At 64.0% G+C, this 57,671-nt stretch carries 50 protein-coding genes and 1 tRNA gene (2 of these 51 only partly in view); 11 read left to right on the top strand and 40 right to left on the bottom strand.

Features of this window, described 5'->3' with window-relative positions:
- The 9 genes from ribH to IVA80_RS17540 form a co-directional block, all read right to left on the bottom strand.
- Positions 1-451, bottom strand: the 5' portion of a protein-coding gene (gene ribH / locus IVA80_RS17500) for a 6,7-dimethyl-8-ribityllumazine synthase (protein ID WP_247432583.1). The gene continues 41 nt to the left of window position 1, outside the view; only the first 451 of its 492 coding nucleotides appear in the window; its start codon is at positions 449-451; its stop codon lies beyond the left edge, outside the window.
- A gap of 110 nt (positions 452-561) precedes the next feature.
- Positions 562-1,170 carry a riboflavin synthase gene (locus IVA80_RS17505; RefSeq protein ID WP_247432587.1) on the bottom strand — a complete coding sequence of 203 codons (609 nt, stop codon included), beginning with the start codon at positions 1,168-1,170 and terminating at the stop codon, positions 562-564.
- Positions 1,170-2,318, bottom strand: a complete 1,149-nt coding sequence (ribD, locus tag IVA80_RS17510; RefSeq protein WP_247432590.1) for a bifunctional diaminohydroxyphosphoribosylaminopyrimidine deaminase/5-amino-6-(5-phosphoribosylamino)uracil reductase RibD — start codon at positions 2,316-2,318, stop codon at positions 1,170-1,172. Before ribD ends, IVA80_RS17505 begins: the two co-directional genes overlap by 1 nt.
- A complete protein-coding gene (gene nrdR, locus IVA80_RS17515; protein ID WP_007603426.1) occupies positions 2,315-2,797 on the bottom strand; it encodes a transcriptional regulator NrdR in 483 nt (160 codons plus the stop codon). The genes ribD and nrdR overlap by 4 nt, the downstream gene beginning before the upstream one ends.
- Positions 2,798-2,826: 29 nt before the next feature.
- Entirely contained in the window at positions 2,827-4,125 is a 1,299-nt protein-coding gene (gene glyA, locus IVA80_RS17520; RefSeq protein ID WP_247432593.1) for a serine hydroxymethyltransferase, read from the bottom strand.
- 259 nt (positions 4,126-4,384) lie between these two features.
- Positions 4,385-4,606, bottom strand: a complete 222-nt coding sequence (locus IVA80_RS17525) for a hypothetical protein (RefSeq protein WP_247432596.1) — start codon at positions 4,604-4,606, stop codon at positions 4,385-4,387.
- Between the two features lie 37 nt (positions 4,607-4,643).
- On the bottom strand, positions 4,644-4,880 hold the full coding sequence (locus IVA80_RS17530) for a hypothetical protein (RefSeq protein WP_247432599.1): 237 nt from the start codon (positions 4,878-4,880) through the stop codon (positions 4,644-4,646).
- Positions 4,881-5,078: 198 nt separating this feature from the next.
- A complete protein-coding gene (locus IVA80_RS17535) occupies positions 5,079-5,597 on the bottom strand; it encodes a MarR family winged helix-turn-helix transcriptional regulator (protein WP_007603420.1) in 519 nt (172 codons plus the stop codon).
- Between the two features lie 520 nt (positions 5,598-6,117).
- A complete protein-coding gene (locus IVA80_RS17540; protein ID WP_247432603.1) occupies positions 6,118-6,621 on the bottom strand; it encodes a DUF6163 family protein in 504 nt (167 codons plus the stop codon).
- A 138-nt stretch (positions 6,622-6,759) separates the two neighbouring features.
- Between IVA80_RS17540 and hemB the strand changes: the two genes are divergently transcribed.
- The 3 genes from hemB (at position 6,760) to IVA80_RS17555 (ending at position 9,525) form a co-directional block, all read left to right on the top strand.
- A complete protein-coding gene (hemB, locus tag IVA80_RS17545) occupies positions 6,760-7,818 on the top strand; it encodes a porphobilinogen synthase (protein WP_247432606.1) in 1,059 nt (352 codons plus the stop codon).
- 268 nt (positions 7,819-8,086) lie between these two features.
- The gene (locus tag IVA80_RS17550; protein ID WP_247432609.1) at positions 8,087-8,626 is read left to right on the top strand and encodes an RDD family protein; all 540 of its coding nucleotides are present in this window, start codon (positions 8,087-8,089) and stop codon (positions 8,624-8,626) included.
- A gap of 122 nt (positions 8,627-8,748) precedes the next feature.
- Complete coding sequence (locus tag IVA80_RS17555) at positions 8,749-9,525, top strand: arginyltransferase (protein ID WP_247432612.1); 777 nt, start codon at positions 8,749-8,751, stop codon at positions 9,523-9,525.
- 55 nt (positions 9,526-9,580) lie between these two features.
- Here the strand turns inward: IVA80_RS17555 and IVA80_RS17560 are convergent, their stop codons facing one another.
- From IVA80_RS17560 to IVA80_RS17580, 5 genes are all read right to left on the bottom strand, one after another.
- Positions 9,581-11,050 carry a Dyp-type peroxidase domain-containing protein gene (locus tag IVA80_RS17560; protein WP_247432615.1) on the bottom strand — a complete coding sequence of 490 codons (1,470 nt, stop codon included), beginning with the start codon at positions 11,048-11,050 and terminating at the stop codon, positions 9,581-9,583.
- Positions 11,047-12,858 (bottom strand): hypothetical protein, encoded by a 1,812-nt coding sequence (locus IVA80_RS17565; protein ID WP_247432618.1) that lies wholly within the window; start codon positions 12,856-12,858, stop codon positions 11,047-11,049. The genes IVA80_RS17560 and IVA80_RS17565 overlap by 4 nt, the downstream gene beginning before the upstream one ends.
- Positions 12,859-12,876: 18 nt before the next feature.
- Positions 12,877-14,160, bottom strand: a complete 1,284-nt coding sequence (locus IVA80_RS17570; RefSeq protein ID WP_247432621.1) for a cytochrome P450 — start codon at positions 14,158-14,160, stop codon at positions 12,877-12,879.
- Positions 14,157-17,180 carry an adenylate/guanylate cyclase domain-containing protein gene (locus IVA80_RS17575; protein WP_247432624.1) on the bottom strand — a complete coding sequence of 1,008 codons (3,024 nt, stop codon included), beginning with the start codon at positions 17,178-17,180 and terminating at the stop codon, positions 14,157-14,159. The genes IVA80_RS17570 and IVA80_RS17575 overlap by 4 nt, the downstream gene beginning before the upstream one ends.
- 621 nt (positions 17,181-17,801) lie before the next feature.
- Positions 17,802-19,154: an Nramp family divalent metal transporter gene (locus IVA80_RS17580; RefSeq protein ID WP_247432627.1), complete on the bottom strand. Its 1,353-nt coding sequence runs from the start codon at positions 19,152-19,154 to the stop codon at positions 17,802-17,804.
- Positions 19,155-19,320: 166 nt separating this feature from the next.
- On the opposite strand from IVA80_RS17580, the gene IVA80_RS17585 reads away from it, so the two are divergent.
- Positions 19,321-20,565, top strand: coding sequence for an MFS transporter (locus tag IVA80_RS17585; protein ID WP_247432631.1), 1,245 nt, complete (start codon positions 19,321-19,323; stop codon positions 20,563-20,565).
- Between the two features lie 18 nt (positions 20,566-20,583).
- Here IVA80_RS17585 and IVA80_RS17590 read toward each other — a convergent pair whose 3' ends face one another.
- Positions 20,584-21,843, bottom strand: a complete 1,260-nt coding sequence (locus tag IVA80_RS17590; protein ID WP_247432634.1) for an adenylate/guanylate cyclase domain-containing protein — start codon at positions 21,841-21,843, stop codon at positions 20,584-20,586.
- 177 nt (positions 21,844-22,020) lie between these two features.
- Here IVA80_RS17590 and IVA80_RS17595 point away from each other — a divergent pair, with 177 nt between their 5' ends.
- Both IVA80_RS17595 and IVA80_RS17600 read left to right on the top strand, forming a co-directional pair.
- Complete coding sequence (locus IVA80_RS17595; protein WP_247432858.1) at positions 22,021-23,178, top strand: MFS transporter; 1,158 nt, start codon at positions 22,021-22,023, stop codon at positions 23,176-23,178.
- 31 nt (positions 23,179-23,209) lie between these two features.
- The gene (locus IVA80_RS17600) at positions 23,210-23,401 is read left to right on the top strand and encodes a hypothetical protein (RefSeq protein WP_247432637.1); all 192 of its coding nucleotides are present in this window, start codon (positions 23,210-23,212) and stop codon (positions 23,399-23,401) included.
- Here IVA80_RS17600 and IVA80_RS17605 read toward each other — a convergent pair.
- From IVA80_RS17605 to dmeF, 3 genes are all read right to left on the bottom strand, one after another.
- Positions 23,398-24,276 (bottom strand): DMT family transporter, encoded by an 879-nt coding sequence (locus tag IVA80_RS17605; RefSeq protein WP_247432639.1) that lies wholly within the window; start codon positions 24,274-24,276, stop codon positions 23,398-23,400. The two genes, IVA80_RS17600 and IVA80_RS17605, sit on opposite strands and share 4 nt — an antisense overlap.
- 83 nt (positions 24,277-24,359) lie before the next feature.
- Positions 24,360-25,199, bottom strand: a complete 840-nt coding sequence (locus IVA80_RS17610; RefSeq protein ID WP_247432642.1) for an N-acyl homoserine lactonase family protein — start codon at positions 25,197-25,199, stop codon at positions 24,360-24,362.
- A gap of 79 nt (positions 25,200-25,278) precedes the next feature.
- Complete coding sequence (gene dmeF / locus IVA80_RS17615; RefSeq protein ID WP_247432645.1) at positions 25,279-26,262, bottom strand: CDF family Co(II)/Ni(II) efflux transporter DmeF; 984 nt, start codon at positions 26,260-26,262, stop codon at positions 25,279-25,281.
- Positions 26,263-26,460: 198 nt separating this feature from the next.
- Between dmeF and IVA80_RS17620 the strand changes: the two genes are divergently transcribed.
- Both IVA80_RS17620 and chrA read left to right on the top strand, forming a co-directional pair.
- Entirely contained in the window at positions 26,461-27,279 is an 819-nt protein-coding gene (locus tag IVA80_RS17620; RefSeq protein WP_247432648.1) for a chromate resistance protein ChrB domain-containing protein, read from the top strand.
- Complete coding sequence (chrA, locus tag IVA80_RS17625) at positions 27,279-28,664, top strand: chromate efflux transporter (protein ID WP_247432651.1); 1,386 nt, start codon at positions 27,279-27,281, stop codon at positions 28,662-28,664. The genes IVA80_RS17620 and chrA overlap by 1 nt, the downstream gene beginning before the upstream one ends.
- 121 nt (positions 28,665-28,785) lie before the next feature.
- On the opposite strand, the gene IVA80_RS17630 is transcribed toward chrA, so the two are convergent.
- From IVA80_RS17630 to rpoZ, 14 genes are all read right to left on the bottom strand, one after another.
- Complete coding sequence (locus IVA80_RS17630) at positions 28,786-30,201, bottom strand: alpha/beta fold hydrolase (RefSeq protein WP_247432654.1); 1,416 nt, start codon at positions 30,199-30,201, stop codon at positions 28,786-28,788.
- Positions 30,202-31,241: 1,040 nt separating this feature from the next.
- Positions 31,242-32,786: a GMC family oxidoreductase N-terminal domain-containing protein gene (locus IVA80_RS17635; RefSeq protein WP_247432657.1), complete on the bottom strand. Its 1,545-nt coding sequence runs from the start codon at positions 32,784-32,786 to the stop codon at positions 31,242-31,244.
- A 4-nt stretch (positions 32,787-32,790) separates the two neighbouring features.
- On the bottom strand, positions 32,791-34,341 hold the full coding sequence (locus tag IVA80_RS17640; RefSeq protein ID WP_247432660.1) for an ABC transporter substrate-binding protein: 1,551 nt from the start codon (positions 34,339-34,341) through the stop codon (positions 32,791-32,793).
- Between the two features lie 256 nt (positions 34,342-34,597).
- A complete protein-coding gene (gene parC / locus IVA80_RS17645; protein WP_247432663.1) occupies positions 34,598-36,856 on the bottom strand; it encodes a DNA topoisomerase IV subunit A in 2,259 nt (752 codons plus the stop codon).
- 61 nt (positions 36,857-36,917) lie between these two features.
- Positions 36,918-37,202, bottom strand: a complete 285-nt coding sequence (locus IVA80_RS17650; protein WP_247432666.1) for a hypothetical protein — start codon at positions 37,200-37,202, stop codon at positions 36,918-36,920.
- 97 nt (positions 37,203-37,299) lie between these two features.
- Entirely contained in the window at positions 37,300-38,052 is a 753-nt protein-coding gene (gene recO / locus IVA80_RS17655) for a DNA repair protein RecO (protein ID WP_247432668.1), read from the bottom strand.
- A gap of 138 nt (positions 38,053-38,190) precedes the next feature.
- Positions 38,191-38,571 (bottom strand): hypothetical protein, encoded by a 381-nt coding sequence (locus IVA80_RS17660; RefSeq protein WP_247432672.1) that lies wholly within the window; start codon positions 38,569-38,571, stop codon positions 38,191-38,193.
- Positions 38,572-38,590: 19 nt separating this feature from the next.
- Positions 38,591-39,517, bottom strand: coding sequence for a GTPase Era (gene era, locus IVA80_RS17665; protein ID WP_247432675.1), 927 nt, complete (start codon positions 39,515-39,517; stop codon positions 38,591-38,593).
- On the bottom strand, positions 39,507-40,328 hold the full coding sequence (rnc, locus tag IVA80_RS17670; protein ID WP_247432678.1) for a ribonuclease III: 822 nt from the start codon (positions 40,326-40,328) through the stop codon (positions 39,507-39,509). The genes era and rnc overlap by 11 nt, the downstream gene beginning before the upstream one ends.
- Positions 40,325-41,089, bottom strand: a complete 765-nt coding sequence (lepB, locus tag IVA80_RS17675) for a signal peptidase I (RefSeq protein WP_247432681.1) — start codon at positions 41,087-41,089, stop codon at positions 40,325-40,327. The genes rnc and lepB overlap by 4 nt, the downstream gene beginning before the upstream one ends.
- A gap of 250 nt (positions 41,090-41,339) precedes the next feature.
- Positions 41,340-41,759 carry a holo-ACP synthase gene (gene acpS / locus IVA80_RS17680; RefSeq protein ID WP_247432686.1) on the bottom strand — a complete coding sequence of 140 codons (420 nt, stop codon included), beginning with the start codon at positions 41,757-41,759 and terminating at the stop codon, positions 41,340-41,342.
- On the bottom strand, positions 41,756-42,508 hold the full coding sequence (locus tag IVA80_RS17685; RefSeq protein WP_247432689.1) for a pyridoxine 5'-phosphate synthase: 753 nt from the start codon (positions 42,506-42,508) through the stop codon (positions 41,756-41,758). The genes acpS and IVA80_RS17685 overlap by 4 nt, the downstream gene beginning before the upstream one ends.
- A gap of 111 nt (positions 42,509-42,619) precedes the next feature.
- Complete coding sequence (locus IVA80_RS17690) at positions 42,620-44,905, bottom strand: bifunctional (p)ppGpp synthetase/guanosine-3',5'-bis(diphosphate) 3'-pyrophosphohydrolase (RefSeq protein ID WP_247432692.1); 2,286 nt, start codon at positions 44,903-44,905, stop codon at positions 42,620-42,622.
- A gap of 210 nt (positions 44,906-45,115) precedes the next feature.
- Complete coding sequence (gene rpoZ / locus IVA80_RS17695; RefSeq protein ID WP_014494742.1) at positions 45,116-45,508, bottom strand: DNA-directed RNA polymerase subunit omega; 393 nt, start codon at positions 45,506-45,508, stop codon at positions 45,116-45,118.
- A gap of 329 nt (positions 45,509-45,837) precedes the next feature.
- Here rpoZ and IVA80_RS17700 point away from each other — a divergent pair, with 329 nt between their 5' ends.
- Positions 45,838-46,482, top strand: coding sequence for an NYN domain-containing protein (locus IVA80_RS17700; protein ID WP_247432694.1), 645 nt, complete (start codon positions 45,838-45,840; stop codon positions 46,480-46,482).
- Positions 46,463-47,137, top strand: coding sequence for a uracil-DNA glycosylase (locus IVA80_RS17705; protein ID WP_247432697.1), 675 nt, complete (start codon positions 46,463-46,465; stop codon positions 47,135-47,137). The genes IVA80_RS17700 and IVA80_RS17705 overlap by 20 nt, the downstream gene beginning before the upstream one ends.
- Here the strand turns inward: IVA80_RS17705 and IVA80_RS17710 are convergent.
- From IVA80_RS17710 to dapA, 4 genes are all read right to left on the bottom strand, one after another.
- Positions 47,134-47,715 carry a peroxiredoxin gene (locus IVA80_RS17710; RefSeq protein ID WP_247432727.1) on the bottom strand — a complete coding sequence of 194 codons (582 nt, stop codon included), beginning with the start codon at positions 47,713-47,715 and terminating at the stop codon, positions 47,134-47,136. The genes IVA80_RS17705 and IVA80_RS17710 overlap by 4 nt on opposite strands.
- Before the next feature lie 4 nt (positions 47,716-47,719).
- Positions 47,720-48,193: an SsrA-binding protein SmpB gene (gene smpB / locus IVA80_RS17715; protein ID WP_247432730.1), complete on the bottom strand. Its 474-nt coding sequence runs from the start codon at positions 48,191-48,193 to the stop codon at positions 47,720-47,722.
- 61 nt (positions 48,194-48,254) lie between these two features.
- Complete coding sequence (gene mscL / locus IVA80_RS17720; RefSeq protein ID WP_247432861.1) at positions 48,255-48,671, bottom strand: large conductance mechanosensitive channel protein MscL; 417 nt, start codon at positions 48,669-48,671, stop codon at positions 48,255-48,257.
- A gap of 53 nt (positions 48,672-48,724) precedes the next feature.
- Complete coding sequence (gene dapA / locus IVA80_RS17725; RefSeq protein WP_247432733.1) at positions 48,725-49,615, bottom strand: 4-hydroxy-tetrahydrodipicolinate synthase; 891 nt, start codon at positions 49,613-49,615, stop codon at positions 48,725-48,727.
- Between the two features lie 295 nt (positions 49,616-49,910).
- Here dapA and IVA80_RS17730 point away from each other — a divergent pair, with 295 nt between their 5' ends.
- Positions 49,911-52,286, top strand: coding sequence for a lytic transglycosylase domain-containing protein (locus IVA80_RS17730; protein WP_247432864.1), 2,376 nt, complete (start codon positions 49,911-49,913; stop codon positions 52,284-52,286).
- Positions 52,287-52,748: 462 nt separating this feature from the next.
- On the opposite strand, the gene IVA80_RS17735 is transcribed toward IVA80_RS17730, so the two are convergent.
- The 4 genes from IVA80_RS17735 to gatB all read right to left on the bottom strand — a co-directional run.
- Positions 52,749-54,320: a porin gene (locus IVA80_RS17735; protein WP_247432736.1), complete on the bottom strand. Its 1,572-nt coding sequence runs from the start codon at positions 54,318-54,320 to the stop codon at positions 52,749-52,751.
- 578 nt (positions 54,321-54,898) lie between these two features.
- Positions 54,899-54,992, bottom strand: a tRNA-Ser gene (locus IVA80_RS17740).
- Between the two features lie 341 nt (positions 54,993-55,333).
- A complete protein-coding gene (locus tag IVA80_RS17745) occupies positions 55,334-55,600 on the bottom strand; it encodes a hypothetical protein (RefSeq protein WP_247432739.1) in 267 nt (88 codons plus the stop codon).
- Between the two features lie 1,561 nt (positions 55,601-57,161).
- A protein-coding gene (gene gatB / locus IVA80_RS17750; RefSeq protein ID WP_247432742.1) for an Asp-tRNA(Asn)/Glu-tRNA(Gln) amidotransferase subunit GatB crosses the window boundary here: on the bottom strand, positions 57,162-57,671 show its end. It continues 969 nt past the right edge of the window; 510 of the gene's 1,479 nt are visible here — the last part of the coding sequence; the start codon falls outside the window, past its right edge; it ends in the stop codon at positions 57,162-57,164.

Below are 57,671 nucleotides of genomic sequence, written 5' to 3' on the forward strand. Positions count from 1 at the left end.
GCGCAGCACGTGCGGCATCGCCGCCCTTGTTGAGCTCGCTGGCGCGCGCCCGCGCCCAGGCCTGCGCCTCGGTGTTGACGGTGAGAATGCCGTTGCCCAGCGGCAGTTTTCGCGCCACGGCAAGATCCATCAGCGCGCGTGAGGATTCCTGCGAGACGATCTCGAAATGAATGGTGTCGCCGCGGATCACGCAGCCGAGCGCAATCACCGCGTCATAAGGCTGGCCATTGGCCGCCGCGGCATCGATAGTGATGGCCACCGCCGCCGGGATCTCCAGCGCGCCGGGAACCGTGATGACGTCATGCGTCAGACCAGCCGCCTTCAGCTCGGTCACCGCGCCGTCCAGAAGCGCATCCTGGAGATCGTCATAGAACCGCGCTTCGACAATCAGCGCGCGTGCGCCGGAAATGTCGGTCTGGTCCTTCAGGGGTGCGCGCCGCGCGTCTGCCATAGTGAACTTTCTGTCATTGCCGGGCTTGGCCCGGCAATCCATCGGGCAAGCACCTCTTAAGAGGATGAATGCGCGGGTCAAGCCCGCGCATGACGAACTTTATGCGCCGGTCACTTCATTTCCGTCAGCCGCGCTGCGTAGCGGGCCATCAGGTCGACCTCGATATTGACCTCGTCCCTCGCGTTCCAGCCGCCAATTGTCGTGACCGTCAGCGTATGCGGGATGATCAGCACCGAAAAGGTCAGGTCTCTCACCGTATTGACCGTCAGCGACACGCCGTCGAGCGTGATCGAGCCCTTGGTGGCGATGAAGCGCGCGAGCTCCCGCGTCGTAGAGAGCTCAAAGCGCGCCATGTCCGGCAGGTCCTCGCGACTGATGAGGGTGGCGACACCGTCGGCATGGCCGGCGACGATATGGCCGCCGAGCTCGTCGCCGATCTTGAGCGCGCGCTCGAGATTGAGCCTCGTGCCGACCGTCCAGTGCTTTGCTGTCGTCAACGCCAGCGTCTCGGCGGCGGCATCGACGTCGAACCAGGTTCTGCCGCCTTCGACGCCGGAAGCGACCACCGTCAGGCAGACGCCGTTGCAGGCGATCGAGGCGCCGTCGGCGATGGTGGTCCGATCGTAGCGGCAGGCGATGCGCAGCCTGTGCAACTGGCCCTGCGCCGTTGGCGTGAAGCCGACGATCTCGCCGAGATCGGTGATAATGCCGGTGAACATTACGAGCGCTCGTAGATGGTGAGAGTATCCTTGTCGAATGTCTCGCTAGCATGAACCTTATAGGCCGGCGACTGCGTGATTTTCGACAGGGGCAATGCATCGAGCGCATCGACGCCGCCGGCTCCGATCTCTTCCGCGCCGCGGAACAGCCAGATCTCGTCGACGAGATCGGCCGCAACAAAGGACGCCGCAACGCGGCTGCCGCCTTCGACCATCAGCCGCGTGATTCCTTTCTCCGCCAGCACATGCAGCGCGGCCGGAAGATCAAGCCCGGAAGCATCTCCGGGCGGTATGCGGATGATCTGAGCGCCGGCCGCTCCGAGCCGCGTGGCCGCCGCGGCTTCCGCAAGCTCGGAGCCAATCACCCAGAGCGGCGCCTCCCGCGCGGAGCGCACGAGCTGGCTCGCGGCAGGAATACGCAAATTCTGGTCGAGCACGACGCGCACGGGAGAACGTGCTTCCAATCCCGGCAGGCGACAGTTGAGCTGCGGATCATCCGCCAGCACTGTGCCGATACCGACCAGGATGGCGTCGCTCTGTGCGCGGAGCAGATGCACGCGATTGCGCACGGCCTCGCCCGTGATCGCAAGCGGCTTGCCGCCAGCCGCACCGATCTTGCCGTCCGGCGAGACCGCGAGCTTCAGGATCACATGCGGGCGCTTGTCACGGATACGGCGAAAATGCCCGGCGTGGTCGAACGCGGCCTCTGCCGCGCACAGACCCACATCCACCGTGATGCCGGCGGCGCGCAAGCGCGCATGACCCTGGCCCGCGACTTCGGGATTGGGATCCTCGATCGCCGCAACCACCCGCGTGATGCCGGCGGCGATCACCGCGTCTGCGCACGGCGGCGACTTGCCGAAATGGGAGCATGGCTCCAGCGTGACATAGAGCGTGGCGCCCCGCGCGGCCTCACCTGCGCGCCGCAGCGCTTCGGGCTCGCCATGCGGCCGCCCGCCTGCTTGCGTCCAGCCGCGGCCGACGATGACCCCGTCTTTCACGATGACAGCGCCCACGGCGGGATTGGGCCAGGTGCGTCCCTGCCCGCGCCGGCCGAGCGCCAGCGCAAGCTGCATGAAGCGGCGATCGGCGTCTTTGGACTCGCGAGCCTTCTGCGCGAACTGATCCTCCAGGATCCGGAAGATCATTTGCGGATCGCGGCGAGCCGCGCTTCCTCCTCACCGGAGAGTTCGCCGAGCACGTCGGCGAAATCCTTGGCCTCGCGGAAATTGCGGTAGACCGAGGCGAAGCGCACATAGGCGACGTCGTCGAGCGTGCGCAGATGCTCCATCACGGTCTCGCCGATCACCTCGGAGGAGATTTCGGCCTCGCCGCCGGTCTCGAGCTCGCGGACGATAGTCGAGACCATCTTTTCGACCCGCTCCGGCTCGACCTGCCGCTTGCGCAAGCTGATCGACACCGAGCGCATCAGCTTGTCGCGGTCGAACGGCACGCGGCGGCCGTTGCGCTTGATCACCGTGAGCTCGCGCAGCTGCACGCGCTCGAACGTAGTAAAGCGGAAATTGCAGGCGACGCACACGCGCCGCCTGCGGATGACGGACGAATCCTCGGTCGGACGCGAGTCCTTTACCTGCGTGTCGAGACTGTTGCAGTTCGGGCAGCGCATCCGTTTACCTTGACCGGTTTTCTTGAGCCTTACTGATAGATCGGGAATCGGTCGGTGAGCGCCTTGACCCGTTCCTTGATCGCGGCTTCCACCAGCGGCGCCTTGCCGTCGTCGGACTGCGCGATCGCGTTGAGGACCTCGGCAATCATGCCGCCGACCTGCTGGAATTCGGCGATGCCGAAGCCACGGGTCGTCGCAGCCGGGGTGCCGAGACGCAGGCCCGAGGTGACGAAGGGCTTTTCCGGATCGAACGGGATGCCGTTCTTGTTGCAGGTGATGGCAGCGCGAACCAGCGCCTTCTCCGAGACGTTGCCCTTCAGGCCCTTCGGCCTGAGGTCAACCAGCATCAGATGGTTATCGGTACCACCGGAGACAATATCGAACCCGTGGCTCTTCAGCGTCTCGGCCAGCGCCCTGGCGTTCTCAACGACGTTCTTCGCATAGACCGTGAAGTCCGGCCGCAGCGCCTCGCCGAAGGCGACCGCCTTCGCCGCGATCACGTGCATCAGCGGTCCGCCCTGGAGACCCGGGAAGATCGCCGAGTTGAGCTTCTTGGCGAGCGCCTCGTCATTAGAGAGGATCAGGCCGCCGCGCGGACCGCGCAGCGACTTGTGTGTCGTGGTCGTGGTGACGTGGGCATACGGCACGGGCGACGCATGCACGCCGCCGGCGACGAGACCCGCGAAATGAGCCATGTCGACCAAGAGGTACGCGCCGACGCTGTCCGCGATCTCGCGGAAGCGCTTGAAGTCCCAGGCGCGCGAATAGGCCGAGCCGCCGGCCACGATCAGCTTCGGCTTGACCTCTTCGGCCTGCTTGGCGACCGCGTCCATGTCGATGATCTGGTCCTCGCGCCGCACGGTATAATGCGCGGCCTTGAACCACTTGCCGCTCATGTTGACGGGCGAGCCGTGGGTGAGATGGCCGCCGGCCGCGAGATCAAGACCCATGAAGGTGTCGCCGGGCTGGAGCAGCGCCAGGAACACCGCCTGGTTCATCTGGCTGCCGGAGCTCGGCTGCACGTTGGCGAAGCCAGCGCCGAACAGCTTCTTGGCGCGATCGATCGCGAGGTTCTCGGCGACGTCGACCCACTCACAACCGCCATAGTAGCGCGCGCCCGGATAGCCTTCCGCGTATTTGTTGGTCATCACCGAACCCTGCGCTTCCAGCACGGCACGGCTGACGATGTTCTCGGAGGCGATCAGCTCGACCTCATGGCGCTGCCGGCCGAGCTCCCCCTTGATGGCGGCGGCGATTTCCGGGTCCGCCTGATCGAGCGGGGCGGTGAAAAACGAGTCGGGCGCGGAGGCGGTTTTGGCTGAGGTCATCTTGCGAATATCTCCACCGCCGCAGCCTTTTGGCGGGCTACGGGCGGTCTGGTGTGGCGATCGGAAGCGGCGAGCGCGATCTACCACATCACCCGCCCCCGGCCAAGTATTTGCGGGTCCAGGATGGGATTTATGCCAGATATGGTGGGGATTGGAAGATTTGGACCACCGGGCCGCGCCCGGTCGTCGAAATCTGAGAAGGTCCGTTTTGGGCCTTAAACGCCGCGCAGTGCCACCTTCTGGCTGGCCGGTCGTCCCTCTACAGCCCGGTATACCCCGCCTTCACCGGGTCCACGCTGCCGTCGAGCTGGCGCAGATAGGTCAGGCCGCACACCGTCAACCTGTGGGTGTCCTTCTCGCCGGCCTCCATCAATGTGTTCAGATAGTTCGTCACCTTGGCCCGCGCCTCTTCGCTCGCCGCGGACGTGCGGTTTGCGAGCAGATCATAGGTCTGCATGATGCGGTCGATGGCAGCTTCCATGGCACCCTCTGGTTCTTCGACATGTTGGGGATCGTGATCAGGCAACCGCTTTGGCCTCGGACTGCGCCTCGAACCTGGCGATGGCCTTGTTGGCCAGCCTGATCTTGTTGAATTCGCCGTGCTGGAGCAGTTTGACGACGATCTCGAGCAGGCGTTCGTCGGTGACGAGGGTGTCGGGAATCGCGCCGGAGCGGCGAAGATAGTTCGCGGCGATGGCATAGGCCTCGCTCACGAGTTCCACATTCATCGCACCCAAGCCACGCTCGACCAGCATCGTCTGCCTCCGATCCGAATGGGATAAGCGCCGAAGCGGGAACTCGTTCCCGGCGGATGACGATTTTTTCGCAACCGCGAAACGACAAAACGCACCGGTCCGGGCAGAACCGGGCTGGTGCGCTTGGGGAAGTAGGCACGTTCGGGAGGCTTGCCGGTCTTGTTGTGGCCGGCTTGGCCAAGTCCCGTCAAAAGGAACTCAGAGACGATACAGGATCTGGTCGGTCCAGAACCGCTCGAGGCGGTGCAGCGACTTGTTGAGCGTCGAGAACTCTTCGCCCGAAATGCCGCCGACCTGTTCCACCGTCTTGACATGCTTCTGGTAGAGAGAGTCGACGATGCGGCGGACTTCCTGGCCCTGCGGGGTCAGGCGGATGCGCACCGAGCGGCGATCGACGCGCGAGCGCTGATGATCAAGGAAGCCGAGCTCGACGAGCTTCTTCAGATTGTAGGAGACGTTGGAGCCGAGATAGTAACCGCGCGTGCGCAGCTCGCCCGCGGTCAGCTCCTTGTCGCCGATGTTGTAGAGCAGGAGCGCCTGCACCGAATTGATGTCCGCACGACCGCGGCGATCGAATTCATCCTTGATGACGTCGAGGAGCCGGCGGTGCAGCCGCTCCACCAGAGTCAAAGCTTCCAGATAGAGCGTCTGCACCGAACCCTGCTGGCCGGAGACGCGCTCTGCGGTATCTGCCGCAGTTGCGACGGCTTTCATCATGACACTTCCCCTGTTGTCGTTTTTATCGACACTCATTCGACGAAACTTGTGTCCCGCCTGATAGGTGCAACTTAAGGGGGCCGTTTGAAGATCGGCTTAAATAAGAGAATAAAGAGATCATGAATTTAAGACAGTGAATTGCGGATTAAGCCTGTGCCACAAGGGCTTTTCGCAACCGTCTGTTGACCGTCGCAAGGTCCTGTTCACCCTCCGTCCGCCACCTCTGTCGCATTCCAGTACAGGACCGCTCCGTTTCGAAACGGGCGCGTAAGAGCTGTGGCGGAATGCGCTGGTTAGTGAAAAGTTACGGCAAATTTTACGCAACCAATGGTCAACCAAGAGCAACACTGTTGTGTCCCGGACAAGCGCAGCGAAGCGGAGCGCGGAGCCGGGACCCAGGTGCCAAAGCTCAGTTCGTGGAGCGATGGGCCCCGGCTCAGCAGCGCATCACGCGGAAAATGCGGCGCGCTGCACTACGTCCGGGCACGAGTGTATTTGCAGTGTCGACGGCGTCGCCGTCCTATGGCGGCCGCTCGCGTGCGGCCATCCAGGCGAGCGCGAGATAGGCGGCGAGCATGAAGGCTTCGACACCGACGACGATCAGGCTGCCGCCGTAGATGCCCGGGAACATCAGTTCAATCACCGCCATCGACACCACGGTCGTCAGCCACACCACCGCGCCCCAGGGCGTCGCGAGCCACAGGCCGACCGCGGCGACGAGCTCGATCACGGCGAAATAGACGGTGGCAGCCTGCCAGGCCATCGCCTGGTTCTCGAACGCCTCGTCCTCGCCCCCGACGAAGCCCGTGACTTGCGCCCAGTGATAGAGGCCCTTCAGAATCGACAGCAGCGCCATCACCCGCAGGAACAGCACGAGCCGGCGCGTCCAGACATTGTCGTCGGACTGGGCGCGCTCCGACGAGATCGCCGCCACCGACATCGCGTTGTCTCTGGCGTTGTCTCTGACGGCGTCCCTGGCACTGGCGCCGTCGCGGGCCGCATCGCGGGTGGAGATCTCGGACATGGCCCCCTTCTGGCTGCTTCGCCCCGCAAAATCAATCGGCTGCCCAAATCACTTCAATTTTGCCTTGCGGCAGGTCAAGCCGCGGTGACGGGAACCATGCGAGCTGGTATAAGAATAATTCCAGCCGGAGGAAGAGTGATGGCGATCAAATACGGACGTCCGATCGAACTGCGCGAGGTTTCGCGCCCGGGTGGCGCTGCGGCCTCCCCTGCCCTCGATCTGACCGTCCGACCACGCCGCAACCGCAAGGCCGAATGGGCCCGGCGCATGGTGCGCGAGAACGTCCTCACCACCGACGATCTGATCTGGCCGCTGTTCCTGATCGACGGCAACAACAAGCGCGAGCAGATTGCCTCGATGCCGGGCATCGACCGCCTCAGCGTCGACCAGGCCGTGCGCGAGGCTGAGCGCGCCATGAAGCTTACCATCCCCTGCATCGCGCTATTTCCCTACACCGACCCGTCGCTGCGCAACGAGGAAGGCTCGGAAGCGACCAATCCGAACAATCTGGTCTGCCAGGCGGTGCGCGCGATCAAGAAGGAGTTTCCGGAGATCGGCATCCTCTGCGACGTTGCGCTCGATCCCTTCACCAGCCACGGCCATGACGGCCTGATCTCCAACGGCAAGATTTTGAACGACGAGACTGTCGCGGTGCTGGTGCGCCAGGCGCTGGTACAGGCCGAAGCCGGCTGCGACATCATCGCGCCCTCCGACATGATGGACGGCCGCGTCGCCGCGATCCGCGCGGGGCTGGACCGCTCCGGTCTGCTCGATGTGCAGATCATGGCCTATGCGGCCAAATACGCCTCCGCCTTCTACGGCCCCTTCCGCGACGCCATCGGCTCGGCCAAGACGCTCGCCGGCGACAAGCGTACCTACCAGATGGACAGCGCCAACACTGACGAAGCGCTCCGCGAGGTCGAGCTCGACATTTCCGAGGGCGCCGACATGGTGATGGTGAAGCCTGGCATGCCCTATCTCGATGTGGTCCGCCGCGTGAAGGACACCTTTGCGATGCCGACCTTCGCCTACCAGGTCTCCGGCGAATACGCGATGATCGCGGCCGCCGCCAACAACGGCTGGCTCGACGGCGAGCGCGCGATGATGGAGAGCCTGTTGGCGTTCAAGCGCGCCGGCGCCGATGGCGTGCTCAGCTACTTCGCGCCGAAGATAGCGGAGAAGCTGCGGGCGCAGTAATCGCCGGGTGGGCAAAGCGACTTGTCCGCCGCAGCTCGAGCGAAGGCGGAAGCGTGCCCACCAAATACAAAGTCGGCGAATGAGGGTGGGCACGGCGCTGGGGCGCCCTTGCCCGCCCTACAACTCTTGACGGCCTGCCTCCCTTCGCCCCCGAATCGCCAGAATATTTCGGCTTGTTGACACCCGTGCGCCCTTGGCACAGGGATGGCCTGTTCCCATGTCCTCCCTTGAGGTTTTCCCTTGGGAGGACGGACTGGGAGGACGGATCATGTCGTATGACTCGGGTGGTTCAGGCGCCTGGCGCAATGACGGCGGGGCGCAGCCTCACGCCTACGACCCCACCCTGCATCCGGAGCTGTTCCGCGGCGTTGCGACGCGGCGGGCGTTCGCCTTCCTGATCGACATGGTCGTGATCTCGGTGCCGGTGATCCTCGGCTACCTCTTCATCGCCGTGTTCGGCGTGGTCACGCTCGGCATAGGGTGGGCGCTGTTCTGGCTGGCCTGGCCGGCCTCCGTGATCTGGGCCATCGTCTATTACGGTGCCTGCATCGGCGGTCCGTCGTCCGCGACGATCGGCATGCGCGTGATGGACCTGGAGTTGCGCACCTGGTACGGCGCGCCCGGCTATTTCGTGCTCGGCGCCACCCATGCCGTGCTGTTCTGGGTGACGGTCTCGTTCCTGACACCTTTCGTGGTGCTGGTCGGGCTGTTCAACGGCCGCCGACGCCTCCTGCATGATTTCGTGCTGGGAACTGTCGTGATCAACAATTCCGTCCGCGCGCCTGTGCCGCAGACCGCCAGGCCCTGACGATCAAGGACCTATCAATCAGGACCTACTAAGCTGATTGATCTGACCTGCCGAGTAGACCGATTGACCGGGGGCTTGCGTAGCGCGATGCTGATACTCACTTCGGAGGCCCACGACGTCCCTTGACCCAGCACTCGCGCGATACGCCCCAGTTTTACCTCACGGCGCCCTCCCCGTGCCCCTATCTGCCGGGCAGGCATGAGCGCAAGGTGTTTACGCACCTGGTGGGTGAGCGCGCCGGTGATCTCAACGACCTCCTGACCCATGGCGGCTTCCGCCGCAGCCAGTCGATCGCCTACCGGCCAGCCTGCGACCAGTGCCGCGCCTGCGTCTCGGTCCGGGTGATTGCCAACGAGTTCCGCCCCTCCCGCAACTTCCGCAAGGTGATAGCCCGCAACGCCGACATCATCGGTGAGCAGCGCAGCGCGGTGCCGACCTCCGAACAATATTCAGTGTTCCGCGCCTATCTCGATTCCCGTCACCGCCATGGCGGCATGGCCGACATGACCGTGCTCGACTACGCCATGATGGTCGAGGACAGCCATGTCGAGACCCGCATCATCGAGTACCGCAAGCGCGGCCCCGATAGCGGCATCACCGGCCGTGGCGAGGAGCTGATCGCGGTGGCGCTGACCGACGTGCTCAGCGACGGCCTGTCCATGGTCTACTCGTTCTTCGAGCCGAGCCAGGTCAGCCGCTCGATGGGCACCTTCATGATCCTCGACCACATCGCCCGCGCCCGCCGGCAAGGCCTGCCTTACGTCTATCTCGGTTACTGGATCGAGGGTTCCAAGAAGATGGACTACAAGGCCCGCTTCCTGCCGCAGCAGCGCCTCGCGCCTTCCGGCTGGCTGCGCATCGACGCGCAAGGCGATGCGGCGTCCGAGCCGCAGGATTAACGTAACGACAAGTTCGTGCGTCGTGTGCGCACGGCGCCGACATGAGCCGTCGCTTTCAGGACGCAGCGGCTTCAGCGACCTCCGATCCCGGGGACTTCGAAGCGCTCTCATTGCCGACGATGAAATTGAGCGCCGCAATTCCTGGCAGGAAGAAGTAGCCCCCTCCCAGCGTTGTCGTGAAGCTCGCCAGCGAGACCTCTTCACCGCTCGGCAGGCCCGGCATGGACAAGGCCTTTGGGAAGGTCTTGGGGTCGGACGATCCGACAAGCGGATCGTCCGCGTGGAGGTTCACGAACCCCGGTTTCCGCACCCAGCGCTGCTGGACGAACTCGAACTGCCGCTCGATATCCGCATTGCAGGCGATGAAGAAGATGCCCTTGTGCGTCTTGCCGTTACTCTGCTCGCGATACGGCCGGCCACGGCGAAGCAGCCTGTGCAGCTTGGTCGACCTGATGCTCGATTGGACATCGACGCCCAGCGTATCCCTCGGATTCACCCGGCGAACGTGCGCCCCCTTCGGACAAATGAAACCGTTGGCGTCCTCGACGCGATAGCGAAATGCGTCAGCTTTCGAATCCGACGTTGGCTTTTTCGGGTTGGACGTCCACCCGAGCGGCAAACCATTGGCCTGGCGGCCCATCAGCTTCTCACAGATGCCTTGACCGTTCGCCGCCCGAAAGGCATCGAACGCCTCTACGTCCTGCTCGATCTGGCGCACGGCCAGGTAGCTTCCGTTGAGAGCAAATCGGCCGCCGGGATGTATGGCGCGACCTGATTGCGTCCAACCCTCCACATTCGGGCAATAGGTGAGTTCGTCATATTCGTTGCGATAGCCGAGGATGAACTCTCCAGCTGAGACGACGCGATCGTCATACAGCGAACCGGCCTCCGTCCTCGCCTCGCTCAGTCCGACGCCATCGTCCTGCCTTAGCCGCTGGATCACGGGTTGCGCGAGCCCGTCGCGGAACCCGAATGCCTCGATCAATTTCTCTTCCTTTTCGCCATTTATTTTCTGAAATGAGCAAGGATCGTTCTCGACCCTGATGACGCAGAACACCGCCTCGTCCACATCCGAAATCAGGGGCCCGGCGTCTTTTGGAGTCCACTCGGCAATCAGGACATGCACGGGACCACAGGCAGCACCATCAACATCGGACCAACGCCATTCGCGGGGATTGTCCCTCAGAAGCAACGCACGCACGTCGCTGCCCATGCCACTGCGGAAGGGTGTCGGGAATGGATGCTCTTTGGTTTCCATGCATCCGAGTTTTGTGAGCCCTAAAAAGCTGAACGCGATCGCCGCAGCCCTCTCGATCGGATGCGTTCTCGACTTCCCGACGTCATGTGCGCTGGCGATCACTCCGCTCTCGACGAGTTTTGCGAGCCACGCCCGAGCCGCCTCCTCCTGCCCCTCCCTGATCGTCAGCAGCAAGAATCGACTGCTCTTCAGCCAGCCGTAGCCGCTCCTCAGCATTCCCTGAATGTCGCCGAACTGCTTCGCGAGATGCGGCGCTTGCGCTTTCATGATTCGATGGCCCTCATGATCAGATCGTCGTTGCTGTCGTTGCGCTCCCCGAACAGAGCGTCGCGAAGTCCGGTGGCGAGATTGATCTGGTCGACCGTTTCCTTGCGCGCGTCGAAGCGAAACATATGCGGAAGCATGCTGTCGCGCGCATAGGACTTGAACTTCAGCTCACACCTCACGCCCCGGAACACGATAAATCGCGTCGGCGGGAAACTGCGCGGCGCTTCGACGGCAGGCTGGCCAATCGCCGCCGATTCACGGGGCTTCAGCGTGGTCCACCGCCAGGCCAAGGTCGTCCCGATCGTGGCGCCATTGATGAAATCGTCGAGATAGCCGCCGAAACTACCATCGTAGTTCGAGCAGAACAGATAGCGGCGTCCTTCCTCGATGATGTGCCAGTGGCCGAAATGAATGCCCGGCGCACTACCCAGCCGCCCCTCGGTGAAGAACACACGTCCAAACAGTGTCACGATGCGCAACGACGTCCGGATCCACCAGGCATTCCAGCCGTTCGGACGACGGACATCCGTCAGGCTGATCATGTGCGCGGTTTCGTGGACGACCAGCCCTTCGCAATAGTCGATCGACGTATAGACCTGTTGGGCCCGAGGCACATCGTCTTCGTAGGGATGAAAGAACCAGTTGCCCGCCGCAAGCTGCTGATCGATCCGGGACAGCACGCCGACGACGCAGATCAACGCGACGATCGCGAGGATGATGAAGGCTATGATCTGCCATCCGAGGAATTTCGCGGTCAATGCATGGTACGCGCCCACGATCGTCCCGGGACAGAAGATGAAGACCAGCGCGAATGCGACGACGGCCACAACGGACGGCACTCCGACGATCCAGCCGACCCAATAGGTGGACCATGACGACCACGTCTCCGTGGGCCGGTCGAGCTCACGACCCACACTCTTCAGCCAACGCCGCCACGACTTGGACACCGCCGGCAGCGCGACCAGGAACAGCCATGCCAGATATCCGAGCCCGACCAGCGCCAGTGCACCGCGAATGCTGACACCAAGCACCCAGCCGCTCGCCTTGCAAACGGCGTCCACCACGGCCTGCACGCCGGAATATGGCGCGCCGAACAGCCAGGTGTAGATGCCGAGCACGCCACGCGGCACAGCGCCCACCAGCCAGACCGCGGCCAGATACAGCACGAAGATCGCCAGCACATAGCCGACTTTTGCCAAGATGCCCGCGCCTTTCCCGCGCCAGTAGGATCGCGGCGCCGGATCAAGCGCCCAGTCGAAGCGCGGCTCATCAAATGCCCGCTGTGCGAGCGCCAGCGCGAACGCTGCGCGATCATCGCCGTACTGCTTCGTTGCCTTCATGGCCCGCGCTTGGTCCCGCGTCCATTGAAGCAGCTCCTGCTCCTTCTTGATTTGTCGGGCCGTTCGGTCGCGAGCGCCGATGAAGCCGCCATCGGCGATGCTGACGCCCGCCATCAGCTTTTCGAGCAATTTGTTGTTGCGCTCGCTCTGCAGCGCTGTGGCATCGCCGGGCCAGAACGAGCTGTAGAGCGACCACATCGCACCGCTTGCATGATAAACGAGCCTATAGAGCATATCGTAGGGAGTGATGCCTTCTTCGATGGCAAGCTCGAGCATCAACGACGGCCTGGAGTCCTTCGCGTCCACCCTCGCCGGCAACAGTGCGATGGAGGCGAACTGAACCACCTCGACCTCCTCGAACAGGGCGTCCAGCGCATTGCAGACACTGCCTGATTCCGAAAGATCGGTCGTGCCGTCCCAGCCCGGCACGAGGATGCAGATCATCTGCTGGCGGACGATTTCGAGCATGCTTGTCCCTCCGGCCTGCTAGGTGAAACGCACGCGCATGCGCGACATGAGCGCTCCGTCGTAAGCGATGGCTTGTCCCTCGCCGCGCGCCAGCTGCAGCTCTCCAGGCCGGGTCAACAGGCCAATCAGCGCGCTGGTCAGGATATCGACTGCGTAAACCATGGCGGGACATTGCCGCGTGCCATATCCGAACATCAGCCAGCGTAGATCCTCGTCGTTGCCCCATTTGCGCGCAGGACAGAATTGGCTGACGTCCTTCTTCACATCGGAATCGAACATGGCCGCAATCGACCAGATCGCCATCTTTCCGCCGGCGGGGCACGTTGCATTGTGCCGCGCGCCCGTCTCGAATTCCGTGTCGCGCGGCACGTCGCGCGCGAGCAGCGGAAAAATCGGGCGGAAGCGCATGAGCTCGAGCACGTGGTTGCGAACGAGGTCGCGGAACGCCGTGTCCTGCCAGACCGCGTCTGTCCCGAGCCGCCGGGCTTCCGCCCGCAGCACCCTGTGAACCTTGGGCCGGCCAAGCAGCTCCTGTACGGCCAGTGCTCCCGACTGCACCGTGACCGGATGCGAAATCCACGCAAGGCCGACTGCGTTTCGGCTGATCACGTTAACGGGGCCGTTTACACCCCACGCACCCTGAATGTCGCCGTTCACGTCGGCGATGCGCGCACGCAGCGCATCGGCGCAGAGCTCTGCCCGTCGTTGAATCCTTAGCGTTGCCGAGCTGCCGGACAGCAATTGTCCCGCCACATAGCGGATCTCGAGGAGATATTGCCGTTGCAGTCCGAGGTCATTGAGGTTTCCGGTCGCGCCGGCCGCCACCCTGTCCGTGGCCGCCCCGAACAAGGGATACATGGCGTGAAACACGATCCACATCAGGTAATCGTCGATGAGATCAAACGGCTTGTTCCCGTACGGCTTGAGGGCCTGAACTTGGATCTGAACCGCCGTGTCGGCTGCAGCCGGCAATGTCGCTTTCAGGACGGCCAGCCGATCATCCAGCAAACGCCTGTCCGTGTTATAGGTGGGGCCGGGATCCATGCCGATCAGATAGTCACCAGCCGACAGGTTGGGCGCGTGTGCCCTGTTGGAGAAACTGTTCGGTCTCGTCAGCACCGCTTTGACAGCGTTGGCGCGGGCCGCCATGCCCAACCAACCGCCGACGAACGGCCAGCGCCGAAGTACTGCACCGAACACGCGCAAAGCGCCCGGATGACGATTAGCCCAACAAAAGATGCCGTAGAAGAGGCGGCGGAGCCCCGGCGGCATTGCATCGGGAGTGCCAGCTGAAATCTTCATGCTGCGTGCCCATCCTTCCGCCAATCCGCCAGGGCCGCCGCGGCCCGTCTTTGATAGTGGGGCATGCCCAAACGCTCGGCCGCCGCCGCGGCGCGCCTGAAATGCGCTTCGGCCCCGGCCTGATCGCCGGCGTGCCGCAACGTTTCGGCGAACTCGTACAGAGCTTCGGTCTGGTGGCCGTATTCTTCAGCAGCCTGCTCGACCGCCTTGCGCCCGACCGCGATCGCATCGTCCAGCCGTCCGAGCTTGCGATAGGCGACACCCAGGCTCACACGCATGAACGTCCTGCCGTAGGGACCGGCGGCGTCGTAGATTCGGTCGGCGAATCCCTTTTCCAGCATGGGTACCGCTTCGGCAGCCTTGCCATTGCGTGCAAGCGCGCTACCGAGAACGCCCGTACAAACGGAAAGCATGGTCGGCACGTTGTGCGTCAGGCATTGCTGCAGGCCCATGCGCATCATGGGTTCCGCGCGATCGAGCTGCTCGTTCTCGATCCATATCTGCGATTGGACGGTATCGATCAGCAGACGGGAGTAAGGGTGGTTGATGTCCGACAGTATGTGGTAGGCCTTGGTGCAGAAGGCGCTGGCGGCTTCGCTGTCCCCGAGACGCCAGAGCGTGCTGGCGTGAAACGCATACAGGTTGATGATGGGGATGGCGGCCCATCCGGGCTGGACGTAGTGCCCCGACAGTTCCGGACCGTAATCGGACAGCAGGACGTTGCCTTCGACGGCCGCTTCCGCGTACCGCCCGAGGGCATGCAGATGCATGAGGCGCGTCTGATGCGCAGCCATCATCATGTGGCGACGCTGTGCAAGGCGGGCCGCTTCCAGGCCCTGCGAAGCGTAGCGCAGGCCTTGCTCGAAACGTCCGCGCATCCAGAGAAACACCGCGGTCTCGGTCGAAACCGCCGCTCGTGCGCGCTGGTCGTTCAGTTGCGCGGCAATGGCTTCAGCCCTCTCCATGTTGCTGAAGATGTCGTCGATCTGCCCGAGGGCCAGCATTGCCCCGATGGCCTCCAGTCGAAGCGCAAGCTCAAGGGCTTGCGCAGTCGAGGCGCCGTCGACACGCCGGGCCGCCTGGACACCCTTCTCGAACAATTGGAGGGCTTCCTGATTGGCCGAATGCGAGATGGCTCGCGCCATCGACTTGATGGCGAACTTCGCTGCCTGCTCCCATTCCTCGCCCTTGAAGGAATGATGCGCCAACGCCGGCGCCGCATCGGCATCCGCGGCCCCCGGCTGCGCGTGCAGCGCCAGGAAGGCCTGTCGGTGCAGCGCCTTGAGCCTGCCACGCGTGAGCACCCCGAGCACGACGTCGCGCACCAGCGCGTGCCGGAACGCGAATGCGTGCGGCTCGAGCGATACGCTGGTCTGCTCGGGACCCGTCAGCAATCCGGACGCGACGCAAAGACCGAGCAATTCTTCGGCCCGCGCAATGTCCACGGCCTGCATCGTGGCGATCAAGTCGCGCGTGATGGGATCACCTAGGATGGCCGCAGCCTCGAGCGCAGACTTGGCCGCTTCGGGCAGCCTGTCTGTCCGTGCGCCGATGACCGCGGCGATGGAGCCCGGCACGCGCAGCTCTCCGAGAGGTCTCCGTAGGCGGTAGGCACCAGGCGTTCCCTCGAGCGATCCGTCATCGATCAGCGTGATAACCAATTGCTCCAGGAAGAAGGGATTGCCGTCGGCGCGAGCGACCAGTTCGCTCATGACGCCGAGCACGGATGGATCGTCCCCCAGCAAGGCACGCGCAAGTCTGAGCATCTCGCCGTCGCGTAGAGGCTCGATCATGCGCTCTGCGAACCAGGGCGCACGTCGCCACTGATGGTCGAAATCGGGCCGATAGCTGACGCAAACCAGAACCGGCAGCCCCTGAAGCTTCGGAAGCAACGCCTCGAACAATCTTAGGCTCTCGCGATCGGCCAGGAAAACGTCCTCGAGCACCAGCGCGAATGGGCCGGACTGTGCGCGCCCGCGCACCAGCCACAGCAGTGCCTCGCCAATGCGGCGCCGTCGTTGCACCGGGTTCAGCGCCAGCCAGGCCCGGTCGGGCGCCGCCAGCCCCAACAAGTCGCTGACCGCCGCGAGATGGTCCGCGCCCTCGGCAGGCCATCCCTCGACCACGGCCTGCCTGGCGGATTGCCGCACGTCTGTCGCGTTCATTTGCGCCAACCCGACCAGGTTCGCGATCAGATCCGCGGCGGTGCTGTAGGCGCGCGTGCTCGCATACCCTCTCGCCTGCGAAACGCAGACCTTCATACCCTCGCTCGCAAGGGCAGCCGTCCAGTCGGCGATCAAGCGGGATTTTCCTATCCCGGCATCGCCGCATAGCCCGATCGTTCGCATTCCCCCCTTTCGAACGACCTCAAGGTCCCCGGCCAGGATCCGCAAGGAATCTTCGCGTCCGATCAGGGGCGCCCAGCGTTGCTTGCGCGTCAGCGGCGCGGCTGCCGAACTTTCAGTCTCGACCACGACCTCGTGAAGTTCGATCGGCTCGTCCAATCCGCGTATGAGCCGAGTCCCCACCGACCGCGTTTCGATCTGCTGGGCAACAAGCCGTTGCGTCGCGGCGCTGATGAGGATGCCGCCTTGCGGAGCCATCCCTTCGAGCCGTGACGCAAGGTGGATCGTCTTGCCATCCGCACCGTAGTGCGACCATCCGTATTGTCCGACGACCCCGACCAGCACCTCTCCCGAATTGATACCGATCCGCAGCGTCGGACTTGCGACGCCCTGCGCGTCATTGCCGGGAATGGTTGCTCTCTGCATCTTGAGGGCTGCAAGGCACGCACGTAGCGCGTGATCTTCATGCGCCAGGGGCGCACCGAACAAGGCGACGAGCCCATCGCCGAGCAACTGGCTTACCGTGCCGCCGTAGGTCTCGACCGCCTCGGCCAGTTGATCCAGCGCCTTGCCGAGATAGTTGCGAGCTTCCTCGGGGTCGGCATGCTGCAGCAGGTAGGTCGAGTCGCAAACGTCGGCGAACAGCACGCTGACCTGCTTGTGTTCGGTCAGCATCTTTGATCGCAAGGGCGGATGGTCACTCAGCGAGACGACGCGCGTGTCCCGATCCGGGCTGCCGGGCTCCTCCGCGTTACGATTGAGACCCGCGCCGCATTGAGAGCAAAAGCGATGCTCGCGGGCAACGCGGGCCGAACAGCTGGGACACCTGGTCACGGCCGCACCCACTCATCAATGAATTCACTGAAACAACCAATGCTATCTGGCCTGATCATCGTCCCCTCCCGGACGTGAACCCGCGCAGCAGGAAAATAAGCCGTGGATCAAACCAAGATTTAATAACAGTTTCGCGCGCCGACGGAGTTCGCGCACAACGATAAATATGTCCGGAGAAATGCAATCGGCGCATTTCACCCGGCGCGGGCCGCCGATCATCCCGCAGGGAGCGAAATCAATCCTGAAGCAAACAACATCATTCTACGCGCCACAGCACTACGTCTCACCAACAATTGCGAGCGAGTATACGCGTCCCGTATAAATTGAAAAGTGGGGCAGTTCACTAAATCCAAGAACAGCCGTCAGCGTGCGCCGCACTCATCGTGCTTTCGGGAAATCGGGTCGTTAGCGGTCCGAAACGGCTGTTTTGGACAGGTGATCAAGTGGCCGCCTGGTCTGATCTCACCCGAACAGGGTATCCACCAGCAGCTTCACGTTCAAAACCACGATGACGCCTGCGACGATCCACGCGATCGCGGCAACGGACGTGGGTATCGCGAACTTGCCCATCTTGCGGCGGTCGGAGACGAAGCGCACCAGCGGGATCACCGCGAAGGGCAGCTGCATCGACAGCACGACCTGGCTGAACACCAGCAAATCCGCCGTGCCGCGCTCGCCATAGATCGCCGTGACGACGATCACCGGAATGATGGCGATGCCGCGCGTGAGCAGGCGACGCGCCCAGCTCGGCAGGCGCAGATCGAGAAAGCCTTCCATCACGATCTGGCCGGCGAGCGTCGCCGTCACAGTCGAGTTGAGGCCGGAAGCGAGCAGCGCCACTGCGAACAATGTTGAAGCGATGCCCAGACCCAGCAAGGGCGAGAGCAGCTCGAAGGCCTGGCCGATCTCGGCGACGTCCGAATGGCCGGTCTTGTGGAACGTTGCCGCGGCGACGACGAGGATGGCGGCGTTGATGAACAGCGCCAGCATCAAGGCGATGGTCGAGTCCGTCGTCGCCCATCTGATCGCCTCGCGACGGCCGGTATCGTTGCGCTGATAGGCGCGCGTCTGCACGATCGAGGAGTGCAGATAGAGATTATGCGGCATCACGGTCGCACCGATGATGCCGATCGCGATGTAGAGCATTTCTGGATTGGTGAAGACCTCCGTCGACGGCACGAAGCCCCTCAACATCTCGGCAACTGGCGGCGCCGCGGCGGCAATCTGGATTGTGAAGCAAGCCGCGATCACGACCAGAAGCGCAATGACGAAAGCCTCCAGGAAACGGAAGCCGCGATTCATCAAGACGAGAAGCAGGAACGCATCGAGCGCTGCGAGCAGCGCGCCGCCGATCAGGGGAATGCCGAACAGCAGCTTGAGCGCAATCGCCGTGCCGATGACCTCGGCGAGATCGCACGCGATGATCGCCGCCTCGCAGGCGAGCCAGAGCAGCATGTTCACCGCGGGCGAATAGGTCGCGCGGCAGGCCTGCGCGAGGTCGCGGTCGGTGACGATGCCGAGCCGCGCCGCGAGCGACTGGAGCAGGATCGCCATCAAATTCGAGAGCAGGATGACCGAGAGCAGCGTGTAGCCGAACTTCGACCCACCGGCGAGGTCGGTCGCCCAGTTGCCGGGGTCCATGTAGCCGACCGAGACCAGATAGCCCGGGCCGACAAAGGCAAGCAACCGCCGCCACCACGCCCCCGCCGTGGGAATGGCAACCGTGGCGTTCACCTCAGCGAGGCTCTTGGTGGTCGGCGCATCGGCGCGCCAGCCGGCGGCATCTCGGGTCAAATCGGGTGAACGAGCATCCATGGGACGAGAATACCGAAGTCGAGGCTTATTGCAACTCATTTGCAACTGCATCTAGCCGTGTGAGTTCCCGGCACGGCGTTTATTCGCCCCCTGTCGGGAAGCGGGTGGGTTTGGCGCTCCCTGGGAGCGGATACTGGCGCCAACTCGACTTTGCAGGAAATGAGCCATGTCAAATCCCCCGCGCCTCCCCGAGACATTCAACCGCCTCGCCTGGTCCAACCTCGCGGCCCAGTCGGCCGAGCAGATCGCGCTGGCCGCAGCCCCCATCGTCGCGGTGCTCACGCTGGGCGTCGCGGAAGGCCAGACCGGCCTGCTCCAGACCGCCCTCACCCTGCCTTTTGTCCTGTTCGCCATTCCGGCCGGCCTGCTCGCCGACCGCATCTCCCGCCGCTCGCTGATGGCGGGTGCCGAAGCGCTGCGAGCGGTCGCGCTTGCGAGCATCGTGCTGCTGCTCACATTCGGCGCGCTCAACTTGCCGCTTCTCGCACTGCTCGGCTTTGCCGCCGTATGCGGCACCGTCGTCTACAGCGTGGCGGCGCCGGCCCTGGTGCCCTCGCTGGTGAGCGCGGAGCTGTTGCCATCGGCAAATGCCCGTATCGAGCTCGCCCGCACCGTCGCCTTTGCAAGCGGGCCTGCGCTCGGCGGCGCGCTGGTCGGCTGGTGGGGCGCGAGCCCGGCCTTCGGCTTTGCCGCGGCGCTTTCGGCCGCAGCCGTGGTGCTGCTCTCCGGCATCTACGAGCCTGCGCGCGCACCGGTGCCGCGGCGCCATCCGTTCCAGGACATCCGCGAGGGCGCCGCCTTCGTGTTTCATCATCCGCTGCTGCGGCCGGTGTTCATCACCCAATTCATCTTCAACACTGGATGGTTCTTGCAGATCGCGGTGTTCGTGCCCTATGCGGTGCGCCATCTCGGCCTGACTGCGGCCGGCGTCGGCACAGTACTGACGATGTACGGCGTCGGCATGGTGATCGGCGCGCTGTTTGCCACCCGCGTGATGAAGCGCATCGCCTTCGGCACGGTGGTCGGTCTCGGCCCGGTCACCGGTTTTGTCGCCGCGGTGGTGATGGCGTTGACGGTGCTGGTCCCCTCGCCCTGGCTTGCGGCTTTAAGCTTCTTCCTGCTCGGCGTCGGGCCCATCCTCTGGGTGATCTCGACCACGACCTTGCGCCAGTCCGTGACGCCGCCGCGCCTGCTCGGACGCGTCTCCGCCATCAACATCATGAGCTATGGCGCCCGCCCGCTCGGCTCGGCGCTGGGCGCGATCGTTGGCGGCTTCTGGAGCGCGGAAGCGTGCCTGTATCTCGCAGCCGCCGTGTTCGGCGTGCAGGCGCTGGTCATTTGGCTTTCGCCCGCAGTGGCGCTGGATCGGCAGCCGGCAATGGTAGGGGACGAAGTGCCGGCGCGGTGTTAGTGTGATGGAGCAGTCAGCCTAACCCGCCAGATACCGCTCGTAGCTCCCGGTCACCGGCTCGCTCGCATCGACCTCGGGATCGAGCGTGTAGAGATCCTGCGCGCGGCCGATGCCGCGCAGCGCGTAGCGGCCGGTGGAGACGAGATAACGGCGGCCGGCGGCGTCGAGACCCTTGTAAAACTCGGCCGAAGCCAGGAGCTCGCGGTCGACCGAACGACTCATCGAGGCGATGCGGCTGACCTCGTTGACGGTCGGGCCGACGACGGTGAAGTCGAGCCGGTCCTCGCTGCCGATGTTGCCGTAAAAGACTTCGCCGACATGCAGACCGATGTAGGCCGACGTTGTGGGACGGCCATCGGCCTCCCGCCGCTCGTTCAGCGCAGCGACGTTCTTGCGGAACAGATGCTCGGCGCGCAGCGCAGCGCGCCGCGCATCCGCCATGTCCTCCCCCCAGAACATCGCGAGCACGCCGTCGCCGATCAGCTTCAGCACGTCGCCCCCGGCATCGTGGATCGCGTCGATCACGGCCTGGGCATAATCGTTGAGGAACGGAATGATCTCGTCGGGGCCGATGCTCTCGCTGATCCCGGTCGAGCCGCGCAAATCCGAATACCACAGCACCGCGTTGATGCGCTCGGTGACGCCGCGCGAGATGCGCCCGCGCAGGACCTGCTCGGAGGCGTCCCGGCCAAGATAGACGCGCCCCAATGTGCGCGCGATGTCGACCTGCTGCGCCGACTTGATCGCGAGCCCCAGCACCGGCACGAGATCGCGCAGAGCTTCGAGCTCGGGTTCGGAGAAGCCGCTATCGCGGCGCGTGGTCCAGCAGGAATAGAGGCAGTCCATCAGGCCGAGCGCGCCGTTCTCGCCGAAGCGATGCACGAACGCGAGGTAGTGCTTGTGGCCTTTTTCGGCGAGCTCGCCGATCTGCGAAAAATCCATCGACGGCGCATCGGCGAGATCAATCACCACCTCGTCGTGGCCGTGCTCGAGCATGTGGAAGAACACCGAGCGGCGCCAGCTCTTCGCAGCGTCGCCCTCGGCGGTCGAGCCGTATTCAAACGCGTCGCTCTCGTTGCTCGGCCGGTCGCTCCAGCGGAAGCCACGGCCCTCATAGATCGGATGCAGTGTGTCGATGACGACGAGCCCGCGCGACAGTTCCAGCCCTTCGGCGCGGCAGCGCTCACAGAAGCCGCGGAGCAGTTCGTTTTCGGGCAGGCCGGTGAGCCCCTGACCGGTCAGCCAGTTCATCAGCGCAAGGCGCGAGGTTAATTGCATGCGCCATTATGGCGTGCATTCGTGACGAGCGAAAGGCGCAAGCCACGCCCGTGCCGTGCGCAAGGCTCCCATCCCTTGCAGGTCGAATATGTCGCGGACACGGTTGACGTGCTCGCCACGCGCGCGGCAAATGCCGGCGATGATGACATTGTCGGCCAGAATCGGAAGCACGCGCGGATGAGCCAGCGCCAGCTTCCGATCATCCTCGCGCTCGGCACCACGCAGACCCTGGCCTGGGCTTCCAGCTACTATCTGCCGGCGCTGCTCGCCGATCCCATGGCGCGCGACCTCGGCGTCTCCTCCAACTGGATCTTTGGCGCGTTCTCGGCCTCGCTGGTGATCTCGGCGATGCTCGGCCCGCGCATCGGGCGGCAGATCGATCTGGTCGGGGGCCGGCAGGTGCTGTCGGCCTCGAACCTGACGATCGCCGCCGGCCTTGCGCTGCTCGGCCTTTCGCAATCATTGGCCGTGATGGCGTTCGCCTGGCTCGTGCTAGGCATCGGCATGGCGATGGGGCTCTACGATGCGGCCTTTGCCGCGCTCGGCCGCATCTACGGCACCGAGGCGCGCAGGCCCGTCACCGGCATCACGCTGATGGCTGGCTTCGCGTCCACTGTCGGCTGGCCGCTCACCGCCTGGGGGCTGTCGCATATCGGCTGGCGCGAGACCTGCTTTGCCTGGGCGGCCGCCAATATTCTGATCGGACTGCCCCTCAACTTCTTCATGCTGCCGGCGATCAAGGGCGCCAAGCAGGCCGCGGCGACCGCCGAGAAGCCGCATGTGCCGCTCGACCGCACGATGGTGCTGCTCGCCTTCATCTTCGCGGCGGTCTGGACCGTCACAGGCGCAATGGCCGTCCATTTCCCTCGCCTGCTGGAGGCAACGGGCGCGACGCCTGTCGAGGCGATCGCGGCCGGCGCGCTGATCGGACCCGCACAGGTGGCCGCGCGCATTCTCGAAGCGGGCTTTCTGAGCCGCTTCCATCCGCTGTGGTCGACGCGCCTTGCCTGCGTCACCCACCCGCTCGGCGCCGCCGTCGTCGCCATCTTCGGCGCTCCCGCCGCAAGCGCATTTGCGCTGCTCCACGGCTCGGGCAACGGCATCCTGACGATCGCGCGCGGCACGCTGCCGCTGTCGATCTTCGGCCCGAAGGATTTCGGCTACCGCCTCGGCATCATCGGCGCGCCGGCACGGATGGCGCAGGCCGTGGCGCCGCTGGCCTTCGGCCTGCTCATCGACGTCATGGGGACCAAGGTATTGATCGTCTCGTCCGCGCTCAGCCTTTCGGCGCTGGCGGCGCTGTTCCTGGTCCGCCCGGAACGGCGGCCGGATTGACCGCGCCCCGGCTTTCACGCACAAGCAGGCCATGAGCGACGACATCGGGCCGCCCCGCACATTCAAAGGCCTCTTGCGTTGGGCGACCACGCCGCCGCAGGCCTGGGGTGTCTATCTCCTCGCCATCATCCTGGTCTGGCTGATCTCGTTCTATGCCGGCATGCTGAAGCCGAAGAAGACTCCGGATGCGAGCCCGTCCGCGACGACCGCACCGCGGAGCTAGGCCGGCTTGGCCTCGCCGGTCGCAATCCAGATTCCGGCGAACACCGCGATCAATCCGATCAGAAGATTTGGCGTGATCGGCTCGCCGATCAGCAGCGCGGCGAGCAAGGCGGCCGCAATCGGGTTGACCGTCATCGTGTTGGCGACCCGGGTCGGCGTCGCGCGCGCCAGCGCCATGACCCAGAGGATGAAGGCGAGCGCGCCACCGCCGAGGCCGAGATAGACGCCGGCAATCCACTGCCCCGTCGTGAAGTGCTCGAGCGCCGCAAAGCTGCCTTTGACTAGACCCGTGAGCACCAGCACGACGGCGCCTGCGCCCATGCCGAGCGTGAGAAAGCCGAGCGGGCTGGAGCGCTGCATCAGCGGGCGCGACAAGACGTTGTAGAACGCCATGCAGAACACGGCCCCTGTCATGATCAGCTCGCCGCGCCAGGCACCGGGCGGGCTCTGCGCCAGGCCTGCGGCGAGCGCAGTCGCCACGCCGAGCACCGCGACGCCGACGCCCCTAATCTTGCGCGCGGTCAGCCGCTCCACGCCGAGGATCGCGCCGACCACCATGGTGTGGAGCGGCAGCGTCGCCAATGCGAGACTGGCGCGTGCGGCCGTCGTATAGGACATCGCGATGTTGTAGAGGATAAAGAACAGGCCGAAAAAGCAGGTGCCGAGCAGCGCCACAGCCGGCCAGTCAGCCCGCTGCGGCCAGCGCACGCCGAGCAGGAGCGCACACGGCAACAGGCAAAGAAAGCCGATCCCCCAGCGCAGGATTGCAAGCAGGACCGGATCGGCGCCGCCGACGAGATAGCGGGTGATCGCCGCGGCGGTGCCGCCGATGCTGCTCGATGCCAGCGCGATCGCGACCCCGGTCCACTCTCCCACGACCATCTCCTGTTGCGGAGCCTTTCGCGGACCTTGGCACGAAGCTGCTGCCACCCTCATGGCAGCAGCAGCGTGCGCGCGCGTCAGTCGTAAAACTCCGGCGCCAGCTTCTGGCTGTCGCGCTGGGCCTTGTCGTGGTTGATCCAGAGCTGCGCCTTCTCCTTGTCGAGCGTATCGGCGATCTTCTGCATCGAGGCCGCGCTCTGGTCCTTGTTGGCGTTCATGCTGGGCACGCGGCGGTTGTCCCAATTATCCCTAAAATGAACGGCATCGCCGGACAGCACCACAGCGCCGGTCTTCGGCAGCTTCACCAGGAGCGATTGGTGTCCCGGCGTATGGCCGGGCGTCGACAGGATGGTCACACTGCCGTCGCCGAACACGTCCTTGTCCCCCGCAAGCAGCTCGACCGGATGCGACGGCTTGAAGCGCGGCTCATTGTTGGCGCCGGGCCAGTCGTATTCGGCCTTCTGCACGTAGAGCATGGCCTGCGGGAACAGCTCGACATTGCCGGTGTGGTCGGGATGGGTGTGCGAGACCGCCATCGCCTTGATGTCATCCGGTTTGAGGCCAAGCTGTTCGAGCTGGGCTTGCAGCGTCTTCGGCCGGCGCCAGGTCACGGCCTTGGGATCGGCGGGCGTAAGGCCGTTCGGCATCGCGGCAACCGCATCGGCGATCCCCGTGTCCCACAGGAACCAGCCCTTGCTGTGCTTGACGAGATAGCAGCTGTCGACGAAGTCCATCGTCTTGCCCTCGTTCAGGCCGGGCGTCCAGCGCGAGATGTCGCCGGCCGTTCCCTCCCCGCAATTGAGCACGTAGAGCTTTTCGACGCCGGTCTTTTCCGACTGCGCGAACACCGCCTGACCGGACAGAGCGAGTGTGACGACGGCGAGAGCGAGCTTGATCTTCGCGATCCTGGGCATCATCCTTGGTCCCTCCTTGGGGCAGGTTGCGACGGAGGATCAACCCCGGCCGCGCCGCAGAATTCCGCTTCGGCCGGTCAGGTCAATGCGGACACGTTTCGACCTCGACCGTGACATGGCTCAGCCCCTTCAAGCCGGCGAGCCGCCGCTTGTAGACGGCGGGCTGTTGCGGCGTATCCGACACGACCGAGAGCAGCACCGCGCAATGGCCGGGCCCGACCTGCCACAGATGCAGATCGGTGACGCGGTCGTCGCCGATCTCCATGCGCGCCCGGATCACACGCTCCAGCTTCTCGTCGGCGCGCACATCGAGCAGCACCGCGCCTGACGTCTTGACCAGGCCGAACGCCCAGCTCGCAATCACGGCGCTGCCGATCAGGCCGACGGCCGGATCGGCCCAGACCCATCCCGAATACATGGCGACGGCCAGCGCCGCGATCGCCAGCACCGAGGTCGCCGCATCCGCCATGACGTGGACATAGGCCGCACGAAGATTGTTGTCGTGATGAGGGTGGTGATGACCGCGATGATCATGGTCGTGATCATGATCTTCGTGGTCATGATGCGCATGGCTGTGACCATGATCATGGCCGTGGTGGTGATGACCATGGCTGTCGCGGAGCAGCCACGCGCTGGCGAGATTGACGCAGAGGCCGAGGACGGCCACCGCGATCGCCTCGCCATAGACGATCGGCACCGGCGTGATCAGCCGCAGCACGCTCTCGTAGGCAATCTCGACCGCGATCAGGCCCAGAATGATCGCGCTGGAGAAAGCGGCGAGATCGCCGAACTTGCCGGTGCCGAAGGTGAAATGCGAATTCCCCAAGTGCCGACGCGCGAAACGATAGGCGAACGCCGCAATGCCGAGCGCTGCCGCATGCGTGCCCATGTGCCAGCCGTCGGCGAGCAGCGCCATCGAGCCGAACAACGAGCCGGCGACGATCTCGCCGACCATCATGACCAGCGTCAGGACGACGACCAGCCAGGTGCGCCGCTCGTTCTCGTCATGCTTCTCGCCCAGGAAGGCATGGTCATGGGTCCATCGTTCGATGGAATGGGAATGCATCGAAAATTCTCCGATAAGGTCCGGGCCGTTGACCCGCAATATAGACCAGCGGGGGTCGCCGGACAAAATCCGGCGAAACGAACCGATTGACAGCTCGGCGCGGTTTCGCTGTAATCAAGGTCATGGGGATTTGAGCGATCTCCCCACGAGGCGACATGCCCAAGTATCGCGTCCCGTTTGATTTTACGAGGGCGCACCATGTCTTCCTACACGACGATATCGTCTGACAAACTGGCACGGCTGATCGGCACGGCGAACGCCCCTGCCCTGATCGACGTGCGCACCGAGGAAGATTTTGCTGCTGACCGGCGGCTGATCCCCGGTTCCATCAAGCTCAGCCACGACGAAGTCTCGGACTGGGGCGGCGCATTTGCCGGCCGGCCGGCCATCGTCTCCTGCCTGCGCGGCGAAAAGCTCGCGCACGGCACGGCCGCCTGGCTCAGGCAGCTCGGCGTCCCGGCCGAGACGCTGGAGGGTGGCTTCGAAGGCTGGAAGGCGGCAAAGCTGCCGCTGCTCGACACCCGCAAGCTGCCGCCGCGCGACGCCAGGGGACGCACCGTCTGGGTGACCCGGGCGCGGCCCAAGGTTGACCGCATCGCCTGCCCCTGGCTGATCCGCCGCTTCGTCGACCCCAACTCCGTGTTCCTGTTCGTGGCCCCCTCCGAAGTGGTCGCCGTCGGCGAACGCTTCAACGCAGCTCCCTTCGACATCGAGAACGTGTTCTGGAGCCACCGCGGCGAGCTCTGCACCTTCGACGTGATGATCGAGGAGTTCGGGATTGCGTCGCCGCCGCTGCTCCGCCTCGCGACGCTGGTGCGCGGCGCCGATACTGCGCGGCCAGATCTTGCGCCGGAGGCGCCAGGCCTGCTCGCAGCCTCGCTCGGGCTTTCGCGGATGTATGACGACGACCTCGAACAGCTCGAAGCCGGCATGCTGCTCTACGACGCCTTCTACCGCTGGTGCCGCGACGCCACCACCGAGACCCACAACTGGCCCACCAAAAAGACGAAGGCGTAATGGATACCCGTAACCCTCAAGCAGGAGCTGATGCCGGTCACGGCATCCGCTTCAGTGAAGCATTTCGCGTCTGGCTCCGCGTCGCCTGCCTGAGCTTTGGCGGGCCCGCGGGCCAGATCGCGGTGATGCACCGCATCCTGGTCGAGGAGAAGAACTGGATCTCCGAAGGCCGTTTCCTGCATGCGCTGAACTACTGCATGCTGCTGCCGGGACCGGAGGCGCAACAGCTTGCGACCTATATCGGCTGGCTGATGCACCGCACCGCCGGCGGGCTGATGGCGGGCGGGCTCTTCATCCTGCCCGGCATCATCGCCATCATGGGTCTCAGTTACGTCTATGCCGCCTTCGGCAATGTCAGCTTCGTCGAGGCGCTGTTCTTCGGCCTGAAAGCGGCCGTGCTCGCCATCGTCGTCGAGGCCGTGGTGCGTGTCGGCAAGCGCGCGCTGAAGAACCGCATCATGATCGCGCTCGCCGCAATCGCGTTCGTCGCGATCTTCTTCTTCGCGGTGCCCTTCCCCATCATTATCATCGCGGCCGGCGCGATCGGCTATGCCGGTGCCAAACAGGGTCTTCCGGAATTCGCCCCGGCCGGCCACGGCCATGGCGGCGGCGCCGCCTTGATCGACAGCATGCTCGGCGAGGCCGTGCCCGAGCACGTCCGTCCCGACACCGGCCGTGCGATCCGGGTCGGCGCGCTGTGGCTGGCGCTCTGGCTGGTGCCGGTGACCGCGCTGTTGCTCGCGCTGGGTCAAGCCAACGTCTTCAGTCAGATCGCGCTGTTTTTCTCGAAGATGGCGCTGGTCACCTTCGGCGGCGCTTATGCCGTGCTGGCTTATGTCGCCCAGCAGGCTGTCGAGCATTATCACTGGCTCAAGCCGCACGAGATGCTCGACGGCCTCGGCATGGCCGAGACCACGCCGGGCCCGCTGATCATGGTGCTTCAGTTCGTGGGCTTCATGGCCGCCTATCGCGATCCAAGCGGCCTGTCGCCGATGCTCGCGGCGACGCTCGGCGGATTGCTTGCGACCTGGGTTACCTTCACGCCCTGCTTCCTCTGGATCTTTGTCGGCGCCCCCTATATCGAGCGCCTGCGCGGCAATACCGGCCTTGCGGGCGCGCTCAGCGCAATCACCGCCGCCGTGGTCGGCGTGATCCTCAACCTCTCGATCTGGTTCGCGCTGCACACGCTGTTCCGCGAGACCGTGCCGGTCCACGCCTTCCCGCTGGACTTCGACATGCCGGTGCTGACGAGCGTCGACATCCCCGCGCTCGTGCTGTCGATCGCGGCCGCAACCGCGATCTTCCGCTTCAAGCTTGGGATGTTGACGGTGCTGGCGGGCAGCTGTGCCGCGGGTGTGGCGCTAAGGCTGGCGGGGGTGATTTAGGGCGTGTGCTCATGGGTTCGTCGCGTCCAGATTGTCATCGAGAGACGACGTTGAAGCTGAGAGCGCTGCACGGCAGCCTTGGGTCACTTGCTGACAATCGCAAGACATGGATCGAAGCCGCTTAGTCTGCTCGAAGGAATGATTCCAGTTCGTCGAAAAACTGCGGCATGCCCGGGTCGTTTTCCAAAGGCAGATGGTTCTTGCCGGGTAAGGAGACGAATTTAGCGCCCTTTATTCCGGCGCCCATCAGCCGACCCTGCTCAAGCGGAACCATCGCATCATCTCGGAAATGCAGCACGAGCGTCGGGACAGTTACCTGCGGAAGAAGGTCACGGACGTCGAAGTTACTTACCGTTTCGTAGTATCTGGCAGCGCTTTCCGCCGACAAACTCCGTCGTTGCATTTCATTGAAAGCAAGCGCTTGTTCCTTGGTAGCGCCCGGTATTAGTTGCGAGGCCAACATTTGCCGGAACGTTGGATCTTCAGAGCTCCATCCCAGTCTGATGAGAGTTGCCGTAGCTTTGTATCGCTCCAAGTCTTCAGCCGTGGTCGAAGGCCTCTTGAATCTGCCGGTCACAAAGCCACCGAACAAGATGAGCCTGGATACTCTTTCGGGATGGCGGACCGAATACGCAATCGACACCGCGCATCCTTGCGAAAACCCAAAGATGGGAAAGCGTTCGAGGCCGACTGCATCTGCGACAGCCTCCATGTCATTTACCCAGGCGTCCAGCGACAGTTCACTTTGGTCCCAATCCGACAAGCCGTTGCCGCGGGCGTCATATCGAACGAGTTTGTGCCGCTTCGTCAAACCTACAAAGAGGTGACGATACAGAGGAAGCTCCCAGTCGAGCTCCAAATGATTGATCCAATTCGCTGACTTCAACAAAAAGGGACCATTGCCAACGACTGAATAAGCCAATCGGACGCTGTCCTCAGATCGGCAATACCGGATCTCTTGCTGAAATTTCGATGAGGAGGGATTTACCGTCTCTGAAGAGGTCAAGCGGCTTCGTAACTGAATCGCGTAGGCTTCGACCGGCCGCGCGATGTTCTTAAGAGTCTGAAGCCCAAGAGGTTCAATAGAGTGACTGATCTTTCCATCGATCTGGTCGAATACGGCTCCGGATATGCAAATACCTCCAGGGTCAGCTATGCCTTCTAATCGTGCTGCGATGTTAACTCCGTCCCCGAGGAGATCATCCCCCTGAACGACCACGTCGCCCAAATGAATGCCTATCCGAAACCGGAGCGCTAGGTCTTCCGGCTGACCACTCTCAGCCTCAAACATCCGAAGCTGAACGGCCACGCAACATTCAACCGCGTCCGTTGCGCTGGGAAACTCGGCGAGAATACTATCACCCGCTGTGTTTGCTATCCGGCCGCCGAAATCAGAGATAAGCCCATCCACAATTTGGCGATAAGCGGAAAGTGTTTGGATGGTGGCGGTCTCGTCATGACTTATCAAGCGAGAATAACCCGCTACGTCGGCTGCAACGATGGCAGCCAGCTTGCGTTGAAGCGTTACCCGGCCCAATTCCCTTCACTCCCCTTCAGTGCCTCGTTACACTGCGGTCTGGCACGCGGCTGTGGCTGTTGCCCTCAAGATTAACCAAAATCTTGAGCGCCGAGCAATTCAAAGCATAAGATTCTTTCGCGTCTGCTCAGGGCCACAAGCGGGCATCCCCGTTGCTGCTCGATCTCGGGCCGGTCGTGGCCGGAAAGCCGACATTCGGCCATACGCCACGATCAAGTATTCGGAAAGGCACCTTTCACCCGTCGGGCAAAACAGCAAAATCATGTCAAGCCCCGGTTCGCGAAATATTCCACTTTACCGAAATTCGGATTTATCGTACACACGAAACACCCTGGCCCGAGACAAGGGGCGGATCGCGATCGTCACGAACCGCGGGCTGGGCAGCGATGGACGCGACGGCGTCGGGCGCAACAGGCATTGCAGGGCGGGACACCGTGAGCAATTGCCGTCGCGCGAACGACACGACGCCGACAGCGTCTTCGCATGGCTTCGGGGGCGAGCACACGCCACCCCTCGGATTCCCAGCGAGGACGTGCGCGGACGGAGAAGTCGTGTGGTCCTGACGCCCGGGGTCTGTGCGTCAAGTCCTGTGGTGATGTGGCGGCCCGACCGGGTGCGCGCATCAGTTATCCGCAGGGCGACGGGGGCAATAGTGCATCGCTCCCCGGGGAGAGCACGAAGGAAACCGTCAAAACCATTGCGCAGGGAAGGCCGGGCGATCCGGCGAGACCTGTGGTCCACCCCGTGTGCGTTTCCACAGCGCACGGACCTGCGGGTGCCAGCCGGCGCTCGGCCTTCCCTGCGCCCTTGTCTCCATGAGGGCGCCGCGAGAGACAAAACTCGGGCGAAATGCGCCGCGAGAATGCGAACTCTCGCCCGCTGTTTGAAACGTGTATCGGAGCGACGGTAAGTCTAGCCCCACTCTCACTGTCATCGCCCGCGAAGGCGGGCGATCCAGTACTCCGAGACGGCTGCGAGATGCGGAGAGGCCTCGGAGTACTGGATGCCCCGCCTTCGCAGGGCACGACACCGTTGTAGCACTACCGCATCATCATCCGCGCGATCGCCTCGCCGATCACCACCGTCGTGAAATGCGTGTTGGCCCGGCAATCGGATGGCATGATCGACGCGTCGGCGACGCGTAAGCCGGCGATGCCCTTCACCGTGCCATCAGGATTGACCACGCCATCGGCGTCGTTGACGCCACTCATGCGGCAACTGCCGGCGGCGTGCTGAATGTCGCCTGTCTCACGCCGCAGCAGCGCATCGAGCTCGTGATCCGGCAACGCCGCAGCCTGCGGCAGCGTCAGATCGGTGTCGGTGAGCCGGATCCAGTCGGCGATGCCGGCCAGCGCCGGCTGGGCGGTGATCACGGCCAGGCGTTTCACCGCATCCATCATGCGCAGCATGTCGCGGGGATCGGCCAGCATGTTCTCCTCGACGATCGGATCAATCGCGGGGTCGATCGAGGCCAGCTTGAGCATGCCACGAGAATACGCGTTGAACAGCCCGGCACCGATGGCCCCCGGCACGCCTATGCCGCGATGGTTGAAGGCGATCAGGATCATATCGCGCTTGCCGCCATCAGCGAGGCCAGAGGAATAAGTCACGCAGCAATTGGTGTGGCGGGTGTCCGGATCGGTCGGCCGCAGATTTTCGTGGAGTTGGATCGTCGCGCGAAACAGCGGGTGGTCGAAGAAGTGCCGGCCGACCGGCAGATCGCGCTCAACCGCAATCCCCATCGCCTTCAGCTCATCGGCAGGCCCAATGCCCGAGCGCAGCAGGATCGCCGGACTGTGGATGGCGCCGGCGCACAGCACGACTTGGCGCGCGCTGATCTCTTGGGTGCCCTGGCCCTCGATATGGACGCGAAGGCCGGTCGCCCGGCCGTCGCTGATCAGCACGCGGTCGACCAGCGCATGCCCGCGAATTTCCAGATTGGCACGGCCGCGCGCGGGCTCGAGATATCCCTCATTGGTCGTGATGCGGCGGCCGTCGCGGCTGTTGATGGGATAGCAGGCTACCCCCTCCCCGTCCGGACCATTGACGTCGCCGCACCAGGGATAGCCGCTCGCCAGGGCGGCATCACGCAGGCCGCGATCGATCGGGCCCCATGTCTCGGGCGGCGCGCGGTAGACCGGCAGCGGTCCGCCGCGTCCATGGCCCGCGGCGTCGCCAAATTCCAGATCATCCTCGATCACCGAGAACAGCGGCATCACGTCCTTCGCCGACCAGCCGGTGCAGCCCTTGGCGGCCCATTCGTCGAACGCGTCGGCGACGCCGCGGATGGCGATCTGGCCGTTCATCATCGACGAGCCGCCGAGCCCCTTGCCGCGCCAGTAGAAGCGCGGCTCCTGGCCGGCCACCCGGCGCGTCAGAAGATCAGGCCATTGCCATTTCTCCTGGTACTCACGCTTGTGGATGATCGGGATGGGGTTCGGCGTCATCACTTCCCAGGGCGCCTCGTCGGCGCGCCAGTCGAGACCCGCTTCGAGCAGCAGGACGCGCCGTGCGGGATCCTCGGAGAGCCGTGCCGCAACAGCGGCGCCGGCGGAGCCGCCGCCGACAACAATGACATCGTACATCGCGTTACTTCTCAACATTCCAGAAAACCGGGATGGCAGAGGGTATCAGACCGCGCAAAGTGGCGCGATAGGCGGCCGGCTGGGCGAACTGGCCCCACGGAATCGCGGGTGCCTGATCGTACATCACGCTCTGGATCTCGCCTGCGATCTTGTTGCGATCCTCCTCGGCGGGCGCCTTGGCGAAGGCTTCCATCAGCGGCGTGATGCGCGCGTCGCATTGCCAGCCGGTGAATTCGGCGCAATTGAAAGCAACCATGACGTTGGTCAGCGGCGAGCCCAGATCGAAGCCGCCGGCGTGAACGCCATAGACGCTCCAGCCCTCCTTCTTGGCACGGCGCGCCAGCACGCTCGCCCAGTCCATCACCTGGAGGTCGACGTTGAACCCGGCCTGTTTCAGCCGCTCGGCCAGCACCTGCGCCGAGACGCGCGGGGCTTCGAGATCGTTGGCCTCCATCACGATAACCGGCTCGCCGGCATATTTCGTCGCTTTCAGCGCGGCCTTCGCCGCCTCGATCGACGGGCTGACCGCGGCCTCGGTACCGGCCTTGCTGTCATAGGTAGTGCCGCAGGTGAAATACGTCGCGCAAGGAGCGGCGTATTTGGCATCCAAGCCGAGTGCGTCCAGCACCTCGCGCTGATCGACCAGCTTCCACAGCACGCGTCTGATCGCGGGATCGTCGAACGGTTTCGATGCGGCATTGAGGCGATAGGCGCCCGCGAACATGTTGCCGCCAGTGAAATTGACGAGTTTGACCCGAGAATTCTTCTCCAGGGTCGGCAGCAGATCGAACGGCGCGTATTGCATGAAATCGACTTCGCCGGCCTGCAGCGCAGAAGCGGCGGTCGCACCATCGGGAATGACGCGGATCTCGAGCGTGTCGATGCTGACGCGCTTGCCGCCGGCGAGGAAGTCGGCCGGTTCGGGGCGCGGCAGATAGTCGGCGAACTTCTTCAGGATCATGCGGTCGCCGGTGCGGTGATCGGCCTTGCTGTAGACGAACGGGCCGGAGCCGACGATCTCGGTGATGCGCTGGTCGCCGGGCGTCCTGGCGATGCGCTCGGGCATCATGAAGGCAACGGGGCTGACGGGATTGCCGAGGGCGTCGATGACGAGGCCGGACGGCTCCTTCAGCGTCAGGACGAAAGTCTTCGCATCGGTCGGCTCGAGCGAGGTCGTGATTGCAAAAATGCGGCGGCCGAGTGCGCTGCGGGTGCCCCAGCGACGCAGCGACGCGACGCAATCGGCCGCGGTGACCGGCTGGCCGTCATGCCATTTCAGGCCATCGCGCAGCGTGAACGTATAGGTCAAACCATCTGGCGAGACCTTCCAGTCCTGCACCATCTGCGGCTTGATCTCACCCCTGGAATCCTTCGCAAACAGCGTGTCGAACACCATGTAGCCAAACGTGCGCGAAATATAGGCCGTGGAGAAATGCGGATCGAGCGTGACGATCTCCGCCTCGAGCACCGCGACGAGATTGCCCGCCGCATGCGCCGGCGCTGCGACGATCGCGAGGGCGAGCAATGCCGGAATGAAAGCCTTTGGTTTGAACATTGGTGTGTTTGCTTCTTCTTCAGAGTTCATTTGCAGGCGAAGAAAAAGCAATGTTCGTGCCCGATCAACGCAGGCACTTATGCGCTCACGACTATCTGCCACGCGTTTGCGCGCGACACCCTCCCTGTCATCGCCCGGCTTGACCGGGGGCGATCCAGTATTCCGGGACGGCCGTGATTGAACCGATAGGCTGCGGCGTACTGGATGCCCCGCTTTCGCGGGGCATGACACCGATGTTGCGGCGAGAGCTTGCGCCCTACCCGATCACCTTGCCGAACTTGTTCGACTTCGGGAAACCCTTCGGCGGCAGGCGGCCGGCGTCGGCGCGGGTGCCTTGCCACTCGGCGAGTTCCTTCATGGTCGCGGAGAATTCGCGGCCGGCGGAGTCCCTCCAGGTCAGGCCCGCTTTGGCGTCGAACACGGCCACGTCCGAGAGGCCGCCGTCCTTGTACTTCTGCAAGCGGACGCCGCGGCCGCGGGCCATCTCCGGCACCTGATCGAGCGGGAACACCAGCATCTTGCGGTTCTCGCCGATGACCGCGACGGTGTCACCGAGCACCTCGGTAACCGTGCGCGCCTCGTTCGGCATGTCGACGTTGAGGACCTGCTTGCCCTTCTTGGTGGTGCCGACGCAGTCGTCCTCGTTGACGATGAAGCCCTGGCCTTCATGGCTGGCAACCAGGAATTTGCGCCCGCCCTTGTTGACGAACAATGCGACGGGGGCGGCCTCCTGCTCCATGTCGATGAACAGGCGGATCGGCTCGCCGTGGCCGCGTCCGCCCGGCAGCTTGGCGACGTCGAGCGAGTAGAACTTGCCGTTGGTGGCGAACAGCAAGAGCTTCGACGTCGTTTCCGCGAAGAAGGCGAAGCCGAGCTTGTCGTCCTGCTTGAAGGCAAGACCCGAGAGATCCTCGACATGGCCCTTCATGGTGCGGATCCAGCCCTTGTCGGAGACGACGACCGTCACCGGCTCGCGCTCGAGGAAGGCCTCCTCGATCGCGGCGAGATCGTGCTCGGGCGCGTCGGCAAAGGTGGTGCGGCGCTTGCCGAGCGGCGTCTTGGGTCCGAACATGTCGCGGACCTTGCCGACCTGCTCGGCGACCTTCTTCCACTGCTCGGGTTCGGACGCCAGCAGTCCCTCGATGCCCTTCAGCTCTTTGCGCAGATCCTTGTCCTCAGTGCGGATCTCGATCTCCTCGAGCTTGCGCAGGCTCCGCAGCCTCATGTTGAGGATGGCTTCGGCCTGCACCTCGGTGAGCTTGAACGCCTTCATCAGCGCCGGCTTCGGCTCGTCCTCGGTGCGGATAATCCTGATCACCTCGTCGATGTTCAGATAGGCAATCAGCAACCCGCCAAGGATCTCGAGCCGGCGCTCGATCTCGGCCTTGCGATAATTGGTCCTGCGGATCAGCACGTCGCGCAAATGGTCGAGCCACTCGCGCAAGGCTTCGGCGAGTCCCACCACCCTGGGGACGCGGCCCTTCATCAGCACGTTGAGGTTCAGCGGGATCTTGTTTTCCAGCTCGGTCAGCCGGAACAGCGATTCCATCATCAAGGCGGGATCGACATTCTTCGACTTCGGCTCGATCACAAGACGAACGTCTTCGGCCGACTCGTCCCTGACGTCGCCGACCAGCGGCAGCTTCTTCTGGTCCAAAAGCTCGGCGATCTTCTCGACCAGACGCGACTTCTGCACCAGAAACGGAATCTCGGTGATCACGACCACCCAGGTGCTGCGGGCGCCCTCCTCCTGCTCCCACCTGGCGCGGACCCGGAACGAGCCTCGGCCAGTGGTGTAGGCTTCAGCGATCGCCTGCTTGGAATCGACGATGATGCCGCCGGTCGGGAAATCCGGGCCCTTGACCCATTTCAACAGCGCCTTGGATTTCGCGTCGGGTTTCTCGATCAGATGCAGCGCAGCGTCGCAGAGCTCGGCCGCATTGTGCGGCGGGATCGAGGTTGCCATGCCGACCGCGATGCCCTGCGCGCCGTTGGCAAGCAGGTTCGGGAAGCCGCCGGGCAGCACGATGGGCTCTTTCGACTGGCCGTCGTAATTGGGACGGAATTCAACGCCGTCCTCGTCGATGCCGTCGAGCAAAAGCCGCGCGACGTCCGTCATGCGCGCTTCGGTGTAGCGGTAGGCGGCGGGGTTATCGCCGTCGATATTGCCGAAATTGCCCTGGCCGTCGACCAGGGGGTAGCGCGAGGAGAAGTCCTGCGCGAGGCGGACCATGGCGTCGTAGATCGCCTGGTCGCCATGCGGATGGAACGAGCCCATCACGTCGCCGACGATCTTGGCGGATTTCTTGAAGCTGGTGCCGGGCTCGAGCCGGAGCAGGCGCATGCCGTAAAGGATGCGCCGGTGCACCGGCTTCAGGCCGTCGCGCGCATCCGGCAGCGCGCGGTGCATGATGGTGGAGAGCGCATAGGCGAGATAGCGCTCTTCCAGCGCCTCACGCAGCGGCACCTCGTGAATTTCGGCCGGTTCCTCCGGCGGAATCAATCGTTTTCCCATGCCGCCCGGTTAAACCGTGGAAGCGAATCGGGCAAGGATCGATTGGTTCCCAGTGGGCGGCCTATTGGCCGGCCCAGCCGGCGGTGACGGCCTGAGTGGGTTGCCGGTTTTGGGCCTGCGTGGAGGCCGGCGCATTTGTCAGGCAACGCCGGGCCGTCTCGAGCTCGGCCTCGGTCGCGCCCTTGGACCGCGCCCATGCCTCTGCGGCTGCAGCCGAATATTTGGCCACATAGAACCTGACGACGGTGCAGGAAGCACGGCGAAACAGTCCCGGCTGCTCGCCCGCGAGAGCGTCCGGCGCCAGCGCCATCAGCGCTGCCGATATCACAAGTCCCTTGATCAGCATGAGGCTATCCCCGGTTGGAACCCGAGGGCAAGTCCAGGAAACCCGGTTTTGTTCCAGCAAGTCCGGCTCATTCGGGCATTGCAGAGCCGCGACCGGCTCATGGCGCCGGAATCGCCGCCCGCGCCTGCTGCCGTGTCAGCGCATTGATGAAGCCGGCCCGCGCGTCGGAATGGCCCTGCCCGCGCGGCTCCAGCACATGGCGCAGCAGGAACAGGCCGGTGAGCCGAAAGCCATCCTGAAGATCCTGATCGGTGAGCTCGCTCGCGGTTTCGCCTTGGCGCAGGAACGGCGGCAGCCGCAGCAGCCGGTCGCGCCACGGCTCGCCCGCGGTGCGCGACACCGCGCCGCCGGATTTCGGCGAAACATAGATCAGGTCCCTGGTCTCCCCGGTTACCGCGCAGTTTTCCAGCGCCAGCCCAAAGCCGAGTTCGGCGAGCATCGCCAGTTCGAAATGGATCACGTGCACGGCGGCGCCGCCGATGTCGTCGAAATCGTCGAGCGAATGCGCGAGCATCGCGAAGATCTCCTCGTGCGGATCACGTTCCGGCAGGAGCCGCGCAACCGAGGCCAGATGGGTGACGCCATAAACCCCATGGGAGGAGCCCAGCAGCGTCGCCGCGCGCAGCTTGAGGCCTTCGACGGCGTAGGTGCCGAGATGCTCGTCGAGGCGCGCCCGCCACACCGCACTCACGCTGTTGCCGGGCTGCAGCAGCGGCCGCATCCGCGAGCCGGCGCCGCCGCGGACCAGACCGAGATGCCGCCCGTGCCCGCGCGTCAGCAGCTCGACAATGGCGCTGCTCTCGCCATGCCGCCGCACGCCCAGCACGATGCCTTCGTCGGTCCATTCCATGGGATGAAGAGTAGCCCATTTCGGCGGTTCGTAGGATGAGCAAAGCGGAAGCGTGCCCACCAATTTGCTCCAGGGCGCAAGACCGATCGCGGCGGGCACGGCACGCAGGGCGCGCCTTTGCTACCACCGCGCGAAACCTCACGCGTTGAACCAGCCGTGCGCGTCGCCGGTGAAGGAGAAATACAGGCCCGTCGCCGTCAGCACGCAGGAGACGATCTCGATGGCGCTGTCGAGCTCCACGCCCTTTTCCCCGATGATCTGGCCAAGCGAAATCACCGACAGCACCAGCGCCGCCGCCAGAACCCAGCGCGGCCAGTTCTTGCGCCCGCGCGCCGCGAGCCGGACGAAATAGACCAGGAGCAGGATCATCCCGCCGGCGAGCAGCGTCTCCGTCATGATCATCTGGTCGGTCATGTCGGCGGTGGGCGTGCGGTCGTGGACCGCGACCGACAGGGCATCCAGCATCAACGATGCATAGAGCAGCGCTTCGAAGCGCCGGACGTTGCTGGGTACGCTCATCGGTGATCGATCTTTTCTTCTATTCCTTGGGGAATTCCAGGCCCATCTCGCGATAGCGATCGGGATCGTCACCCCAGTTCTCGCGCACCTTCACGAACAGGAACAGATGCACCGGCACGCCCAGGATCTCGGCGATCTCCTTGCGCGAGTCCGCGCCGATCGATTTGATGGTGGCGCCGCCCGCGCCGAGCACGATCTTGCGCTGGCTCTCGCGCTCTACGAAAATCGTCTGCTCGATGCGCACGGACTTGTCCTTGCGCTCTTCCCACTTGTCGGTCTCGACTGTGGATTGATAGGGCAATTCCTGGTGCAGCTTGCGATAGATCTTCTCGCGGGTGATCTCGGCCGCCAACTGCCGCATCGGCGCGTCCGACATCTGGTCCTCGGGATAGAGGAACGGGCCCGGCGGCACCATCTCGGCGAGCGTGTGCCTGAGATCATCGACGCCATCGCCCGACAGCGCTGCGATCATGAAAGTCCTGGCGAACGGCATGCGCTGGTTGGCGGCCTGCGCCAATGCCAACAGCTTCTCGCGCTGGACCAAATCGACCTTGTTGATCACCAGAATCTTGTCGTGATTGACGCTGGCGGCCTTGGTGAGGATCGCCTCGGCCTCTTCGTCGATGCCGCTCTTGGCGTCGAGCAGCACGCAGACGAGGTCGGCATCATGCGCCCCGCTCCAGGCGGTCGAGACCATGGCGCGGTCGAGCCTGCGCTTGGGCAGGAAGATGCCGGGCGTATCGACCAGAATGATCTGAGCGTTGTTCTCGATGACGATGCCGCGGATCAACGCGCGCGTGGTCTGCACCTTGCGCGAGACGATCGTGACCTTGGCCCCGACCAGCGCATTGACCAGCGTGGACTTGCCGACATTGGGCGCGCCGATCAGTGCCACGAAGCCGCACCGCGTTCCGGCAGGCGCCTCGCCGTTTGCTTCAATCATCATTGCTACCGCCAACGCCCTCACGCTCGATCATGACTGAGGCCGCCACCTTCTCCGCCGCGCGCTTGCTGCCACCGATGCCTTCGGCCGGCGCCAATCCGGGCAGATCGACCGCGACGCGGAACTGCGGATCGTGATGCGGTCCGGTGCGCTCGACCTCGCGATAGACCGGTGTCGGCAGTCCCTTCCCCTGCGCCCATTCCTGCAGCACGGTCTTGGGATCGCGCAGCGGCCGCCGCGGTTTGTGCATGCGCTCGGTCCAGTTGCGCTTGACGAACTCTGACGCCGCCGCGTAGCCACCGTCGAGGAAGACGGCGCCGATCACGGCCTCGCAGATGTCGCCCAGCACCGATTTGCGCAGGCGGGCGTCAGCGCCGGGGCCGACCGAGCCAAGCTTGATGTCATCGAGCAGACCGAGCGATTTGGCAACGTCGGCGCAGCTCTCCTTGCGCACCAGTTCGGCAAGACGCTTGGACAGCTCGCCCTCATCGGCATTCGGGAAGGCGTGATAGAGCATGTCGGAGACGACCAGCCCGAGCACGTGGTCGCCGAGAAATTCCAGCCGCTGATAGCTGTCGCCACGCTTGCGGCCGGACTTCAGCGCAGAAACGTGCGTGATCGCCTGGATCAGCTGGTTCGGATCGGCAAAGGTGTAACCAATGCGCGCCTCGAGCGCGGCGTTCGCATCCGTGCCCTTGGCCTTGCTGCCCCGCGCCCGCTTCTTCTTCGCAGGCGTTTTGGGCACAGCTTCGCCATCAGGGCCCGCTTGCGCCTCGATCGGTTGGGTCGTGATGTCCTTGGCTTCGTCTTTCATCGCACGATTTTGAAGAAACGATTCCAGCGCACCGCCCACGGCCAGCGCCAGAACATCCAGGCATGCTCGCCTTCGGCGATGGAGAAGAAGATCATCTGGGCGCGGCCGATCAGGTTCTCCTGCGGCACGTAGCCGACCTGGCCGAGGAAGCGGCTGTCGGTGGAGTTGTCGCGGTTGTCGCCCATCATGAAGAAATGGCCGGGCGGCACATTGTAGACGTTGGTGTTGTCCATGTAGCCGTTGTCGGCGCAGTCCAGCGTCTCATAGGAGACGCCGTTCGGCAGCGTCTCCTGCCAGCGCTTCACCCGCGAGGTGCCCCCGCCTTCGGAGCCGCAGGGATCCTCGCCGACAAATTCGCTCATGCGCTGCCGCTCGACCGGGGTGTCGTTGATGTAGAGCAGCCCATCCTTCATCTGGACGCGGTCGCCGGGAAGGCCGATGACGCGCTTGATGTAATCGGTGGAGTCGTCCTTCGGCAGGCGGAACACGACGATGTCGCCGCGGTTCGGGTCCGAGCCCCAGATCCGCCCCGAGAACACCGACGGGGAGAACGGGATCGAGTAGTGGCTGTAGCCGTAGGAATATTTCGAGACGAACAGATAGTCGCCGACCAGCAGCGTCGCCTTCATTGAACCGGACGGGATATTGAACGGCTGGAACAGGAACGTGCGGATCACGAGCGCGATCAGGAGAGCGTGGATCACGACGCGGATCGTTTCGCCGACGCCGCTTTCAGTTTTCGTTCCCGAAGTCACGCTCATTGCTCTCTCAATTCCGGCCGGCGGTCACAGAGCGCCCTCCTCCCGCGAACAGCCCATCGCTCCGCGGCCCAAGGAGATTGTCCTGATTCTGATAATGAGGGCCAATTCCGGCGTAAAGCCGAATTCGCCCAGCCTGATTTGCGTCCGCGGACTTTTAGACGGTTGTCGAGGGGCACGCAATCAAGGATCGCATCAAAACTGCATAAAGCCTTGATATTCAATGTGAATTATAAAAATCACCAGCCGCCGGTCAGGGCTTGGCCAGCGGCACGGCGGAAATAATGACAAAGGCCTGCGCCAGCGGCCAGTCGTCGGTGATCGAGAGGTCGATCTGCGCCTCGAACCCCTCCGGCGTCAGGGCCTGAAGCCGGGCCAGCGCCCCGCCGGTCAACCGCATGGTCGGCCGCCCCCCGGGAAGGTTGACCACCCCCATGTCGCGCCACCAGACGCCGCGCCTTATGCCGGTGCCAAGCGCCTTGGAGCAGGCCTCCTTGGCAGCGAAGCGCTTGGCGTAAGTCGCGACCACCATCTTCTCGTTCTTGGCACGGCGTTCCGCCTTGGCCCGCTCGGCCGCGGTGAAGATGCGGTCGAGGAAACGCTCGCCATGGCGTTCGATCACCTTGCCGACACGGGTGATGTCGATCAGGTCGGAGCCGATGCCGATGATCATGCCCGGCTCCGGCCGCGGTCCATCGCCGCGCGCATGCTGCGCACCGTCTCGGCAAGACCAACGAACAGCGCCTCGCCGATCATGTAGTAGCCGATGTTGAGCTCCATAATCTCCGGCAGGGCCGCGATCGTCTCCGCCGTCGCATAGTCGAGGCCGTGGCCCGCATGAACCTCGAGGCCCGCTTCCTTCGCCAGCTTCACCCCTGCCACGATCCGCTGCCATTCTGCCTCGGCCTTGTCGGTGTGGCCGTCGACGACGGCGTCGCACCAAGCGCCGGTGTGGATCTCGATCACAGGCGCACGCAGCCGCGCCGCCATCTCGATCTGCGCGGGATCGGCGGCGATGAACAGCGAGACCCGGATGCCCGCATCGTTCAGGCGTGCGATGCAGGGCGCGAGTGCATTGTGCTGGCCGACGACGTCGAGCCCGCCTTCGGTCGTCACCTCCTGGCGGCGCTCCGGCACGAGGCACACTGCGTGCGGCTTGGTCGCGAGGCAGATGCGCATCATGTCGTCGGTCGCCGCCATCTCGAAATTGAGCGGCCTTGAGATCTCGGCCTTCAACCGGGCCATGTCCTCGTCGCGGATGTGCCGGCGATCCTCGCGCAGATGCGCGGTGATGCCGTCGGCGCCCGCCTCGATCGCAAGCAGCGCCGCGCGTACCGGATCGGGATTGCGGCCGCCGCGCGCGTTACGCAGGGTCGCGACATGGTCGACATTGACACCGAGGCGGAGCGGAAGTGCAGGCATTTCAGGACTCACGAAGGTGGCATTTCTCAACTCGTCATGCGCGGGTTCGACCCGCGCATCCATCCTCTTCGAAGAGATGGGTTGCCGGGTCAAGCCTGGCAACGACGAGCTTTATCCATTAACACGTTCGACGCGGGCGACGACCGCCTTCGCGCGCAACTGGGCGAGGATCGCGCTCAAATGCTTCAGATCGTAGACTTCGAGATCAATCGTCGTCTCGGTGAAGTCGGGCGAGCGGCGCTGCATGCTAATGTTGTCGATGTTGCCGTCGTGCTCGGCGATCACGGTCGCGATCTGCGCCAGCGCGCCGGGCTCATTGACGTTCTCGACCTTGATGCGGGCCGGGAAGCGTTGCGGCGCGGAGTCCTCGATGTCCCAGCGCACGTCGAGCCAGCGCTCCGGCTCCTCCTCGAAATCCTTCAGGGCCGGCGCCTGGATCGGGTAGATCGTGATCCCCTCGCCCGGCGTGACGATGCCGACGATGCGGTCCCCGGGCACGGCGCCGCCGTTCGGCGCAAATTTCACCGGCAGGTCGGAATTGATGCCGCGGATCGGGATCGCGACCGGGCTGCGCGGCTGCTCCGACGATTTTTCCCTGAGCTTGGCGGCGAGCCCCTTCTTGACGCCGTAGCGCGCGATGCGCTCCTCCTTGTAGTCGGGATACATCGCACGCGCGACGTGGGAGGCCTTGATCTCGCCGCGGCCGACAGCCGCCATGACGTCCTCGATCGAGGTGCGCGCGAGCCGCGGCAGCGCGCCCTTGAGCTTGTCGTCGGCATATTCGATCTTGGCGCGTTCGAACAGGCGTTCGACGATGCGCCGGCCGAGACCGACATATTGATCGCGCACTGCAGTCCTAGTGGCGCGGCGGATCGCGGCGCGCGCCTTGCCGGTGACCGCGAGCGTTTCCCACGCGGACGGCGGCGCCGCCTGCGCTTCCGAGGTCAGCACCTCGACCTCGTCGCCATTCTGGAGCTCCGAAGACAGCGGCGCGAACTGGCCGTTGATCTTGCAGCCCACCGCGCTGTTGCCGACGTCGGTATGCACGGCATAGGCGAAGTCGATCACATTGGCATGGCGCGGCAGCGCGATCAGCTTGCCTTTCGGGGTGAAGCAGAACACCTGGTCGTGGAACAGCTCGAGCTTGGTGTGCTCGAGGAATTCCTCGGGATTGGCGCTCTCCGAGAGGATGCCGATGGTGTGGCGCAGCCAGGCGAACGCGTTGGACTCGCGCTTGAGGAATTCGGTCGGCGAGCCCACGCCTTCCTTGTAAAACACGTGCGCGGCGATGCCGCGCTCGGCGATCTGGTCCATCGCCTCGGTACGGATCTGGAGCTCGACGCGCTGGTTGCCGGGGCCGATCACCGTGGTGTGGATGGATCGGTAGTCGTTCTGCTTCGGCGTCGAGATGTAGTCCTTGAAACGCCCGGGCACGACCGGCCAGGTGGTGTGGACGATGCCGAGCGCGCGATAGCACGCCTCGATGTCGCTGACGACGAGGCGGAAGCCGAAGATGTCGGACAATTGCTCGAAACCGACCGACTTGCGCTCCATCTTGGTCCAGATCGAGAATGGCTTCTTGCGGCGGCCATAGACCCGCGCGCCCAGCCCCCGATGGCGCAGATTGTTGGAGAGCTGGTCCTCGATTTCGCCGATCAGGTTGCGGTTGCGCTCGGCGAGCGCGTCGAGTCGCTGCATCACCACCGAATAGGCTTCGGGATCGAGGGTGCGGAAGGACAAATCCTCCAGCTCCTCGCGCATTTCCTGCATGCCCATGCGGCCGGCCAGCGGCGCATAGATGTCGAGCGTCTCCTCGGCAATGCGCCGTCGCGACTCCGTCGGCACGAAGTCCAGCGTACGCATGTTGTGCAGGCGGTCGGCGAGCTTAACCAGCAGAACGCGGACATCGTCGGCAATGGCCAGCAACAGTTTGCGCAGGTTCTCGGCCTGCTTGGCCTCGCGCGACACCAGCTCCAACCGCTTCAGCTTGGTCAGGCCTTCGACCAGCGCGCCGATCTCGGGCCCGAAGATCTGGTCGATCTCGGCGCGCGTCGCCTCGGTGTCCTCGATCGTGTCGTGCAGCAGCGCGGCCACGATGGTGGCGTCGTCGAGCTTCAGATCGGTAAGAATCGCCGCCACTTCGAGCGGGTGCGAGAAATACGGATCGCCGGAGGCACGGGTCTGCGAGCCGTGCGCCTTCATGGCGTACACATAGGCGCGGTTCAAGAGGTCTTCGTTGGTATTGGGATTGTAGGACCTGACGCGCTCGACGAGGTCATATTGACGCATCATGCGCGCGCGAGGTTTGGCCGGGCGAGCCACCGGCGCAGTCGGGGCCACCGCAACCGATTCGGTTGCGGCCAGCATCTGCGTTGGTCCCCGGCGCCGATACACCATGCCATCCTGCCTTCAAACGGACCATCAGCGGCCCGTTGTATATATATCTTAGCCGTGATCGCGCGTGCGTCCGATCAATTCGGTGACAGGTGCATAACGCGAAGCGGCAACGCTATGGTAACCACGAAAACGCCAACAAAAGCAAAGGCCCGAACGCGGGTTCGGGCCCTTGATAAGATCACAAGAAGTCGACGACTGCGGTGGGACGATTTACTCGTCCTCCTCGGGCTGTTCTTCCGGCGGCGCGAGGCCCTCGAGGCCCTTGAGGAGCTCCTCTTCGGTCATGCGCTCAACGGCAACTTCGGTATCGTCCGCATCGACGCTGGCGCCGGCGGAACCGATCAGCGGCACGGTGTCGGGCTCGGGCTCGTCGACCTCGACGAACTTCTGGAGCGAGTGCACCAGCTCCTCGCGCAGGTCCTCCGGCGAGATGGTCTCGTCGGCAATTTCGCGCAAAGACACAACAGGGTTCTTGTCGTTATCACGGTCAACCGTTAGTTGTGAACCGGACGAAATCATGCGGGCACGGTGGGCGGCCAGCAGGACCAGGTCAAACCGGTTGTCGACCTTGTCGATACAATCTTCTACGGTGACGCGAGCCATGGACTGTCGCTCCGTTGCGGGTGGGACGAAATATGTGGATGATCGGGGCTAGTTATAGGGGCCAGGGCGGTTTCGCAAGGCCAATTTGTGATTTGGCCTCGCCAAACGGCTCTGCTACCCCCACATTGGGGTCGGGACGGGTGGTTTCCCGGGCTGCCATCAAGGGCGGCACCAGGTGTTTGCGGGTCCGCCATAACTATACCTTGATTGCCCCGACTTCTCCGGATTTGCGGTTTCGACGGGTTTCGGCGGGACTTTAGAAGTGCGCGGCCTGCTGTCGCCGCGCCAACAATAAACGATCAATCACGAACACGACGCGAGCAAACTGAATGTCACCTTCCTCTACCGACAAGATCGCGCTCTTCATCGATGGAGCCAACCTCTACGCGACGGCGAAAACTCTCGGCTTCGACATCGATTACAAGCGCCTGCTGAAGGAGTTTCAGAGCCGCGGGACGCTGCTTCGGGCGTTCTACTACACCGCCATCATCGAGGATCAGGAATATTCCTCGATCCGTCCGCTGATCGACTGGCTGGACTACAACGGCTACACCGTCGTCACCAAGGCGACCAAGGAATTCATCGACGCCTCCGGCCGCCGCAAGGTCAAGGGCAACATGGACATTGAGCTCGCCGTGGACGCCATGGAGCTCGCCGAGCACGTCGACCAGATCGTGCTGTTCTCAGGGGACGGCGACTTCCGCTCCCTGGTAGAGGCCGTCCAGCGCCGCGGCGTGCGGGTCACCGTGATCTCCACGATCGCGAGCCAGCCGCCCATGATCGCCGACGAGCTGCGCCGCCAGGCCGATGTCTTCACCGACCTCGTCGAGCTGCAATCCAAACTCGGCCGCGACCCGTCCGAACGCCCCGCCCCGCGTGATCGCGGCGAGCGCGAGGCGCGCCACCACGCCCCGCAGTTCCTCCAGCGCGCGACCACGATGGCGCCGAGGGGCGATGACGACTTCGAGGAGTGAGGCGGCACGGTCAAGCCGCCAGCCGCTCACCGTTGTTCCCGACCGTGACTGTCCGCTCTGCCCGCGCCTGGCCGCCTTTCGCGAGGCGAACCGCGCGCGCGAGCCGTCGTGGCACAATGCGCCGGTTGCGCCCTTCGGCGACATCAAGGCGCGGCTTTTGATCGTCGGCCTCGCGCCGGGGATGCAAGGCGCCAACCGCACCGGCCGTCCGTTCACCGGCGATTATGCCGGCGACCTGCTCTACGCCACGCTGCTCGAATACGGATTTGCCAAGGGCATCTATCAGGCGCGGCCTGACGATGGCCTGAAGCTGGTCGACTGCCGGATCGCGAATGCCGTGCACTGCGTGCCGCCGCAGAACAAACCGTTGCCGATCGAGATCAGCACCTGCCGCCAGTTTCTCGCGGCGAATCTCGCGACGATGCCGAACCTGCGCGCGATCGTCGCGCTTGGACGCATTGCGCACGACACCGTGCTCAAGCCGCTGAACCTGAAGGCCACGCAAGCCCCCTTCGGCCACGGCGCCGTGCATCAGGCCGGCGCGTTCAGGCTCTACGACAGCTATCATTGCTCGCGCTACAACACGAACACTGGCGTGCTGACGACGGACATGTTCCGCTCTGTGTTCGCAAAGGTGAAGGCCGATCTCGATTAGTCCTTGGAAGGATTGGCCCTCAGCCAGTCCAGGACATCGCCGGCATTCCGGTCGGGCGGAAACACCGGATAGAACACATGCGTGACCTTGGCATCGTCGATGATCAGCGCAAGCCGCTTGATCAGCGTCAGGCCTGCGACCTCCAGGGTCGGCAGATTCAGGGCGCGCGTCAGCGCCAGCTTCTCGTCCGACAGCACGGGAAACGGCAGATGCAGCCGCGAGGCCATCTCCGTCTGGTACGCGTTGCTCTGGGTCGAGAGGCCGAACACATGTGAGGCGCCAGCAGCCTTCAGCTCGGCGAACAGATCGCGAAACGCGCAAGTCTGCGGCGTGCAGCCGCGCGCGCCCGGGATCATGTCCCAATCGTCGACCAGCGCGATCTTGCCGGGCTCGCCGGTGCGCGGATAGGCGAACACCACGGCGCGGCCGGGCAGCGACGCCAGCGTCACTGACGTATCGTCAGTTGCAAGCAGGCTGATCGCCGGCAGCGTCAGGCCTTTGAGATGCGCGGCGCCGCCATCATCGGCAGGTGCCGGAATCCGGCTCCAATCGACATCGAGCAGGTTCCTCTGAGTCATCCCGCTACCCCCTCGCCCGCATCAGGCGGCCCTTCTCCCGGCTCCAATCGCGCTTCTTCTCGGTCTCGCGCTTGTCGTGCAGCTTCTTGCCTTTTGCAACCGCGAGCTGCAGTTTGGCGCGGCCCCGCTCGTTGAAATACAGCTTGAGCGGAATCAGCGTCATGCCTTCACGGTCCACAGCGCCCATGAGCTTGTTGATCTGCTTGCGGTGCAGGAGCAGCTTTCGCGGCCGTTTCGGCTCGTGATTGAAGCGGTTGCCCTGAAGATATTCGGGGATCGTCGCGTTGATCAGCCAGATCTCGCCGTCCTTTGAATCGGCGTAGGATTCCGCGATCGTGCTCTTGCCGTTGCGGATCGACTTGACCTCGGTGCCGGTCAGCGCAATGCCCACCTCGACCGTGTCTTCGATGGCGTAGTTGAAGCGGGCCTTGCGATTTTCCGCCATGACCTTGATTGGACGTTCGTTCTTATCGGCCATGGCAGACAAATCCGGTCGAGATGCGCCTTAAGACGCTAACAGTTTGGACGAAGCGCGCGCGTCAAGACTTCTTGAGGAGATCGCGGATCTCGGTCAGCAGTTCGACCTCGGCCGACGGTTTTGGTGGAGCGGCAGGCGCGGCCTCGTCCTTGCGCTTCAACTTGTTCATGGCACGGATCACCAGGAACAGCACGAAGGCAATGATGATGAAGTTGATCGTCAGCGTGAGGAAGCTGCCCCAAGCCAAGACGGCACCCTGCTTTTTTGCGTCCGCGAGATTTGCGGCGGTGACCTTGCTCGAAAGCGCCGTGAAGTAGTTCGAGAAATCGAGCCCGCCGGTGACGGCGCCGATGACCGGCATGATCACGTCGCCGACCAGTGAATTGACAATGGCGCCGAAGGCCGCGCCGATGATGACGCCGACAGCGAGATCGACGACGTTGCCCTTCATGGCGAATTCGCGGAACTCCTTGAGCATTTGCGTACCCTTTTCCTCGACACCCATGAAAAGCTCCCCGACCTGCTAGCGCATCAGTTGATCAGGCCGGCGTGCACCATGGCGCTGCGCACGGCAACGCGCGTCGGTTCGGACACCGGAACCATCGGCAGCCGCAGCGTCTCGTCCAGCTTGCCAAGCAGCGACATCGCGTACTTGATCGGCGCCGGATTGCTCTCGATGAAGAGGTTGTTGTGCAGCGGCATCAGCTTGTCGTGCAGCTTCAGCGCGGTGGCGTGGTCGCCCTTCGCCCAGGCGGCCTGGAACTCCGAGCACAGGCGCGGCGCGACGTTCGAGGTCACGGAGATGCAGCCGTGGCCGCCATGCGCCATGTAGCCGAGGATGGTCGCGTCCTCGCCCGAGAGCTGGTTGAAATCCTCTCCCATGGCCGCACGCTGCTGCGAGACGCGGACCATGCTGGCGGTGGCGTCCTTGACGCCGGCGATGTTCTTCAACTCCCACAGCCGCGTCATGGTGTCGACCGACATGTCGATCACCGAGCGCGGCGGGATGTTGTAGATGATGATCGGGATCCCGATCGCATCGTTGATCGCCTTGAAGTGCTGGTACATCCCTTCCTGGGTGGGCTTGTTGTAATAGGGCGTCACGACCAGCACCGCATCGGCGCCCGCCTTCTCGGCGTGCTGGGCGAGTTCGATCGCCTCCTTGGTCGAATTGGAGCCGGCACCCGCGATCACCGGCACCCGGCCCTTGGCTTCAGCGATGCACCATTCGACGACCTTCTTGTGCTCGTCATGGCTGAGCGTCGGGCTCTCGCCGGTGGTGCCGACCGGGACCAGGCCGTTGGTGCCCTCCGAGATCTGCCAATTGACCAGGGAGCGGAACGCCGCCTCGTCCAGCGAGCCGTTCTTGAACGGCGTGACCAAGGCGGTGAACGATCCCCGGAATTTCGTCTTGGCTGCCATGGACTTCCTCCGTACGCGGCGATCTCTCGAGCAAGCCGCATTCATATCGGGTCTGTCCCGCCGGTAAAAGACCCGCTTCCGTGTGACGCACCGTTTAGGCCGCGATTTTGCCGCGGTGGTGGTGCAAACCCGGCAAAGGTAAGTGCCTGTTGGTATTTTGTCCGCATATTCAATCAAATACAGCCAAATCTTGTACAATCAGGTCTTGAGCCATTTGACTGATTCGGGGCGACGAAACGCCGTGACCTCCTTTCCTCGTGCCGCATGGCGCTCCACGGGCCTGATCGTGTGCCTGATGGCAGGACTGTCGGTCGGCTGCGCCGCCCTGGCGAAGTCCAATGAGACGACCGCGGAAGGGGCCAAGGATACGAAGCCGGCCGCGAAGGAAGCCGCCAAGGAAACCGCAAAGGGACCTGCCAAAGGATCGGCCAAGGAGACAGCCAAGCGAGCAGGCAAGGAAACGGCCAAAGGCACGAGCAAGGGGGCGGCTAGCACTCCGGGGAAGGACGTCGCCAAGAAGCCTGCCTCGGTTGCAGGAAAGGAGCCCGCCAAGCCCAAGCCCGCGGCCGCCGCGCCAAAATCACAGCCGACCGCCAACAGCTCGCCTTCCAAAGCCGCACCCGCGCCGGCCGTGCCCGCTATTGTCAGACCTGGCGCCCCGGCGCCCGTCACCAAACCCGTGGTGGCTCCCGTGCTTGCGCCTGCGACCCGACAGCACGCCACGCCGCGCAAGCCGGTCACGCCGGCCGCGGTCGCTGCGACCTCCTCGACGTCGCAAGCCGACAAGGACACGCTGGAGAACGTCATCGAGCTGGTGCGCAAGCGCAAGTCGGGCGATGCCACCAACTACGCAGCCTCGATCTCGGATCCCGTCGCACGAAAGCTCGCCGAATGGATCATCCTGCGCAGCGAGGACAATGGCGCAACCGTGGAACGCTACCGCGCCTTCCTCGCCGCCAATCCGAGCTGGCCGTCGCAGACCTTCCTGCGCCGGCGCCTGGAGGCCGCGATGTGGGACGACAGGCGCGACGATTCGGTCGCGTGGTCGTGGTTCGAAAATGAATCCCCTGTTTCCGCCAAGGGCCGCTTCACGCTCGCCAAGGCGATGCTGGCGCGCGGCGACCGCGCCAATGCCGAACGGCTGGTGCGCGAAGCCTGGCGCAGCGATCCGATGTCGGAAGACACCGAGAACAACGCGCTCGACCAGTTCGGCGCGCTGCTGACGGCTGGCGATCAGAAGGCGCGGATGGACACGCTGCTCTACGGCAGCGAGAACGAGGCCGCGCTCCGCGCCGCCAAGCGCCTCGGCGCCGGCTATGTTGCGCTTGCCAAGGCCCGCATCGCCTCCCTCAAGAAGGCGCCGAACGCGCGTGCGCTGCTCGACGCCGTGCCGCACGAGCTGCACAATGATCCCGGCTTCATCTTCAGCAAGATCCAGCTGCTGCGCCGCGAGGAGAAATTTGCGGAAGCCGCCCAGCTGATGCTATCGGCGCCGAAGGATCCGAACCGGCTCTACAATCTCGACGAATGGTGGATCGAGCGGCGCCTCCTGGCGCGCAAGATGATCGACACCGAGGAATTCCGCAGCGCCTATCTGATCGCGCGCGATGCGGCCCTGCCCTCGCGTGATATCTACAAGACCGAGCAGGAATTCACCGCGGGCTGGATCGCGCTGCGCTTCCTCAACGATCCCGCTTCCGCCACGCAGCATTTCGCCCGCATCGGCGTCGGCAGCGTCAATCCGACCACGTTGGCGCGCGCCGGGTATTGGCAGGGCCGCGCGGCGGAAGCGGCGGGCCGGCAGCAGGAGGCACGCAACGCCTACGCCCGCGCGGCCGAGCAATCCACGAGCTATTACGGCCAGCTCGCGCGGGCAAAACTCGGCCTGCCGCAGATCGAGCTCAACAGCCAGCCGCGCGGCCGCGGCGCCGAACGGCTGGAGATCGTGCGCGCCGCGCACCTGCTCTACGAGCTCGACGAGCGCGATATGGCCGTGCCGATGCTTGCCGACATGGGCGAGAACGGCGATCCCGAGGCGCTTGCCGGCCTCGGCGAGCTCACCCAGCGCTACAGCGACGCGCGCGGCATGCTGCTGCTCGGCAAGGCCGCGCTCAACCGTGGCCTGCCGTTCGACTTCTATGCCTACCCCACCAACGGCATCCCACAGTTCACGCCGATCGGCCCCGAGGTCGAACGCAGCATCGTCTATGCGATCGCGCGGCAGGAGAGCGCGTTCAATCCATCGGTGGTCTCGCCGGCGCAGGCCTACGGCCTGATGCAGGTGACCCCGGACGCCGCGCGCTATGTCTGCAAGCGGCACGGCGCGACCTACGATCTGGGTCGGCTGAAGAACGATTCGGTCTACAACGCCACGCTCGGCTCGGCCGAGCTCGGCGGACTGCTCGAGGATTATCGCGGCTCCTACATCATGACCTTCGCCGCCTACAATGCCGGTCGCGGCAGCGTGAAGAAATGGGTCGGCCGCTACGGCGATCCGCGCGATCCCAAGGTCGACGCGGTCGACTGGGTCGAGCTGATCCCGTTCTCCGAGACGCGCAACTACGTGCAGCGGATCATGGAGAACCTGCAGGTCTACCGCGCCCGCTTCGGCGGCGGCACGCGGTTGCAGATCGAGGCCGACCTGCGCCGCGGCGCCGGCAGCGTGGAATAAGAGACCGCTCTCCTCGGTGCTGCTGCCGAGAGCACCGGTGTGGCAAGCGCCATGCGTGCGCCCACTTCCACCTCGAGCCTTCGAGACATATCCCAAGGTCCGCGTCGGATCATCGGGCGAGCCATCTCTGAGCGCACCTTGACCACGGGCGCGGTCGGATCGGCGAGGTCGTGCCAATCGCCTCCTCGAAGACGAACGCATCGATCCCGTACTGCTGCGAGGCCGGTGCGCCAAGTTGTTTGCAGGCTGTGTTTGCGAGCGAGAGACGGAGCGGGCGCGCCGGAGGGTGATGGCCATGCGGCGCAGTCGTCCCCTCTTCTGCGACGGCCTCGACTGAGGGATAGAGCCTGATCCGGAAAAGTGCGCAGCGGTCTTCCGAAAAGATCATGCTCAACCGGTAACCTAAAGAAAGAGCCCCGGCGGTTTCCCGCCGGGGCTCTCTGTCAGGTCGTTAGACCGAACTTACCAGTTGCGCTGAGCGCGGAGGAGCATGGTGACCGAGCTCTGGTCCTTCAGCTCGTAGGCCGCGGCCGGCTTGGCGTTCGGGCCGCTGATGGCCGTGGTGGTCACGACGCCAGAATACTTCTGGTCGACGTTGGTCCAGGTCAGATCAGCCGAGAACGTGAGGTTCTTGACCGGGGTCCAGCGGGTGATGACACCAATCTGGCCGATGGCGAAGTCGGGGCTACACCCGGTGATGCCAGCAACCGACGAGATCACGCCGGCCGGACCGCACAGGAAGGTCTTCGCTGCACCGCCGAACTGGGCCTGGGCGTACGCACCGTAGATCGCGGTGTTCCAGTAGGGATCCCAGTTGTGGGTGTAAGCGCCACGGAAGCCCCAGGTCTTGACGTTTTCCTGCTGGCTGCCGGTGGTGAACGTGGTGTCCGGAGCGGTAACAGCAGCGACGCTGCCGTAGGCGCCGAGGCCCGAAGACCCGTACATGACGAACGTGCTGCCCGCCAGGTTCTGGAAGTTGTAGCGGGTCGCACCGTCGGTGTAGACACCCGAGATGTTGATCACGTCACCCGCACCGGTCGGGATGTTCTTGATCGACAGAGCGAGCTGAACCGCCCAACCCCACTTGTCGTCGGGGTGGCCAGTGGACTCAACCGGTCCGTAGTAGGCAACGTGGTTGTCATGCGCGGCCACCGACGCCTGGAAAAGACCCCAAGCCTGGTCGACACGCACCATACCAACGAGGTTCGGAGAGCGCGAACCGCCGATGGCGTTGGAACCAAGAGCCGCGCCGGTCACACCGGAGAGACCAGCTGCACCGGACAGGTTGAGATTGCCGGCCTGCATATACGCAGTCGGGTCTTCAGCCGAGAACGCCGCCGTGATGCCCTGACCAAAGTCAGCGGTGTAGGTGAACTGGTTGATACCAGTGACCGTGCCGCTGCCACCGACGAGACCGTCGAAGTTGTTGCCCGGATAGTTGGTCCAGGGCGCATCGAACTGCGACACGGCCTTACCCATCGTGAAGCCAGCGAACTGGATGAAGGCGTAGTACACGCCGAGCGAGCCGCCCGAGGTACCACCGTCGGTCGGGTTGATCGACGATCCAACCAGCGCCGGCACGGCACCGGAGGTGTTGAGGGCCAGCGTGCCGGTGTAGGCGGTCGTGCCCGTAGCGGAGCCCGTGCCCTGATAGCCGCCGGTGGTCCAGGAGAACACGCCGTCGAAGAAGGTACGGACGACGCCGTACTCGGTCGCGGTGCGCGTGTCGATGTTGAGATCTTCACGAGCGCGCATGGTGTAGTAGTTGCTCAGGCGGTTGCGTGCGCTAGCCGGCGCGGCGGACTGAGTGCCGTAGGAGCTGTTGGTGTTCAGCGCGACTTCAGCGCGCAGATAACCACCCAGCTTGATGCAAGTGTCAGTGCCCGGGATGTAATAGAATCCGGCACCGTACAGGGAGCAGATCTTCACGTATTCGACCGCTTTGGCCTTCACGGGGAGATCGGCTGCCTGCGCTCCGCCAACGGCGATCAGACCCGCCGCTGAACCGAGCAAAAGGCTCTTAACCAACTTCATGCTAAACCTCCAAGTTTGCTCTATAGGGAAGGTTCCGGATCCGCTGGGTGAAGACACCCTAAGGTTGGTTCCCTTGTCCCTTAACTCACCGCTTAGTCGCTTCGCGCCTTCGGACACACCCGCTGAACGCGAGGGACTTAAGCGAACCACCTAAATCGGGACGACCTCGGGATGCCCCCCTCCGTCGCTCAGTCACAATTACCGAACGTCCTTGCACACACAACAACAGAACGCTTCGCAACGGGCCGATGACGAGTGTTTTCCGAAGGGTGTTGCACAAATAACACGCAGATGTGATCGGACCCGGATCGCAACATATTGATTCTGCTAACATTTTCTGGGGCGGTTCCAACCGCCATCAAAATTCCCCACCTGAGGCGCTGCAGACGGAACCTGGGCCTGAAGTGGTTTTGACGCTGTCGAATCGTAGAATCAGAAGGAGACTCAAGGAGAAGGCGCAAACGTATTCCCGCGACTCTCCGCCAGGCGCGGACACGGTCGCGGCGACGCTCAAGGCGTACTGCAAAGGCTTTTTATGGATGGTGGGGATTATTGAGACCGGGGGCCGGCAGCTCGGCTGGCGGAGACGGAGGGATTCGAACCCTCGATAGGCCTTTACAAGCCTATAACGGTTTAGCAAACCGCCGCCTTCAGCCACTCGGCCACGTCTCCAATATGCCGGGTATGCCCGACACTGCGGCGAGCCGCAAGCGGCAGAATTAAGGTCTGTGCGTTCTTTCACCTGAAAGCGACCGCCGCACGACCGCGAAAGCTTGGCGCAAGCATCAGCGCGGCGCGGCCGATTCGGGCTCTCCCTATATGTGTGTGCCCGCATCTAGCGGCGGGATCGCCAGATCCGCCAATGCCGAGGGACACGATCCAGGCGCGTTCTTGGGCCATTCCTGTCGGGGTCGCTCATGCCGCTCGGGCCAAGGTGGCGACACGACGCAGGAACTTGATTCAGCGCGATCTGACTCACCCGTGAAAATACGGGTGCGGATGCGGCTCTCTGCTCAGTGAGCGGAGACCCATGCCCTCGCCTCGCGCTGCGCGGCCGAGATATCGGTGTCCGACATCTGCCCGGCGACTTCCTGGCGCAGCACCACGGCGTCCTTGCGGCCATTCAGTGCGGCGAGGTTGAACCATTTATGCGCGGCGACGAGATCGACGAGGCCGGCGCGGCCGCTCGCCCAATAGATCCCGCGCTCGAACAGCACGTCAGACAGCGCGCTCGCGTCGATCCGCGTCGCCGTCTCCAGATCGAAAGTACCCTGAAACATAACGCATTCCCTTTTCTTATGCCGCCTCGTTCGCGCGAGCGCGGCTCCCGTCCAACTCTGATCTGGCATGACCCTGCCCGGAAAACCGGAAACCACTTTTCCGGGATCATGCGCTGTTCAACTGACCCCCGAGTCTTTTTACCCATGCCGTTTGCCGGCTTGTTGGAGGCGATGATGGCGGGCAAATTTGAATGGCAGTTTAAGTATCGCGATGAAGCAGACGTAAACGCACCTCCGCGCCGCACGCGTGGAGAATTCAATAAGCCCCTGATTGACGGGCACTTCTGCGATTCGTCAGATTCGGTTTACCCTGCGATTTTGGGAGAACGATAACCATCGCGCGCGGTGATGACGCGCTGTGGCGTCCCGCGCGCCACTCGTCATCGTCACTCGCGCAGGCAGGCCACCCGGTATTCCATCGGCAGAGCGATCCATCGAGAAGCCGCGGCGGTGCTGGATCGCGGCTCGGAGCCGGGCGATGACACCGCAAATGGGGAAACGGCGCAAATGGGGAAACGGCGCGCGGACCGCAGCAGGCAGCCGTCACGCCCGCAGCCCTCGCCTGCTCCAAAGGCAGCGCGGCCACGTCCCGGTCAGATCAGCAATGTGGGAAAAGGGAATGCCGGCAATACCCCGGCCTCAAGAGAACGAGGGCGTCGGCGAACACGTCAGGATCAGATTCCACGTTGGCCGCGAGGCTACTCGTGAAATTGCAGAGCCGGAAACCGGATCCGCACCGAACGAAGAAAACTTGTTTCTTCTGCCGGACCGCAAGAGTGGAGCGATCCGACCGTTGACCTGATGTCTCGCCGACACCCTCTATCGTCGACCAGAACCTACTAGAAGGCGCTGATGACGTGCCGGCTGTCTAGCAGCCGGCAACTTCAGAAGCGAAGTTACTTCTTCTTGGCGACCTTGCGGGTCTTCTTCGCAGTCTTCTTCACTGCGCTCTTCGCCTTCTTCGCCTTCTTCGCCTTCTTTGCTTTCTTGGCCATGTTGCCCTCCGATGTGTGAGATGGCTTTAATCGCTGCGTGCAGTCGGGGATCGAATGCACTCATCACGAATACACCAACACAACGAAAAAAACAGCGTCTCGCTTAAAGAAGTGTTGACGGCGAAACGCGCGTGCGCTTGGCGAGCGCGATGCAAGCACACTGCATCCCGTGTGCTTGCGATCGCAGGGAGTGCCCGCAGCATCGACGTTTGCGAGAGATGCGACTGCAGAAAAACACTACGCAGCAAGTATTTTTCTGCACGCGCGCATCGCGCATGATCGATGCGATGACGTGCATCGTCGATCCCGCGATGGCCTCGCAAAGGCGCTTCGCGGACTCTGAGTCGCGAATTTTGGCAACGAAAATATTTTCATGCTTAATGGCGCGAGCGCTCGTCGGAGCGTGTGCAAGTCGTCGTTTTGCGCGAATCGCGTGACGGCGATTCGGTCGCCGCATCGCCGCCGATCGGGATGACGTTTGCCGCCGAGGACGCGCGCGAGCGTCGCATTGCGAACCGGAAGCGAGGTGACGAAGCGTGTCTGTCACCTCGTCCGAACGCGTGACGTCAGACGCCGAGCTTTGACTTCAAGAGCTCGTTGACGCTCTGCGGGTTGGCCTTGCCGCCGGACGCCTTCATCACCTGGCCGACGAACCAGCCGAGCGACTGCGGCTTGTCCTTGACCTGCGCGGCCTTGTCGGGATTGGCCGCGATGATGTCGTCGACCACCTTCTCGATCGCCGAGAGGTCGGTGACCTGCTTCATGCCGCGACTTTCGACCAGCGCGCGGGGATCGCCGCCCTCCTGCCAGACGATCTCGAACAGATCCTTGGCGATCTTGCCGGAGATCGTGCCCTCGCCGATCAGGTCAATGATCGCAGCGAGCTGCTCGGCGCCAACCGGAGAGCCCGTAATGTTCCCGCCTTCCTTGTTGAGACGGCCGAACAGCTCGTTGATCACCCAGTTCGCCGCCATCTTGCCGTCGCGGGCACGGTTGCCGAGCGTGTTCAGCACCGTCTCGTAGAACACCGCGCTCTCGCGCTCGGCGACCAGCACGCTTGCATCGTAAGCCGACAG

Origin of the sequence: Bradyrhizobium sp. 139, assembly GCF_023074175.1 — a bacterium.
GTDB lineage: Bacteria > Pseudomonadota > Alphaproteobacteria > Rhizobiales > Xanthobacteraceae > Bradyrhizobium.

Coding starts and splice junctions, on each gene's coding strand:
- IVA80_RS17505 (WP_247432587.1), bottom strand. CDS start 1,170: ATGTTCACCGGCATTATCACCGATCTCGGCGAGATCGTCGGCTTCACG.
- ribD (WP_247432590.1), bottom strand. CDS start 2,318: ATGATCTTCCGGATCCTGGAGGATCAGTTCGCGCAGAAGGCTCGCGAG.
- nrdR (WP_007603426.1), bottom strand. CDS start 2,797: ATGCGCTGCCCGAACTGCAACAGTCTCGACACGCAGGTAAAGGACTCG.
- glyA (WP_247432593.1), bottom strand. CDS start 4,125: ATGACCTCAGCCAAAACCGCCTCCGCGCCCGACTCGTTTTTCACCGCC.
- IVA80_RS17525 (WP_247432596.1), bottom strand. CDS start 4,606: ATGGAAGCTGCCATCGACCGCATCATGCAGACCTATGATCTGCTCGCA.
- IVA80_RS17530 (WP_247432599.1), bottom strand. CDS start 4,880: ATGCTGGTCGAGCGTGGCTTGGGTGCGATGAATGTGGAACTCGTGAGC.
- IVA80_RS17535 (WP_007603420.1), bottom strand. CDS start 5,597: ATGATGAAAGCCGTCGCAACTGCGGCAGATACCGCAGAGCGCGTCTCC.
- IVA80_RS17540 (WP_247432603.1), bottom strand. CDS start 6,621: ATGTCCGAGATCTCCACCCGCGATGCGGCCCGCGACGGCGCCAGTGCC.
- hemB (WP_247432606.1), top strand. CDS start 6,760: ATGGCGATCAAATACGGACGTCCGATCGAACTGCGCGAGGTTTCGCGC.
- IVA80_RS17550 (WP_247432609.1), top strand. CDS start 8,087: ATGTCGTATGACTCGGGTGGTTCAGGCGCCTGGCGCAATGACGGCGGG.
- IVA80_RS17560 (WP_247432615.1), bottom strand. CDS start 11,050: ATGAAAGCGCAAGCGCCGCATCTCGCGAAGCAGTTCGGCGACATTCAG.
- IVA80_RS17565 (WP_247432618.1), bottom strand. CDS start 12,858: ATGCTCGAAATCGTCCGCCAGCAGATGATCTGCATCCTCGTGCCGGGC.
- IVA80_RS17570 (WP_247432621.1), bottom strand. CDS start 14,160: ATGAAGATTTCAGCTGGCACTCCCGATGCAATGCCGCCGGGGCTCCGC.
- IVA80_RS17575 (WP_247432624.1), bottom strand. CDS start 17,180: ATGCTGACCGAACACAAGCAGGTCAGCGTGCTGTTCGCCGACGTTTGC.
- IVA80_RS17580 (WP_247432627.1), bottom strand. CDS start 19,154: ATGGATGCTCGTTCACCCGATTTGACCCGAGATGCCGCCGGCTGGCGC.
- IVA80_RS17585 (WP_247432631.1), top strand. CDS start 19,321: ATGTCAAATCCCCCGCGCCTCCCCGAGACATTCAACCGCCTCGCCTGG.
- IVA80_RS17590 (WP_247432634.1), bottom strand. CDS start 21,843: ATGCAATTAACCTCGCGCCTTGCGCTGATGAACTGGCTGACCGGTCAG.
- IVA80_RS17595 (WP_247432858.1), top strand. CDS start 22,021: ATGAGCCAGCGCCAGCTTCCGATCATCCTCGCGCTCGGCACCACGCAG.
- IVA80_RS17600 (WP_247432637.1), top strand. CDS start 23,210: ATGAGCGACGACATCGGGCCGCCCCGCACATTCAAAGGCCTCTTGCGT.
- IVA80_RS17610 (WP_247432642.1), bottom strand. CDS start 25,199: ATGATGCCCAGGATCGCGAAGATCAAGCTCGCTCTCGCCGTCGTCACA.
- dmeF (WP_247432645.1), bottom strand. CDS start 26,262: ATGCATTCCCATTCCATCGAACGATGGACCCATGACCATGCCTTCCTG.
- IVA80_RS17620 (WP_247432648.1), top strand. CDS start 26,461: ATGTCTTCCTACACGACGATATCGTCTGACAAACTGGCACGGCTGATC.
- chrA (WP_247432651.1), top strand. CDS start 27,279: ATGGATACCCGTAACCCTCAAGCAGGAGCTGATGCCGGTCACGGCATC.
- IVA80_RS17635 (WP_247432657.1), bottom strand. CDS start 32,786: ATGTACGATGTCATTGTTGTCGGCGGCGGCTCCGCCGGCGCCGCTGTT.
- IVA80_RS17640 (WP_247432660.1), bottom strand. CDS start 34,341: ATGTTCAAACCAAAGGCTTTCATTCCGGCATTGCTCGCCCTCGCGATC.
- parC (WP_247432663.1), bottom strand. CDS start 36,856: ATGGGAAAACGATTGATTCCGCCGGAGGAACCGGCCGAAATTCACGAG.
- IVA80_RS17650 (WP_247432666.1), bottom strand. CDS start 37,202: ATGCTGATCAAGGGACTTGTGATATCGGCAGCGCTGATGGCGCTGGCG.
- recO (WP_247432668.1), bottom strand. CDS start 38,052: ATGGAATGGACCGACGAAGGCATCGTGCTGGGCGTGCGGCGGCATGGC.
- IVA80_RS17660 (WP_247432672.1), bottom strand. CDS start 38,571: ATGAGCGTACCCAGCAACGTCCGGCGCTTCGAAGCGCTGCTCTATGCA.
- era (WP_247432675.1), bottom strand. CDS start 39,517: ATGATGATTGAAGCAAACGGCGAGGCGCCTGCCGGAACGCGGTGCGGC.
- rnc (WP_247432678.1), bottom strand. CDS start 40,328: ATGAAAGACGAAGCCAAGGACATCACGACCCAACCGATCGAGGCGCAA.
- lepB (WP_247432681.1), bottom strand. CDS start 41,089: ATGAGCGTGACTTCGGGAACGAAAACTGAAAGCGGCGTCGGCGAAACG.
- acpS (WP_247432686.1), bottom strand. CDS start 41,759: ATGATCATCGGCATCGGCTCCGACCTGATCGACATCACCCGTGTCGGC.
- IVA80_RS17685 (WP_247432689.1), bottom strand. CDS start 42,508: ATGCCTGCACTTCCGCTCCGCCTCGGTGTCAATGTCGACCATGTCGCG.
- IVA80_RS17690 (WP_247432692.1), bottom strand. CDS start 44,905: ATGGTGTATCGGCGCCGGGGACCAACGCAGATGCTGGCCGCAACCGAA.
- rpoZ (WP_014494742.1), bottom strand. CDS start 45,508: ATGGCTCGCGTCACCGTAGAAGATTGTATCGACAAGGTCGACAACCGG.
- IVA80_RS17700 (WP_247432694.1), top strand. CDS start 45,838: ATGTCACCTTCCTCTACCGACAAGATCGCGCTCTTCATCGATGGAGCC.
- IVA80_RS17705 (WP_247432697.1), top strand. CDS start 46,463: ATGACGACTTCGAGGAGTGAGGCGGCACGGTCAAGCCGCCAGCCGCTC.
- IVA80_RS17710 (WP_247432727.1), bottom strand. CDS start 47,715: ATGACTCAGAGGAACCTGCTCGATGTCGATTGGAGCCGGATTCCGGCA.
- smpB (WP_247432730.1), bottom strand. CDS start 48,193: ATGGCCGATAAGAACGAACGTCCAATCAAGGTCATGGCGGAAAATCGC.
- mscL (WP_247432861.1), bottom strand. CDS start 48,671: ATGCTCAAGGAGTTCCGCGAATTCGCCATGAAGGGCAACGTCGTCGAT.
- dapA (WP_247432733.1), bottom strand. CDS start 49,615: ATGGCAGCCAAGACGAAATTCCGGGGATCGTTCACCGCCTTGGTCACG.
- IVA80_RS17730 (WP_247432864.1), top strand. CDS start 49,911: ATGGCAGGACTGTCGGTCGGCTGCGCCGCCCTGGCGAAGTCCAATGAG.
- IVA80_RS17735 (WP_247432736.1), bottom strand. CDS start 54,320: ATGAAGTTGGTTAAGAGCCTTTTGCTCGGTTCAGCGGCGGGTCTGATC.
- IVA80_RS17745 (WP_247432739.1), bottom strand. CDS start 55,600: ATGTTTCAGGGTACTTTCGATCTGGAGACGGCGACGCGGATCGACGCG.